The organism is Sphingobacterium sp. BIGb0165 (assembly GCF_024810095.1).
GTDB lineage: Bacteria > Bacteroidota > Bacteroidia > Sphingobacteriales > Sphingobacteriaceae > Sphingobacterium > Sphingobacterium detergens.
Genome location: NZ_JANUEB010000002.1, coordinates 230,687 through 288,357, shown reverse-complemented (window position 1 = coordinate 288,357; position 57,671 = coordinate 230,687). Strand labels below are relative to the sequence as shown.

Sequence of the window (57,671 nt, the reverse complement as noted above, 5' to 3'; positions counted from 1 at the left end):
TCTGCCAGCTTTAACAAACAATTGCCACAATCCATATCCCGCTATTGCTGTTAAAACCGCAAAGATAATTAACCACATAATCTATTAATTAGTACTATTTATTAAAATCGAAAATTTCAGTTACTTGATAGAATCCTTTCTTACCATTCAACCATTCGGCGGCTACGACAGCGCCCAACGCAAAGCCATCACGACTATGCGCAGTATGTTTAAATTCTATTTGATCCACTTCAGAACTGTACAGCACAGTATGTGTACCCGGAACTTCCTCAATCCGATGGCTCTCAATGAGAAGTTCTTGTGGCTTAGGAATAATTTCATCTTGCTCACCCACAACAGTATTGACCCAGTTTGTTTTCACATCACTGTGGTCCAAGATACCCTCTGCAATGGTAATCGCTGTACCACTAGGAGCATCCAATTTGTGGATATGGTGGATTTCTTCCACCTGAACATCATATTGTTTATAAGGTTGTAAGGCTTCCGCCAACATACGGTTGATATGGAAAAACACATTCACACCAATCGAATAATTTGAACCATATAAAATAGTTCCATCGGAGTCCAGACATTTTTCTCTGATACTTTCCAATTGATCATACCAGCCTGTTGTTCCCACTACAATTGGTACGCCTGCTTCCAAACAGAGGTTCATATTATCCAAAGCAGCAGATGGCACACTAAAATCAATAGCTACATCAGCTCCCTTGATATCATCAACTGTCAGGCCGGGACGATTATTTTCATCCACAATTAAAAAAATCTGATGGCCTCTTTTCAGTGCATACCTTTCGATAATCTGCCCCATTTTGCCATATCCCAAGAGAATGATGTTCATATATCTAGAAAATAAAGTATAGTTTATTTTTAAAATTAAAAAATTCCATTGAAAAACAGATACAAAACCGTGATTAACAACGATTTTTTATTGAAAGCGTCCGTAATCAAAGATCAATAAGAACCTTACCTCGGCGGCCATTGTACTTGCTGCAGGCTTCAGTGTGAGGTTTTTAATTGAATTTCATGGACAACTTTAATCCGACTGTAGGTTTAAAAGTAAACGATCCAGATGCGAGACTTGCATCCATTAATGTAGGTCCGATAGAAAAAGTTGTCTTTTTGGGCTTGTCATCACCGATACTCCAGCGATATTTTAGCATAGAATCAATATAAGCCTCGGCAACGTTCAATCCATAGACCCCAAGCGTTAGCAGCACCATCAGATCCCGGTTTCGCCTTGCATTGTCCTTTGCTCGTATAATTGACTGATCGGGGATTCTTTCATAGAAAGGATCTACTGGTCGGCCTTCAGCCCTATCTTGTAATACACCCAAAAGTTCCTTGTAATATTTATTATTGAAATCAAAAACAAGCACCGTGGTAGCCAATCCACCATAGATCACAGGCACTTTAATCCACCATACACCACCGTTGGTATACTGGCCCCAGCCTGGGAGTACCAAAGAACGCTTCCAGGCCTGTTTATTCTTTGCTTCAATAGCCAAGCGGGTTGAATCTTTAAAAACAACCTTCTCTTTCGCTTTGGCCTCCTCCTTTTCGCGCTTTTTACGCTCTTTTCTGGATTCTTTTTTAACAGTGTCCTGTGCTGATTTTGGTTTCAAACTTTCTGCTTTAACAGTTTGAACCTGTTTTTTGGGAATTGTATCGACAGTCTGCGCTTGTACGATCAGTACAGCAAATACGGCAAAAAGCAGACTCATTAATTTGGTCATATTACCAATCTAAAAGTTCAAGAATACGGCTCAGATCATCCTCAGATTCAAAAGGAATCTCAATCGCCCCCTTACCTTTGGTACTCTTCAAATTCAATTTGACTCTTGATGAAAATTTCGACGCCAGATCATCCTCAATTTTTTGCAGCTGAAATGACATCGCAGTTTTATCTTTACCAGCTTTTTTCTTCCCGCCTTTTTGAAGTTCGCGAACAAGTTCTTCGGCTTTTCTAACAGACAAACCTTGATCAATGATCAATTTAAAGATATATAACTGTTTATCAACTTCTGGAATATTGATCAGTGCACGAGCGTGCCCCATGGTCAATGCCCCGTCACGTATCGCCGCCTGAATGACAGGTGGAAGTTTCAGCAGGCGGAGGTAGTTTGTCACTGTAGAACGGTTTTTACTAACACGTTCACCCAGTTCCTCCTGCTTTAAATTACATTCTTCGATCATACGCTGAAAGCTCAAAGCGACCTCAATGGCGTTTAAGTTTTCGCGTTGGATATTTTCGATCAATGCCATTTCCAGCATCTGCTGATCATTGGCAGTACGGATATAGGCTGGAATTTCAGTGATACCTGCCAATCTTGAGGCACGGAGACGTCGCTCCCCTGAAATCAATTGATAGTTGCCATCCGAAATCTTACGTACCGTAATCGGTTGGATTAAACCCTGTAAAATAATAGATTCGGACAATTCCTGTAAGGCAACCGGATCAAATTCAGTACGGGGTTGAAATGGATTCACCGATATTTCTTCTACCCGGACATGGCTGATGCTGCCATTTTCTTTGTTTGTATGTACTGTAGAAGAAGTCACAAGCGGTGCCTCCTCAACTTGCTGATTACTTTTAGCAGGAACTTCTACACTATCGTTTAATAGCGCACCTAAACCTCTTCCCAGTCCTGTTTTACGCTGATGTGCTGCCATATTATGCGGTTACTGTTGTATTCATTTCATTAAGATGCCCGTTTTTCTGCAATATTTCACGCGCCAAATTCAAATAGTTGATCGCTCCTTTACAAGAAGCGTCGTGCATGATAACAGAAATACCAAAGCTAGGAGCTTCACTTAAACGGGTATTACGTTGAATGATGGTGTCAAAAACTAAATCCGTAAAATGCGTTTTCACCTCTTCTACAACTTGGTTGGAGAGTCTTAAACGAACATCATACATCGTCAATAAAATACCCTCGATCTCCAAGCTAGTATTTAAACGGTTTTGAACGATTTTAATTGTGTTCAGTAATTTACCAAGTCCTTCCAATGCAAAATATTCACACTGAACAGGTATGATAACCGAATCAGATGCAGACAGGGCATTAATAGTGATCAAACCCAAGGAAGGAGAACAGTCAATGATAATAAAATCATAATCATCTTTGACCTGATCCAAGATCTTTTTCATCTTGTACTCCCTTTCGTGCATATTGATCATCTCAATCTCTGCACCCACCAGGTCGATATGAGCGGGTAAAAGATCAAGATTTGGTGTTTCAGTTGACTGAATTGCATCTCTTGGGCTCAAATCATTGACCAAACATTCGTATATACTTTCATTGATTGTACGAGGGTCAAAACCAATCCCAGAAGTAGAGTTTGCTTGTGGATCTGCATCCACCAACAATGTTTTATATTCTAAAACCGCCAAACTAGCCGCCAAGTTAATTGACGTTGTGGTTTTTCCTACCCCACCCTTTTGGTTTGCGATTGCGATTATTTTTCCCATCTTGAATGAAAACCTTTCTTAATTAAAATGTCATTTTACACTACATTTCACTTTCCCGAAGATCAATTTGTCCAAATATTTACGCTAAATTTAAATTAGCCTAACAAATTCAGCATATTTCGTACTTTTGATTGATCAAAGGCACATATCCTCAGGATGCTAAGATACAAAAAATCAAGATATGTATCCACTTTGAAATAGTGCTTTTTATAAGTATCAACAACACAATGATTTTAATAATATCCGGAACAAACCGTCCCAATAGTAAGACGTTAAAAATAGCAAAATGCTACCAACAGCTTCTTAATCGTAAATCCATTGAGAGTGAGATCTTTTCGCTATCAGATCTCCCTCCAAATATTTTAGAGACAGATCTTTACGGAAAAAGAAGTGCGGCTTTTGAACCGATTCAGCAAAAGGTTAGTCAGGCCGATATGTTTATTTTCGTAGCGCCCGAATACAATGGAAGCATCCCTGGCGCACTCAAACTTTTTATTGATTGCTGCACGTTTCCAATTAGCTTTTACCACAAAAAAGTTGCATTAGTCGGGTTGTCGTCTGGAAGATATGGCAACCTTCGCGGGATAGATCATCTCACCGGAATATGCCACTACCTCAGAATGCATGTCCTCCCCCTCAAGATATTTCTTCCCAATGTACAGCAGGAACTGAACGAAAATGGCGAATTATTTAAAGAAGATACCCTACAATTTATCAACGAACAGATTGAGGAGATCATCCGATTTTAAACCCTCATGACGAAGATCAACCATAATTAAGTAGATCACCCCTTCCATTTTCCAAAAGTTTATCATACACTTTTGAAAAGCGTAAGGCTAGCTTATCGACATGATAATAATAAAGATAACAATTAGACAAACAACGGGAAAACCGTCACAAAAAATAAAAGCACCCGCTGAGCATTACATTGCTAAAAAGAGACTATCAGGGGTACGAAATAAAAACGGGACTGTCCAGTTGGACAGTCCCGTTTTATGTTAAAGTAAGATCAGAAACGAGAACAATAATTCATCAGCCAAAGGCCAAAAAAACTATTGTCTCAAATAACCTATCTAGATCTAATATCTAAAAATTTAATAGCCAAATATTTCTTTTAAATCCAGTTTTTTCACCTCGCCCAATTTCGCAAGATCTTCTGGTTTGAGACTATCTTCCTTCGCTACGATACAGTATACATAAGGCTTTTGGCTCATCTCTTTCTTATGAAACACATTCAAATCAGTATAAGTCAACTTAGGGGCTTGCTCATAAACAACTTTACGAATATCTGTTGTGTTACCCATGCGTTGCGCACTTAAATAGCTACCTAAAATAGAAGCATTTAGTACACGTTCACTCGCAATAGATTTCTGCAAACTGACCTTCGCAATATCCAAGCCTTTTGTACTTTCAGGAAGTACATCCAACAACTCATTCATACCCTTGATTGCCTCATTGAATTTATCAGCTTGTGTACCGACATAAGCACCCACTGTATAATGATTTTCTTTTTTATAAGGCTGCCCGTAGAATGCGTAAGTAGAATAAGCCAACGCTTTCGATTCACGAATAGTTTGGAATACAATACTTCCCATACCACCACCAAAATAATTGTTGAACAATGACACTGTTGGTGTAAGTGAGTTGGAATAAGCGTCTGATGTTCTATACCAGAATACTTCCGCTTGTTTCATATCAAAATTAGCAAACAAAACCTGATTTTTATTGGTTGGCTGCTCCGCAAACACCAAGTTTTTTCCACCTTGTACATAATCACCCGAACCTTGTTTTAATGGTTTTGCCTTCGCTACAAATTCACTCGCGCTCAATGGTCCAAAATAAAGCAATGTATGTTTCATATTGGCCAGATCATGTAATGCTTTTACAAGATCTTCCGCTTTCAATGCATCTAGTTCCGCATCTGTAAAAACATTATTAAATGGATTTTTAGCCCCGTATTTTGCATATGATTTTAATCCCTCCATAATTGCACCTTTGTTTTCCTTTGCATTCGCTCTAGACTTCTTAAGGCGTGCAATATACATTTTGAATGCCTCTTGGTCAGTCACGCAATTGCGCAATAGATCCTGAATTAAAGATTGCGTGGAGATAAAATTCGAATTCAAACCCGAAATTGAAACCAGTGTTTCTTCATTTCCCGCAGAGACTGAGAAATCAGATGCCAATTGATAAAAGTCTTTGCTGAATTGCTCACTGGATTTATCTTTAGTGCCCAAAAACTCCAGATAACCGGCCGCCAACGATAACAATTTATTACTCCATTTCCCCACATCAAAACGATAAGACAGAGAGAATAACTCATTATCACTATTCTTCACAGCAAGCACTGGCAAACCATTTGCAGTAGCTTTCTGAACATCTTTATTGTAGTCTACCCACACCGGTAGGATCTTATCCTCTGGCATTGCCTCTACTTTTTTCAAGAAATCAGATTGATCGTCACGGTTTACAGTGACAGGTGTAATTTCTGGTTTCACTACCTTGACAACATTATTGTCTACCCCTTTACGCTTATAAACCACGACGTAGTTATTATCGTTCAGATATTTATTGGCAAAATTGACAATATCCTGTTTTGTAATCTTATTCAAACCATCCGAATAACTGACCACCGACGACCAGTCCTGCCCCGATGTAAAAGCATCCATTAATGCTTCTGCACGGTCGCCATAACTTTCATTCTGTTTGATCTCATCTTTTTTCGCGTTATTGACAATTGCACCGATCAAATCATCAGAAAATTCACCTTTGCGCAGTTTATCCAATTCTTTTAACAGCAACTGTTGTACCTCCTCCAAGCTCTGTCCCTGTCCCGGATTTCCTTGTAGAATCAATAGCGAATAATCTTTCAACACATACGGGAAGGCTCCGGCACCCAATAGCTTCTGGTTCTTCACCAAATCCAGATCAATCAGACCTGCGGAACCGTTCGTCAAAATCTGACTCATCAGATTTAACATCTGCGCATCCTTGGTTGCAGCACCCGGAAAACGGAATCCCATAAACATAAATTCCGCATCCGGCCCTTTTACCTCCCGAACAATAGGGCTTAAAATAGGCTTCTCTGGATCAAAAGTATAGGGCGGTATTTCTTTGGACTGCATAAAAGCAAAACTCTTATCCACCTTCTTCACAACTTCTGTAGGATCAAAATCACCGGACATGATCACACCCATATTGTTAGGGACATAATAGGTATTAAAATATTCTCGGATAGCTTTTAACGATGGATTTTTTAGATGTTCTACTGTACCGATAGTGGTCTGCTTTCCATAGTTATTATTTGGGAAAGCCGCTTCAAACATTGCTTCAATAGCCCTACGGCTATCTTTATCCAATCCGATATTTTTCTCCTCATAGACAGCTTCCAGCTCCGTATGGAACAGGCGGAGTATTGGATTTCTAAAACGCTCGGCTTGTACAGCAAGATACTTATCCATTACATTGCTCGGAATCTGCTCTTGGTAAACCGTTTGTTCAAACGACGTAAATGCATTTGTACCTTCAGCCCCCATGGATGCCATCAGTTTATCATATTCATTGGCAATAGCATACTTAGCCGCTTCACCAGACACGCGGTCAATTTCCTTGTATATCGCCTTCCGTTGTACTTCATCAGTCGTGCCATTATACTTTTCATAAAGTGCATCAATCTGATCCAGCAAAGGTTTTTCCTTGGCCCAATCTTTGGAACCAAATTTATCCGTACCCTTGAATAGCATATGTTCCAGATAGTGCGCCAAACCTGTATGATCTTTTGGATCAGTTTTACTTCCGGCTTTTGTCGCGATGTAAGTTTGGATACGCGGTTCTTTTTTGGTTGGACTTAGAATAACGGTTAGACCGTTTTTGAGTTTGTAAAACCTCGAATGGGTAGGGTCATTGGTCACATACTTGTAGGTATACCCGCCCTCAGAAGATTCTTTCCAGTCAAATTTGGCATTCTGGGCAAACAAAGTGCCCCCTGCTGTTGTTAGAGCAAACGTAACTGCAGTAATTTTAAATAGATTTTTAATCATATTTCCTTTTTCTTTTCAACTCAAACTTAGATAAATTGCTGTGGATATGCAATATAATTAAGTAGATATAAAAACAATGTATTGCAGCCTACTGCTGTTGCACTTTCTTCTTTGTAGCTGAAATACGGCAATTTGTCATCTGTATTTCCCATATGTTTAATGAATATTGTTACAATGGTTTATCATTCTTATTTTTGCAAAAAATTTAAAAAACGCAAACGTTTTATTTCATGAGATCAAGAATACTTGTTTTTGTGATCTTCGCACTTCTTTCCTTTCGTACACGCGCGCAGGTCACTCCCAGAATAGAAAATCAGAAAGACACATCAAGCAACCGTACTCCCGCAAAAACAAGGTTAATATTTCAACTTGAGCATGAAAGTGGGGGTGAACTCAAATTTAACGAACGTTCGAAACAAACCCTGGAAGACTCCTATTACAGCGGACTTAACTTTCGCGTTGGCTTCCAAACACAATTTCAGGATTCGTTAAAAAGCATTTATAACGAAATATATAACTATCCCATTTATGGTGTTGGCATCTATAGCAGTACATTTGGCCAGGAACACCTAGGCCAGCCCTTTGCGTTTTATGGATTCGTAGCGATTCCCATAAAACCGAAAGTCAACAGCCGATGGAACTTCAACTATCGGATTGCATTGGGACTTTCCGGCAGATTCAACCCTTATAACGAAGAGGACAACCCTTTCAATCTACTTATAGGAAGCAAAAACAATGTATTTATTGATCTTGGACTTCAGGCAAACTACCGATTAAGCCAAAAATTCCAGATTGGTGCCGGTGTAGCGTTCCACCATTTCAGCAATGGCGCATTGGCTTTGCCAAACACTGGAATAAACCTGCTACCATTGAGTTTATCCGTCTCCTATACACCAACGAGCAAACCATTTGATTTTAGAAAACGAACTGTTCCAAAAATGGAAGAAACGGAGGAACTACATTTCAACTATGCTTTTGGATTTAAACAAATCGACCGCGAGCACGATGGCCAATATTTCAAATCGACCCTGGGGGCCTATTATAGCAAGCATTTCGGGTACAAATGGCGTCTTGGCGCTGGAATGGATGCATTCTATTCAGCAAGTGGTAACGACGAGAACATCGCCGGCGATAAAGCTGGCAAATTTTCGTCATTATTTTCCTATGGACCGGCCTTTTACATCGACCATGTGTTAAATTCCAGACTATACATCAATGGAAATGTCGGCGTATACTTGCACCGTAATAAATTCAATGGTGAAAGCACACCCGTATACCTAAGAGCAGGTGTACGCTATAAAGTATATAAAGATTTCTTTGCCGGGGTTTCCATTAAGGCCCATGGTGGTAAAGCAGACTTTATCGAATGGACAACGGGCTATGGCTTTAAGCTGGGCAAAAAACGGGGAAATCCTGCCAGCAATTAAATAAATGCGCTCTAAAGCTTCGATAACAGAAAACAAATACATCGGCGCGATAGAAAGCCATTTTAACAGCATAAAAAAAGCGTTCTTATGAACGCTTTTTTTATTGTGGGGATTACTGGGTTCGAACCAGTGACCCCTACCTTGTCGAGGTAGTGCTCTAAACCAGCTGAGCTAAACCCCCTAACGAAAAAAAAGCACCATTTGTTGATGCTTTTGTGGAGGCTACAGGATTCGAACCTGTGACCCTCTGCTTGTAAGGCAGATGCTCTGAACCAGCTGAGCTAAGCCTCCGTTTGGATTGGTGGAGAATACTGGATTCGAACCAGTGACCCTCTGCTTGTAAGGCAGATGCTCTGAACCAGCTGAGCTAATTCTCCGACTTTGTATGGTGGAGGCTACAGGATTCGAACCTGTGACCCTCTGCTTGTAAGGCAGATGCTCTGAACCAGCTGAGCTAAGCCTCCATACTTTTTAAAGAACGCCGTTCCCTAATTGCGTGTGCAAATATAGCTTAAAAATTCTATTCTCAAAATTATTTTCAAAGATTTTCTACATTTAAAACCGCAACAAGCTAAAAAACACCCACATAATTTTCACGGAAATTAATCGTAGAACTTCCACGAAATGCCAAATCTAAAATTGGCCGTATTCATTGGATAACGTCGTACAGTATAATAACCATTCGGGTAGAAATTCTGATTTAGGAAATTATAACTTAAAAACATATTGACCCGTTGTATATTGGCTGTGATCCATAAGTCCATAATCGGATAAGTAGAAAATTCTATCTGCTGATAAGCGTTATAAAACTGTCCTGTTCCTATCGAGTAATTTGGATTGGCATAAGGTGTATTAAATTTGGCATCAATACCTATACTATAATCAATGACTTTATAAAAAAGATTGCTATAATAGAGACTATGCCAAGTATAAACCTCAGGAATAGCCAATATGCTCTGTTGATCAGTCTTTTGATAAACCACCAAGTTATCAAGGGTAAAATGATTAAGTTTAAATTTTTGGCCAACACTCACTTTCAACAAATTGGCATTATCCAATTGTGCAGGATTGATCCACTTATCTTTCTTACGGTCATTCTGCGGATTTGGCAATTCTTCAAAATAGGTATAATTGTTCATTAGGAAGTACTCAACCTTTCCATTGAAACCCAATGTAGGGTTACGGTATTGAAACGCTACATTTTGAATTTTGGTCTTTTTTAGCCCCAGATCATTCCAGTTACCATAAGTATAGTTCAGGTTCTCAAAAATCATTTCAGGTGATTTATTCTGCGAATAGGCAGAAAGAGTTACCTTTCCGATTTTATCCCCCATGGAAATATCCGCCTTTGCTTCATAGAGGAAATCCCCTATATTATGGCCAAAAACAATCTGATTGGCTTTTAAGCTGAAATCTAACCGATCTGAAAATTTGTAGCCCAACTCTCCCTTGACAATTCCATTTTGATAGAAACGATCAAATGTTGTACTATCTGGCAATTTCTTAAGTGGTTCAGGATATGCGGTCTGATTGCTATAGTAACGCAATGAGTCTACCTGACTCTGCTCCACCCAGTTCATATCATGCTGGAAAGCAAGGTTCAGCTTAGCTTCATTTTTAAAAATTGATTTGCCGCGCAGAAAGAAATTATACTCAAACTCATTGGAAACATTAGTGATCGCTGTTTTATCATTATTCAGCGCCAATGCTTTATTATTGTAAGGCATTGCAGCAGACAGGTCGTTCATGTTCTTGAAGAAGTTATAGGCCTGCCTTCTTATACGGGTGTTATGCGCCATACTGTTTGTCGGATAGATCTGCATGGTCGGCTTTCCTTTATCTACGGTATCAATCCGGCCTACATAGAGCGACTGACGCAAGAACAGCGAGTTGTCCCACCATTTTGATCTTGGCACGATCGCATTACTAGCATCCTGAAATTTGACAGGAAACCGATCCGGAGACTGCTTGTTTTCGGGAGCAAATGGACGATCCTCAACAGTAGAACCATTTTCCATCGCATCCAAACGGTTAAAAACGGCATTGATCAATAAATTATAACGGTTATTTTTAGACTCGTACCAAGACGCAATGGATGCCTTCAGATCCGAGTAATTCTGATTAAGATAAAATCCATCCGTCTTCGTTGAATGAAAGTCAACATTCATATTCCATTGCGAATTGATATTCTGTGCTACCCGGGCCCTAAAGACCTGATCATTGAAAAAGAACCCCACTGCTGACAGTTCGGAATAACGCGCCCGAGCCCTAAAATATTGAACAGAGTCAGGATTTAACAAATAACGTTCTAAGGCAGTGAATCCAGACTGAAATCCAATTGTCTTTTTGGGCTGGAATAATAAGTCACGTGTGGCAAGACCATATGACCCTAGATTCACACTGGGATTCCAGGGTAGATTTTGGGGATTGTAATATTGATAATTACGATGTGATGTATCTATTTGCCTTGTGTAGGTTCCTTTTTTAAGCATATCCAATGTCGCATAACGGATATACTTTGCCGACAGGATAACCGAATCTTTTTTCCCATCTTCTTTGGCTCTCGCCGAATCCAATGCACTGCTCCACTCCTCTTTGCTTTGCGCAATAACATCCATGGAACAAACAAGTAAGACACACAGTGCGGCTAATACGCGTACGATCAACTTCATCTAAAATTGTATATAGTCTAAATTTACTGCAAAGCTATCAATTCTTTCAAAATTAATGTCATCTTAGGTTCCGCTTTCTCAGCGACAGCGACGATTTCCTGCAAAGAGACAGGTTTTAACACATCGTGGAAACCCTCATCCGTAACAACAGAGATTGCGAACACTGGAAGAGCCATATGATTGGCAACAATCACCTCAGGTACCGTACTCATCCCCACAACATCCCCACCAATAATTCGCATAAAGCGGTATTCAGCTTTTGTTTCCAGGTTTGGTCCCTGCGAGGAGACATACACAACCTTTCGTGCTGTAATTCCATGCTTTGCTGCAATTTCAAGTGCCTGTTCAATCATTACCTGATTATACGGTTCACTCATATCCGGAAAACGAGGACCAAATTCACTCAGGTTTTGCCCACGCAAGGGATTGTCAGGCAATAGATTGATATGGTCTTCAATAATACCTAGATCTCCATTCCTGACCTCCGGATTCAGCGATCCCGCTGCATTTGACACAAAGAGCTTTTTGACGCCCAGCACTTTCATGATCCGAATTGGAAAAGTAATCTGCTGCATATCATAACCCTCATAATAATGGAGTCTTCCTTGCATGGCAACCACATTCTTACCATTTAATTTTCCAAAAATCAATTTACCGGAATGGAATTCTACTGTAGAGATGGGGAAATTAGGAATATTGGAATACATCAGCTGATATTCGATCTCAATCTCATCAACCAATTTACCTAAGCCAGTACCTAGGATGATACCGAATTCTGGAGTAAAATCTCCAATTTTTCTACGGATAAATTCCGTAGTCTCATTTATGCTATGATACATACGTACAAAAAAACTAAGTATCTCAAACTTAACTTAATTTTTTTGTACGTACAAATCAAATATCGCAGCTTAGTTATGCGAAAGCGCCTTTTCACTCGCCTTACCAGGAGAGCTCACCAACAGCATCAAGAAAGTGATAAAACCATTGATGATAATCAGGTCCAGTCCGATCACATAAGGCGTATACACCTCAATCACATAGGTTTTCAATAAATACAATATAGTTGGTGAAAGCACACAGATATAAGGTACCGCTTTGTCCCGGACAGCAGATTTTGTGAAGATCCCAAAAACAAACAATCCCAGCAATGGACCATACGTATAGCTCGCTGCCGTAAATATCGCATTCACTACTGAGTCGTCATTGATCAACTTAAACACGAGTATAACTAATAACATGACAATCGAAAAACCAAAGTGAACATAATTACGCTGTTTGATGAGAGCGGGATCATTGGGATTTTCCTTTTTATTGAAGTTCAGGAAATCCACACAGAACGAAGTTGTCAATGCTGTAAGCGCGCTATCGGTTGTTGCAAATGTCGCTGCAGTCAGCCCCATCATAAAGATGATCGCCGGAACGATCGCCAAGTGGTTCAACGCAATCTCCGGATAGAGATAGTCGCGTGTTGCCAGTTGTGACACATCAATACCGTTTTTGGCGGCATAGATATACAGTAGGGCCCCCACCGCCAAAAAGAAAATATTGATCACCACAAATACACTTGTGAAGGTAATCATATTCTTTTGAGCTTCTTTGATCGTTCCCATAGACAGATTCTTTTGCATCAGGTCCTGATCAAGTCCCGTCATGGCAATAGTCACAAAAATTCCGCCCAAGAATTGTTTCCAAAAATTTGCTTTACTGCCAACAAAGTCATCCCAAAAGAAGATTTTGGAATAGCTGCTTTCTTTGACTGCCTCAAAGGTATCTACTATTCCAAAATCCAAGCCCTTAGCCATAAAATAGATTGAAAGGATAACGGCTGTTACTAAAAAGGTAGTCTGTAGGGTATCTGTTACGATGATCGTCTTTAAGCCCCCCTTATTGGTATAAAGCCAGATAAGCACCAGACAGATCACTACCGTGATCGCGAAAGGCACATTCCAGGCATCAAAAATAAAATGCTGCAGGACAATTGCAACCAGATATAAACGAAAGGCCGAACCAATGGTACGGGAAATCAGAAAAATAGCGGCACCGGTTTTATAAGTTGTATGCCCGAAACGTTCCTCCAGATAGGTATAGATGGAGGTCAAATTCATCCGGTAGTAAAGTGGAAGCAATACATAAGCAATAATGATAAAGCCAACTGCATTCCCCAGTACAAATTGAAAATAGCTAAATTCTGAAGCGCCAACAGCACCAGGAACAGAAATAAAAGTTACCCCGGAAAGCGCTGTACCGATCATCCCGAAGGCGACCATATACCATTTCGAATTTCGGTTGGCGACAAAGAAGGTAGAATTGTCGGAAGATCCTTTTGAGGTGAAGTGTGCTACTGCGAGTAAAACCGCAAAATAGATCACAATAAAGGATAATAATATAACTGGTGACATAGTTTGTTTTTAATAGGTGATTGTGATGCAGATAATTTTAATGTGTGGCCTGATAGGCTTCAATCGCTTGTCTTACATTGCCAAATTGTTCCAATAAAGCTGCGGCATCCTCTTCAGTTGCCCCAGTCTGATCCATAATAATGCGCACACCCCTGCCGACCAATTTATGATTTGACAATTGCATGTCAACCATTTTATTCCCCTTAACGCGGCCCAGCTGAATCATCACTGCAGTACTGAACATATTTAATACAAGCTTTTGTGCTGTACCAGACTTCATACGAGTAGACCCGGTCACAAACTCTGGCCCTACAATGACCTCAACAGGATATTGCGCAATTTCGGCAATCGGAGAACCACCATTACAAACGATACAACCTGTTATCATCCCTTTTTCGTTTGCAGTCTTCAAGCCGCCAATGACGTAAGGCGTAGTACCCGAAGCAGCGATACCGATCACGACATCATTCTCATCAATATCATAAGCTTCCATATCCTTCCAAGCCTGCTCCAGATCATCCTCAGCAAATTCCACAGCCTTACGAATCGCCGTATCCCCACCAGCAATTAACCCAATGATCCACTCAAATGGTACACCATAAGTCGGAGGCAATTCAGACGCATCCAATACTCCCAGTCGACCACTTGTACCAGCTCCGATATAAAATGTCCGACCACCAGCCTTCATTTTCTCTACCGTAACCTTAACCAATGCTTCGATCTGAGGAATAGACCTTTCAACAGCTAGTGGCACAGATTTATCCTCGTTATTGATATTAGTCAATAACTCATGTACAGACATCTTGTCCAAATCCTGATAATTCGAATCTTTCTCCGTTGTATTAACCATTCTTAATATATATTGTATTTCTTAATTCAATAAACTAGGAATATCCACAATTTGATACCCCTTCTTTTTTAATATCTTAATTACATCATCCAAATGATGATATAGTTTGTCTTTCCGTCGGTCATCCGTCCCCATATGGATCAATACCATAAAACCATTCAGGCCGGATTTCGTTTCATGAGACCAAAGGCCTTCCAAAATTGCGGCAGAAGACAGATAACGTTTCCCCATTTCGGGATAGCTGTAATCAGCAGCAGTTCGTATTCCGGGTGTATAATTGATTGAAGACAGCCCTACTTCTTCTGCCCACGCTACTGTCTGGCTATTATACCATTCATAAGAAGGAATATAATAGTGTAGCTTGCTTGTATCCGCCCCCGAAAGCGCCAATTCAATCAGATTAGCCCTCAAATCCTGCAGGAACGAATCCCGGCTGATCAGCAATTTATCCCGACTCCCCCAATCGCTGATCAGGAGATGTTTATCTGAATGTCCTGATACCAAATGCCCATCTTTCAACATCTGTCGAACATAAGGCTTGAAACGTGCGTTTCGCAGATAATCTCCTGTTAAAAAAAAATTCCCCTTCACATGATGCTGCTTCAAACTTTTCAAAACCACCGCTGTTCCCTCTGACAAATCATGCCCTGTAAAAAGTAAGGCCACTTTTTTCATTGTAGAATCGCCGCGGACAACAGCACCGAAGACATCTCTGATTACTTTTTTCCAATAGGCTCCTCCAATGCCTTTCCTTCTTTAGCCGCGAGCAAGTAGATCAATGAAGCTGTTCCATCCATGGTGGGTTCATTGGTACTGTAATCACCATAATCATCATGGTAAACAGCCAGGTCACTCTGAAAGTCCGCATAGCTATCAGGGTTGTTGAGTTTAATACCGATCAAGTTACGGTAAGTAGAGGCCATTATCGGACCATCTACCAACCCACCATCAATCGGATGTTTACCCAAATAGGCAAAAGCAGAATGTGGATCAACTGGTGTATCGCCCCAAGATGGAAGTCCGTAAACCATACTTGTTCCCCATGGATTAGCACCAAAGAGCCAATCAAAATTTGCCTGCTCCAGTTCATCAAACTGATTATCCCCCGTCAGCTCTTTATACCAAAGGCATTGCATTGCGAAAGAAGCCGTTAGATTGTTACTGCACCAGATAAAAGGAACCCCTCTTAAAAATGCATTTTGCTCCGCACGTTTATTGACCTCTTCAATACCTTGTCTATAATATGAAACAATCTCCTCGCGATCCTGTCCTTTTATTTTTTTAGCCAATTCATAATGCCCCAGGTTGATAAAAGGATACCACTGATAATGCGCAGCAGTATCTGTTATCATCCAGGGTGTTACTTTTTCTTGTCTGGCATACTGCATCGCTTCTTCGGCAAACTTGTTTTTCTTTGTTACCGAAAGTCCCATTGCCGCTGCCAGCTGCATATCATCCACCCAATTGTCTTCGGCATAGATATAAGGTGATTTGACAGAAACCGTCTGTGTCACCCCGGGTTTTATATTAGCATACGCATAAGCTGTCTCCGCTTTCTTTGACAACAGCCTTGCATATTTTTTATCATCTTTCCCAAAAAGCACGGATCCCAAACGGAAAGCGCTACTCAATTTCCCTGCTGTAGAACTTGTTCCGGTTGTGTTATTCATAAACTTGCCCCTTTGTTGCGGCTCACCATCTATAAAATACACCGGGCGTTCAAATCCACGACCATAATAAGGATCCTCCTTGGGCATCCGCATACTTGCATGATCCCGGTCATCCGCAATCTGATTATACATCTGATTTGCTTTTGGATGCATCTTCAACAACCAATCCAGTCCCCATTTGGCTTCATCCAATATATCGGCACGACCGTTCTTCCCATCTAGACCATTTGCCTGCTTTTGATCTGCAAACACCTTTGGAAAGTCCCGATAGGCCGCCAGCAGATGAAATGTTGCATTTGCCGACGTTGTCGCGTATTGCAAATAATCAGAAGCATCATGCCAACCTCCGCCTGCATCAATATGCGAACTATCCGCTATACCGACTTTAGCTGCATACAATGTAAAACCATCGTGCGTATGACAACTGTCCTTTAAAAAAGGATTGAACAAGGTCCTTTGTTGACGCATATACCGCAATGCAAAGTCCGCTGCACCCTTATAGACATCGCGGGCAATCCTAAAATGAGGAGATTTGATTTCTCCCACCTGGACAAAAAAACTTCCCGTATCCTGTAATGCTGAGAAATCGAATCGAAAACTCTGCACAAAAGGGCCATAAACACCATAATCTTTCCCTACGGGATGAACATACACTGTCTTACCTGTCTTTGCATCTTTAACCTCAAAAGAACGAAGCTGCCTGATTGATTTCCCGCCCCATACCGCGACCTTTTTGCCTGCCGGTGTATAGCCTAATTGGTTTATTCGAATCCAAGCATTTTGCTGTGCTTCCGCAAAGTTACAAACAAAACATGCAAAAACAAGCAAAAAAGCTTGACGTAAATTTAAGAAGTTTAGATATTCTTTTATCATAATAAGGCATTTATTTTTAATAAAATCAACTCAAACGGTTGTTTAAAACCTCAAAGAAACTATTTTGCCGTCCATCGTGCTTGCAACAACCTCATTACTACCATTTACAGCAACAGGATTGACCATTCCATTGGAAATTTTATATTGCCACATTATATCGCCTGTTTTTGCATCAATAGCCGAAAGCAAACCCGAATGACTCGGCACAAACACCAATTTACGATTTGTTTTTATCGCTGATGGGGTCAATTCATAAGGCAATTTTAGTTTTGCTTTCCAAATTACGTCCATTTTGTCACCTGAAGAAGAAATCCCCAGCAAATCGCCATCCATTGTCTTCACGTAAACCTGTTTCTTATTTACGGCCAGTCCCATAGACTCCCGCACACGTATGGTATCTTTCTTTTCTCGCCAGACCACAGTTCCATTCTTTGCATCCAATGCAGTCATAAACCGATCCGGTGCAACAACAAATACGCGATTATTTACCCCAACGGGATTGCAGGCAGCAGCCGAAAACATTCGATTGGCGTGGCCATTGTTCCATTCCCAGGATAGTTTTCCAGTTTTGGCATCCAAAGCATAAAATCCATTTCCCCACGAACCGAAGATGATATTACCCAAATAATACGTTGGGAAAGTCGACACAAACCCCTTGACCTGATCAAAACTCCATCTTAATTTACCAGTTTTTATATCCAAGGCTCTGAATTTACCATCCGAACCACCGATAAAAGCGACACCATCATGCAGCAGTGGCGAACCCAATAAGGCCTTATCTGTCTGCACCTTCCAGAGAAGTTTTCCATTTTCCGCATTGACAGCATATATAAAGTGATCCGAAGAACCGGCAACAACAATACCTTTCCAAACTGCCGGTGTAGAGTACACTTTCCCTCCCGTCGGAAAAGACCACAGTTTTTTGCCGGATTTAAGATCCAGCGCAAAGATATCGCCCGCAGTATTGGAGGTAACAACCTTGTTTTTATAGATCGCAAGTCCTGCACCAATGTCGCTTGCATCTTCAAAAGTCCAGTTCACATGGACAGCACTTGCATACTTTTCATTGACCGCATAATTCGGCCGTGGATAAGTTGTAGTTTCGCGATCATAGTGATGATCAAACAAAGGCACTTCTAACCAAGGTTTTTCTTGTGTACCAATTCCAGGATTACGCTCTTGATAAGTCGCTTTTCCATCACCGATGGTTACAATATTATAGCCACCGACAGGTTTATTTGCACGTAGATTGGATCGGCCCATCACACCCGGAATCCCCTCCCAGTCGTAGGCCTTGTTCGCATGTCCATGTCCGCAGAAGGCCAATTGCACATTGCGTGTTTTAACACGCTTCAATGCATCAAACCAATTGTTCAGGGAGGAGTCTTGTGGATAATGATTAATGTAAATTAATGGCGTTTGCTTGTCAGGGTTCGTAGCAAAGATGGAGTCCATCCACACCAGATTTTCTCGTGGTATCTGCCCGGGACTCATCCGCATATTCGGACCAGAGTTTGTTCCGATAAATTCATAGCCCTTATGTTTAAAGAAAAAAGTCTCACCGCCAAAGACAGTACGAAAGGTATTGGCTCCATTTTCAGACCAATTCCCATCGTGGTTACCAGGAATGACATACCAGGGCAGCTGCAGGCTATCCAAAATCCGCTTTGCCAATTTCAGTTCCCGATCAGCCCCAAATTCAGTGATATCTCCTGAGAGTATAACAAAATCGATGTCTTTCAATGTATTAAGATCCTTTACAGTACGTCGCAGATCTTCCTCACCTGTTGCACCACCGACATGTGTATCTGTGACATGGGCAAATTTGAAAGACTGCGCAAAGGATACATTGATAATGCACAATAATGCACCAATAAAGGATATAAGCTTCGGTTTCATGGATAAAGTTTTCCTAAAAATAGCGTTTTTATGCGTAAACATAAAACATGAATGCATTTTTATGCATGATATTTTTGATACAACAAACATATACCTATTTTTTTTCCAATAGATTTACAAAAAAGCCTTGTCTAAGAATTAGACAAGGCTTAATAGTATTAAGAATCGAATTACCAGCCCTTTGTTTGGGTCAGTTTATAACCGCGCTGCTCATATTCAACCATTTGCGCCTGGCCAACAGGAGCCAGATAATTCTTATCCATTATTGCATTTCTGTTTGAAGCATTTTGCACGACAATAAAACCAACCATTTCAGCAGCATTTGAACCATTGTAAGTCACAATAGTACCATCCGCCTTTCTAACTTTGGTAACATTAATATAATTTGCTTTCAAAAAATCTGGAGCTTGTTTTGCCACATCAACCCAGATACCCGTAAAGTAATCGGTATTTTTGGAAAAATCCATATAATTCAGTTTCTTCCATCTTCTAAGATCCATTAAACGTGAATACTCAAAAACAAACTCCATGCGACGTTCACGACGGATCTCCCACATCAAGGGCGACACATCTCCATCACGCAAAGGATCATTCGCGATAGCCCCTAATTGAAGCCCTGCTGTTTTCTTCACTCCTCTTGCTACTGCGGTTTCATCCAAAGGCCTGTTACGAATCGCATTAATTGACTTATCTATATCCGACTGGCCAACAGCAGCTCCCCCAAAGAATTCAGCCAAAATCTGCTTTGCTTCCAACCAGTTTAACACGACTTCCGCATATCGGATAACGGGAGCATCAGAAGTATTTGTATTGGAATTCCATTTTGAATAATCCGGATTTGCACTTGGAATTTTATACCCATTTCGCGCAACATACTTGGTTCCATAAACAAAAGTGGAAGCCTTCGAGTTTAGATCAGTATCAAATGAAGCCTCAAACCGAGGATCGCGCGTTTTTGCCAAATTTGCTAGGGAAAAATCCGAGACATTTTCTACAGTAGATGAAGCAAATGGCTTGCCATCAACACAAATAAACTCCTTGATCAGCTTCAAGTTTGGAGCTGCCGCCTGTGCCTCTATACCATTTTGATAAGAACCGATAGCGTGAAACACATTGACAGAAGCGTCATACTTACGATAAAGGATAACCTCCTTGTTGCTATTCAAATCTTGCGAAGAAAACAAGCTTTTAAAATCCGAACCAAAGGAAAATTTACCAGAATTCATCACAATCTCAGCAGCACTTTGCGCCAATTCCAAATATTTTTTCGCTTTAGCCTGATCCAAACCGTGGTATTTTTGCCAAGACCCTTCAAATAGCATCAAACGCGAAATAAAAGAAGCTGCTACGTATTTATTCAGGACATTTACCCCGTCATCATTACGCATATTTTGTAGCACAAATACAAAGTCATCATACACGTGATCCATTACTTCGCCACGATTCGTACGATCTTTATACTGAGTATCAAAATCAGCCGCAGGTATTTCTTTCTCAAAATAAGGCACATCACCAAACACAGAAACCAAGCGCGCATATTCAAATCCTTTGAAAAAACGAGCCACGGCAGTCCAATGATTATACTGTTCTGGTGTCAAATTAGGCTTAGCCATATTCTCTAGACGGTCCAAGAAAATATTAGACTTACGTACCCAGGAAAAGTTCCAGGTTGGGCCTGCATAACCGCTCAACCAATCGCCAGCTTCAGCAACAGAATATCTCGAATCTGGAATAGAGTTTTCAAAACTAGTCTGCTGACCACTAAAAGTCAAATCATCAGAAAAGGTATACCCCCTAACTGGCGTATAATCCGTTGTATAGGAACTATTATAACCATTGAAATACTGCGTATAAAATCCATTCGCAAACAGCCTGAGATCATTTTCATCCCGCCAGTAAAGACCTTGTCCGTCTGTAATTTTATCCAGGGCTGGGCGATCCAACAAGCTATTACAGCCTGTCAGTCCCATTGAAACCCCTAATAATATATATATAAATTTTGCTTTTATTTTCATGATAATTTCAATTAGAATGTTAATTGAACACCCACAGATGCCGATTTAAAAGTTGGCGTCCCAACTCCAGTACGACCACCGTTGTAATTATTTTTTAACACATCAACAAACATATTCACACCGTCCACAGCCTCCGGATCGATTGGCAGCCCCTTCAACTTATCCCAAGTAAAGAAATTTTCCAACGCAGTGTAAACTCTAAGGTTACTGATACCGATTCGTTTTAAGGTACCTGCCGGAACCGTATAACCGAGCGTCAGATTCTTCACCCGCAGATAAGACATATCTAGTAAATAACGGCTTTGAATCTGCATATTATTGATATCATTTGTTCCACCATTATTAAAAGGAGCCGGATAAAACGCACCTGTACGATCTTTAGTCCAGTAATTTGAAGACATTACCGCTGGCATAGCACCATCTGAAGAATTAAAGCCTGCCTGCGCTAAGAAACCTGTCCCCCATACTTGTCTACTACCTACACCCTGAAAGAATGCCGAAACATCAAATCCTTTAAAATCAGCGCCCAATCTAAAGCCATACTCATATCGCGGGGTTGAATTACCAATAACTTTCAAATCACCATGATCCGCCAATGTTTTCTTACCATTATCGATCTTACCATCTCCGTTCAGGTCCTTGAATTTAACATCACCTGGGCCAAATCGGAATGTAGCGGAATTTTGCACCCAACTTTGGTAAGCTCCATTCGGATCCGACAACTTATTCATTGTCTTACCATCTATAACCGCGGTAACTAAGTCATTTCCATTATAGACGAAATCGCTATTTTGATATAAACGATCTGTTTCATATCCCCAAATTTCGCCATAAGTCTTACCACTATAGTTTTCAGTAACAATCGTTGTTGTTCCATATTCCGTGATAACAGACTTCGCATCAGAAATGTTAGCTCGCAAGTTGATACCTAAGCCATTCTCAAATCGATGATTAAAATCGACAGCAAATTCCCATCCGCGAGTGCGCAATGCTCCAAAATTACCCATCGGAGCTTTAGAACCAAATGTTGGCGCAACACCCTCCATTGGCACAATCATATTCTTTGTATCCCGTTGATACCAATCAAATACAAAACCCAGTTTGTTTTTAAAGAAACGCGCATCAAAACCAACATCTAATGTTGCAATATCTTGCCAACCGATAGCAGATAAAACCGCCGCCGGCGTCCCGACAAACCAATTCCTATCACCGGCATTGCCTATCCATGTAGATTGCGAGTTTTCCATAAAACTTGTGTATAACGCATTGGAAACAGATTGATCCCCAATACTACCCCAAGATCCCCGGATTTTCAATTGATTCATAAAATCACTAGACCAATCCATAAAAGACTCTTGCGACACTACCCATCCCGCGGACACCGATGGATACCACTTCCATCTTAAGTTTGTCGGGAATTTTGAAGACCCATCTCTACGCAAATTAGCCTCAAAAAGATATTTATCTTTATAAGCATAATTCACACGACCGAAGAAACCGATTTGTGATTCCCAAAATTTCGCACCCGATCCAGTCACAGTTCCTGAACCAAATGTCAATTGCGGATTCTTAATATCTAGCAATTTAGTAACTTGAGTCCAAGAATTTTCTGTTTTCTCCGCGATACGGTTTAGACCTAACATAAATTTAAAATCATGACCACCATCAAGATTTAAATTATACGTCGTAAAAGCGTTGATCGTGTGACGTAGAATATTTGAATTATCCCTGCGGTAATGATCCGGATTAGCTCCGGATGCTGTATATGTAAAATAGTCTAAATCATATGCTGGCACAGCACCTGTAGCTGAAGCATCTACATAGTTACCCGATCCATCCACATATCTCTGATTGCCAGCAGCATCTAATTTTTTCACTGGTGCACCCCATGAATTACCAGCAGTAAAACGAGTTCCCGGCTGGTTCCAGAGCATTTCTTGATTTGACAACGTATAATCAAAATCAAGCTTCCAGTTTTTCATAAAGTTTACAGTAGCACCTGCATTAAAATTCATGTAATTCTTCACTTGACTGGCAACATTTGCCGCCCCAGTCTCATAGGCCGGGCTACGGATCGGATCGCCGTCACCATCATTTCCGTACGGATACAATGAGCTCCATCGATACATATAAAGCCACGGATCAGCCGTGGTTGAATTTGTTGCATAAGGATACTGTTTATTCGTCCGGGAATAGATGGCACCTGCACGCGCTGTAATATACTTGTTCAATTCACTTGTAACTCTTACTGACGCATTGTAACGCGAGAATTGATCTGTATTTGTTTTTAACATACCGGACTGATCGAGCATCCCCAACCCAACATTATAACCCGTTTTACCAGTCTTCCCTGACAGTGACAGATTATGCTGCTGTGTCGGAGCCCATTCACGAATCATATAATCAAATGGATCGTAAGTCCTGACACCATATTTATATCCTGTAGCAGGATCAAAATACCAGTCACGCTCATATAAGGTTGGATCATCTTTACCAATAGAACCGCCATACTTTTCCTGCCATTCGACAGCTCTCTTGTAGCTCTCTTCGTTGATTTTATAGAAAGCCCCAACAAAATTGTTTCCTTCTCGTTTTCCAGCATCCAACGAATACCTCAAAGCATCCACTGTCCCCATTTCATATTTCTTGAATGGATTCTGAAAAGAGAAATTATTGGAATAACTGATTGTATTGCTTTCCGTTTTAGCCCCCTGCTTAGTCGTTATCAGAACAACACCAAATGCCGCCTTAGCACCATAAATAGAAGAAGCAGCAGCATCTTTTAAAACAGTAATTGACTCAATATCATCAGGATTGACAACATTAATGCTTGGGATTTCAACATTATCCAATAAGATCAATGGATTGCTAGATCCATTAATAGATCCTATTTGTCCCCGGATCTTAATTGTCGGATCAGATCCAACCTCGCCATTAGGTATAGTAACGCTCAAACCTGGCGTACTCCCTTGCATTGCCCGACCAGCGTCAGCAATTGGCCGCCCCTGCATCGTCTCTTTAATATTAATAGAAGCAACTGCTCCTGTCAAATTACCTTTCTTTTGTGTACCATAACCGACAACAACAACCTCTTCCAAGGATTGATTATCATCCACCAACGTCACATTAACTGTATTTGACGTGACAGTAACATCTTGCGCAACATACCCAATGGATGAAAAACGCAGCTTACTTCCCACAGCGGCTGTAATCTTGAAATGCCCCTGTGCATCGGTTTTAGTAGACGCGGTCCCGCCAATGACAGAAACGCTTACTTCTGAGACTGGGCCTTTTCCATCCGTTACAGTACCTTGCACCGTATTTTGAACCGAAGTCTTCGATGAAGAGCGAAGAAGAGCACTTGTCAAGTTAGCACTGCTCAAAGCGCCCTCTTTCTTTACGAAAGAATAGGATTCAGAAGGAAAACTCAATCCAAGAGCAACAGAAAATAGTACAAATTTTCTCATTGATTATAGAGTTTTAAAAATAAATGATTCTAGTTAGTATTGTTTATTCGTTAGTATTGTTCGCAATAGGTTATTCAAAATCGCTATACAACAGGTACTTTTTACGCATTTGCTTGTAAACCTTCAAGTCTGCAGCCCAAGAAGCCCGAATCTGCCCCTCGGATTCTCCATCCATAATTTGTTTGCGCAATTTATCTGTCCCAGCTAGCTTATCAAAAAATTCTGGTCGAGCAAAAAACGTAGTCTTATCCGGTGTCTTATTATAAAAATCCAGCAAGTATTTTAGTGTAAATTTTTGTTTATCAGGAATCAGGCTACGTATGTCGATACCATAATTCATGGCGCCTTTTCCCTCTACATGCTTTGACATACCATGACGTTCACCTGGAGTAAACGTAAAAGATCCATAAACAGGATTTGTATATCCCAACACCTGAAAGGGCCAGTCTGTACCACGACCTACCGAAATATCTGTACCCTCAAACAAACAGAGGGAGAGATATAAGCGTACCGAAAGCTGATTGGGTAAGCTTGGCGATGGAATAACAGGCAGATCATACATCTTCTTGTGATTCCAGTTTTGCACTTTTACAACCTGCACATCAGCCTGACGCCCATTCTCCAGCCATTTCTCGCCATTAATCATCTGCGCGAGTTCACCAATGGTCAATCCATGAATCATGGCAATTTTATGCCAGGAAACATCTGACTTAAATTTATCATCATGGCGCACAGGCCCATCTACCTGATCTCCGTTTGGATTAGGGCGATCCAAAACAATAAGTTTCTTATTGTGCTTCGCACATAATTCCATGACACGGTGTAAAGAAGTAATATACGTATAGAAGCGTGCTCCCACATCCTGTAAGTCAAAAATCATCACATCGATGGAATTGACAATCGAATCTTGTTTTTTATTACCACCGTAAAGAGTAAATAAAGGTAATCTAGTTTTTTGATCAATATCGTTTCCAAATTTCTCTCCACGCTCAACATTCCCACGAAAACCATGTTCCGGAGCGAAAGCAAACTTCAGATCTACTTTATTTTCAAGCAAAACATCCACTAAATGCTTTTTATCGTCCCCTACAATGGAAGTTTGATTCCCCATAATACCGACTTTTTTGCCTTTTAGTTGCGGCAAATACAGCGACAATTGATCCGCCCCAGGAATAATAGTAGTACCGACACTCCCTTTTACATCATCCATAACATTCGTTTCATTCAGGACAACGGTTCTTCGTGCATAACCACAAGAAGCCAGAGAGAGAAGAGAGACCACGAAGGTTAATTTTAGTAAGGTATGTTTCATCATAAATAGACCATTAGACCATGCATAAAATGCAGTTTTATGCATGAATAATTGAAAATCAGGATAAAAGTAAGTAGATTTTTTCGTTTTATAAACGAAACAAATTAAAAAACGCAAAATAAAGTAAGTGTTCACTAAGTATCCTACCCAAGCCTTCAAGATTAAAAAGCCCTATATTCGACTAAAAAATAAGAAAAAAGACATTTTCGTAAACAAAAAACACCTCAAATATATCTTTTAAAAAAACATATGCATTAAACAGGTTGTCAAAAAAACACTCACAATAAAGCATAATAACGCACATCTTTACCCTAACCGCACCCCAATAAAAAAGTCGGAAGAAATCCTTCCGACTTTTTTACGCAATCTATTTTAATCGATATTACTTCATTTTCACAAAACCAACTCCATTTAAACTACCAATCATGCTCACAGGCGGCTTATTCACAATGTTCCACGACGCCAGTCCAACCGAACCTGCAGAAAGCTGCCGCTGAGCCATTACACTAGCACCACCACTATTAACCACAAAAGCATCATAAGAGCCGATAGCCTTCATTATCCGAGCCAAATCATTAAAAGTTACCCCCACTGAAAAACTACTATTTGCCCCATCTACGACAACAGCATATAAGGTAGATCTATCAGAAGATAAGCCAAGAGCTGTATTTGCCTGCACCACTGCCGAAGTAGACACAATAACGCTCCCTCTATACTGCAGCCAGCCTGTCCCAGAAATCAAACCTTTGAATTTATTAATATCATAAGGTTCAAAATTAAACTGCAAAGTATCAAAACAATTTCCAATGTACGCTACCCCGTCAGATTGAACAGCAAAGAACGGCCTGGTCTTTTCCTTTCCTGAAGTGGTAGAAATATTGATCTTACGCCCATTTTTTATATAGGAATAAGTAGCAGTAGTAGCCCCATTAATCGCAGCCAGGATCTCCCCTCCAGATGAAACCTCATTATATTTAGCCATATCCGAAACCGGCTGCGCGACATAAAGATGATCATCGAACGAACTCATCACATAAGGAACAATCTTTTTCTTGAGATCTATCTCTAAGATTTGAATACTCGTCGGTTGATTTAATTTATTGAGAAACCGAATATGGGTCCTTTCTAATCCATCAGCCAGACTAACTGTAGAATCCATCTGAAAAACCCCAACCACATCTGCCTGATTCATAATTTTCTGGGTAATTTTTTCGATTTTATCGTCTGGAGGAATAACATCTTCTGGCACAAGCCCTTCTTTTTTATCATCAAATTTAGGATAATCATCCCTTTTCTTACAGGAAACAAAAGAGATCAAAAACAAGACAAACATCAAGCTGATCTTAATTGGGCAATATAATATATTCTTTTTCATAACTATCGGACTAAGAAAAATGACAGATAAGGCTTCATAATCGCTGTCGTAAATCCATTATAGCCTAACGCATACACAGTATAGGACCTTCTATCAAGAACGGCCCCCGCATTCGAATAAAACGCAATAACCGAAGCATTTGTAACTGGAGCACCAGCAGGTCGGATCTTCCAGGTCCTCGTCGCAATACGATTCAATTCAAAATAAGGACTGCTCTCGAGATATTGGATATTTTTTGCGACCAAAGAATCTTGGGTCGGCTCAGCGGCAGTTGCCGCTGCCCCGTAATACAAGTCTATCGCAGGAACATTAGGCATCAGATTCGTGAATCGATAACGAGCCTGCGTAGAGTCTGGCCGGGACAAATCTTCTTCATTCAAAATCATCCTGGTATTACTAGCTGTATCGGTCACATGTAATGTATACCTTTTTCCTGCCTCGAAATTCACCTGCGTTTCATACAGAACTATTGAGTCCCGACCATCATCCATACGATAGGGAAGCCCCACCTGAACCTTAATATTACCAGCCTTATATTTCAAAAAATCAGGCCGAGAATCCCCTCTTGTATTATAACCACCACCCGGAAATGGCTCTCGCCCCCTGATTAGCGAAGTAACCCGTTGTCCATCAAATTTAACATACATATAGCGATCATCAGGATAAATTGAAGCCATATTTATTTTAACGATAACATCACTACTACCCAAGAACTCCACTTGACCGAAGTCTTGAATAGATTTTTTACAAGCAACCATTCCAAATGCCGCTAGTCCAAAAAATATAGTTTTATATAAAAATCTCATAATGTTCAATCTATTTTCATCAATTCTCAGCAGTAACAAACCAGGTTGGTTTAGTAACATATTCAGGCTCCAATGCGCCCCAACGATCCAATTCTTTTTCATTCCAGACATACTCTGAATTATAACGCGGCCGCACCCTGTAACAATAATCATTATAAGTAAGCTGACTGCCACTTAATGGAATATACTGTCTAAATACTTCTGGACTGTAACGATATTTCCTAAGATCACACCATTGCTCTAAGCCTCCCCATCCCCATTGCACAATATATTTCTGCCCCATAATATCAGCCAAAGTCAAGTCTGCAGCAGATTTTGCAACTTCCCCTCCTTCCAGATAAGCCTTCATATCATTCAGCGAAATCGCAACTTCTTTATTATCTATATATTTATTCACAAAGTTCATATGTGCCACAATTCCTTTTTGATAAGCATCATAAGCTCCAGATTTATCTCCTTTAACAAACAGCGCTTCAGCTTTCACCAATTGCAATTGCGCATGTGTCATTAAGGGAAAATCGACCGTATTTCTAAAGATAAATTTCCCCTGATAGGTATTGTTCACAAATTCTCCAAGAATATTTGGCACGGTACTATTCGTAACATTTGGCTCCCCGCCGATATAAATACTATCCCTCACATTATTTATCATCAGCATGCGGGACAAACGAGGATCAGTAGATGATTTTGGATTCTCAATTGGCGCACCACGAAGTCCCCCCGTAAGATAACTGACAATAGGCTTCCCCGCACGGTTATAATAGGAAGTTGTATAGATTCCAAACAAAGCGCTTACCACATTCGCATTCGCAGACTTATCTCCAGTAAACTTGACTCCGGCATCGTCTGCTATAGATTGAAAGGACAGGTCAACAAATTTTGCCACTGAATCAGCATATTTACTTTTAAAATCCTGCTTATTGACCAAATGAATATATTGTATCGCTTTCAAACCGTACACAAAACGCCGCCACTGCTCCATATTACCCCGATATAAATTATCTCCTTTTATAGAATTCAATGAAGCACTATAATCTATCGGACTCTTTTTATCGAGGTATAACAATGCCGAATCACACCATTGCCTTACTTTTGCATAGACCTCTGGTTGGTCATTGTATTTGAACGAAAGTTGGTTTGAGCGAAATGCCTCATCTAGGATAACCGGCCCATGATAGTCCGTCAGAGATTGGTACCCCCAAGCTTTTATCGCATAACCAATCGCCGCATACTCATATTTTTCATTTTCCAGCGCATCTTTTATCATACGCTCCAGATTCAATCCCAGATCAAAATACACCATACGCCACATGACACCCCCAACATCACTTCTTTCCGGAAAACCATGTTTTTCCCAAATTTTGGAAGAAACATCACTACTCCCGCCAAGAATTGTCTGATTAAATTTATTCATCTGACGCTGATCCTGCGAATATCCACTTGCCATCTGCGCTATAATAGGCGCTAATAACAACTCAGCTTTCACCAACTGAGGATTAGACGGATTTTCATTTATATCCAGGTATTTTCTGCAACCACTCATCAGCACGAGTACGGCAACAACGATTATATAGAAACGTTTACGCATCTCTTTTTCCTCCTATAATTTTAAAGTAAGACCAAAGTTAAAACCCCTAGGTTTCGCCATGTTTCCAAAGTCGATACCATAACCACCAATACCACCTAAGCCAGGGGTATTCATATTACTTTCAGGATCTAATCCTGTATAATTTGTAAACAAAAAAACATCAGTAGCTGTAAAAAACACGCTCAGACCAGCTTGTGCTCCAATTTTTCGTGTCAGATGCTTCGGCAGGTTATACCTCAACGTAACATCACGTAAACGCACCGTATAGATGTCCTTTTCTATAAACATCTGCGGCTCTGTATTGACCGTATAATACCCAGAAGAGGAATAAGGAGTCACAGCAATCCTATTAATTGTTGGATTTTCGCTATTCTGCAAACCATCCTCCAGCACCCCTGCAATCACCCTTGGCTCCTCTCTATTCAACGTTTTAGAGGACATACCATTAATATACAACCTATAATCCAAACCATTCAATACATCTCCACCTTTCCGCCAGTCCCACAAAAATGTAAGGTAAAAATCTTTATAGGTTAATTTATTGACTATTCCAAGCGTAAAATCAGGGATTCGATCTCCAATAGGATAATAACGATCCGTACCCGCTATTGGCAGGCCTGTTTGCGCATTGATCAAAACATCTCCACGATCATTTCTTTTGAATCGGGTACCCGTCAAAGTACCAATACTATATCCAGGAACCACTCCAGAACGAACACCCCCCAATACCTGCGTATCCGATTCATAAAGCTCCGGAAGGTCCTCCGCCAGCGACAGCACCTTACCTTTATACTGTGTAAAGTTGAACGTTAGATCCCATTTTAGATTATCCCTTCTGATCGGGTTAATCGTTGTCTGCAATTCCGTACCATAAGTTTTCACCTCGCCTCCATTCATCATGCGCAGTACAAATCCGGAACCATAACTCAATCTAGGCATAATAATCTGGCCGGTACTTAACCTGTTAAAATAACTAAAATCAAAGGTCAACCTACGATCCAACAACGCCAGCTCTAAACCTGTTTCAAAATCCCTCGTTTTTTCCGCCTTCAAATTAGGGTTCCCGCCATTGACGCCATAAGCAAACCCGCCCCCTGTCGTATTCTTTGGTTCAAAATTTGAGAGTGTATAGTAACTCTTATACGGCGCTTTTCCTGTAGTACCTACTGAAATCCGATACTTTCCATTGGTCATCCAAGAAACCTTATCCTTGAAAAAATCCAGATCAGTAAAATTAAAAGCCAATGAAGCAGAAGGATAGGCAAAATATGGATTATTAGGCATCATACGCGAGGCCGCATCCAAACGCCCCGTCAAATTCAGATAAACCATATCGTTTAAATATCCAAATCCGCTCTGCGCCATAAATCCTACTGTTCGAAAATTTGCTGCAGCACTCCTTACAAGTCTTGAACTTGGAAATGTATTATTAATACTATAAAAATCCGGATCATAAAAATCCTCGCCATATTGTGAATTTGTCAAAAAGTCATAGTCTTTAAATTCAGCACCTAGATTTGCACGAAAAGAAAAGTCCTTTGATAAATTCTTTTTTACATTTGCCATGAACGAGCCCGAAAGAATACGTCCGTTTACTGTGTATTCATTAATAGAACCATTCCTCATAGCAGTACTAGAACCAGAACCCGAAAAAGATTGTGGATGATACACACTCTGTCCTAGTGTATTTGAAAAATCGATACCGATAATCCCATTCAAGCTCAACCAGCTGTTTGCGCGATAGGAGATATTGGAGGTCGCAAGCACACGATTAACGACGTCATACGCTGTATTCCGATAAACATCCCAAAAAGGATTATCTCTTTCATTAAAAATATCGGAATTATGAAGCACCCGATTGCCCTTATCATCTATCCAATCGCGTACATCAAAAATCGGATTGAAACTCATTAATGTCATCAGATAGCCAGAAGCCCCCCGTCTAACCTTATCATTTTTTGAATAAATATAATTCAATGAGGTATTGAACTCTAATTTGTCGCCAAACTTAGCCGTGCTGTTTAACCGTGTTGAAAAACGTTTATACAAGGTATTGGGCACTACACCGGTATTGTTATTATATTCATTTGACCAGCGATAAGTTACTTTTTCGGTTCCTCCTTCAAAAGCCAAACTATGTTTTTGATTATAACCTGTGGTGAAGAAATTTTTCACATTATCTTCATAGATATGAACACCTTCGGGATAGCGCGGACCAAGTGCAGTCGACGCTGTTCCATCATAGGAACCATTCAACCCTTGCGCATACACATACTGTCTTTCAGGAAATTTATTAACGCTTTCAACACGTCCCGAGAAGGTATAATTCGCCGTGAACTTGCCAGCTTTTCCTTTTTTTGTGGTAATTAAAATTGCGCCACCAGCACCTTGACTACCAAACTGAGCTGTAGCTTCAGGTCCCTTCAAAACTGTATAGGTCTCGATATCATCTGGATTGATATCCATAGCTCTATTGGAATAATCCAAACTCTGGTTAGCCCCATTACTTGCAAGATCATTCTCATTGATGGTAGAATTATTGATCGGTATCCCATCTACAACAATAAGCGCATTATTATCTCCTGATATGGATGCAAACCCTCTAAGTACAATTTGCGCGGAAGCACCGGGCAAACCACTTGTACTATTAATAGATAAACCTGGGACACGACCTTGGAGGCCTTGAAAAAAGGATTCCCGTTGGGTATCTGAGACATCCTCACCAGAAACAATTGGCGTTGAATACCCTAAGGACTTTCTATCCCTCTTGATACCATAGGCAGTCACGATGACCTCGTCTATTGCAGCACTGTTATCAGAGAGAACAACATTAATTACCGATCGACCCTGAATATTCTGTTCGGTAGACGTATAGCCTACAGATCGAAAAATCAATGTCGCACCGTCACTTACTGTAATTTTGTAAGCACCGATAGAACTGGTAGCAGTTTGCGTGTTCTTTCCTTTTTCTTGAACAGTAACGCCTTTTAACGCTTCACCTTTTGTATCAGTCACTTTACCTGTAATGACTTTTTGGGCAAAAGCAGTACAGTACATACATAGTAAGCTCATTAGCAAGAGCAGACTTCTTTTCATACTTAAACAATTTAATTCGTTAACTAGGTTTTATAACTTTAAAACTCCCTTTCCCAGCAAGTAGCTAAGAGTGGGAAATTTCTCAAATCCTCAATTATTTACAAAATGAATCTCAGGCAAAATATTGGTTTATATATTTCTTTAATCAAATATAGCATAAAAACGCATATATTAAAACAAAAAATAGATTTAAAACGCGCAATAACGAAAAAAGCCGAATAAACAGGATTTATTCGGCTTAATAACGTAAAAAAAATAACCTACGGCATTTTATTTAATTGCAAATCAACCAAACGCCCTCTCAAAGAATACATAAATTTATCTCCTGGATCATCTTTCCCAGTGATGTATTTTGGATCAGTTTCCTTCCACCAGGAAGTTTTTTTAAAGCGTTGATATTCATGGTGCCCGATCACGTATTCAATAGCATATTTTTTACTAAGATAGCGGATCAGTTCTTCATTTGCTTTCAACTGCGCATCCGTCAAAGGATTCTGGCGACTGCCTATATTTTCGATACCGATTGCACAATAATTGAGACCAATGGTATGCCGAGCAAAGATAGTATCGGGCAGAAATTGATAGATTGTTCCGTCACGGTCGATTACAAATTGAGAAGATACATTCAAAGGACTCGCCTTGGTCAGCTCAGGTCTGCCGGGCAATTTCACAGGATTGAAGGTGTTGAATGTTGCTTTTACACTATTGTTAGCTGTCCAATGCACGACAACCATTTTAGGCTGTATTGTCGCTGCAGCTTGACTTAGCCCATGTCTATTTTTCAGATAATCCAGAGACAGCTGTATACGCTCTTGATTCCAGGTGATTGGCTTTTGAACAATCTTGGGTGATTGGGCAAAAAGAAAAAATGGAAATGCTGCGAAGAAAAATTTAATAAAGTATTTCATCGAAAAAAGTATTAGATAAAGAAAGCCGCAATTGCGGCTTTCAAATTTAAACTATTCTTTAGTATCCCACCAAACCGGAAATGACCATATATCGTCATTCAACGCATTTGGATGAGATGCTTTTAAATTATCGGAATTATAGTTGATCTCATGCGAAACCTGGCGCACTCTCCTAAACTGCTTTCCTGATGGTATTTTCGTCTGTGCTGCTGCTGTGACCGTGTACTCGTACGGAACAGCCCATCCTGGATATACCGAATTGCTAAAATCGTAGCGACGCATATCATTCCAGTTTTGCTGCGAGAAAGAAAGCGTAATAAATTTTTGCGTCATAATTTTAGCCAGCGTAATATTTCCAGCTGTACCTATACCATTGTTCAGGAAATTATCGATCTTAACCTGTGTCATCGGCGACTTGCTCGGACTGGCATCTGCATAGGAATTCAGCTTTATATTCATTAAGTCAATATGTGCTTTAATCCCAGCTTTATAGGCATCAAAGGCACCAGCTTTATCTCCCTTATTAAATAAGACCTCAGCTTTAATAAAGCACATCTCAGGGTAGGCAACCAGATGGGTAGGTGCATCTGGACGCGAATAAAATGTCCCCGAAGCAGCGACGGTACCGTCTTTCCACTTATAGATATCCGACACATCACTGTCATACCCTTTGGAGCTACTCTTTATGGAAACGTACACGGTATCTCCCCAACGCGCCGTATTAGCGCTGTTAATATACCAGGAATGTGGGGCTACCGTACGGCCATTACTCTGAATAGCCACATCCTTATCGTTATAAGAGGATGCAATAGGCCCCGAATTCATACGTATAGTGGACTGCATATCCACCCCCTTAGACCGGATCATCTTTTTTGGATAGCCGTACTCTGCCCAAGGCAATAATTTGTCCGCCCGCGGATCCTCTACACCTTTATTGTCAAAATTGGTCAATAAATTTTCATACCACCTAGTAACCAAGGTATTGGTATTCATACCCGCATTATTAAAAACGATAGACGTTTTTACAGGATCTGCAAATAAGATATCCCCGATATTATCAGTCGCATCATCCATATGGGCAATTACTGTGCTTTCTCCAACCGAAGTAGCAGCCTTACCTAACGCTGCCAATACATCATCTGGCTTGTATAAAGCACTCTTTTTCGATAAATTATTTAACCACCTTGCTTTAAGCCCATAACACATTTTTAACCATTTACCGACATCACCACCATTCCAGCTATCACCAGCTGACAAAGGCGCCGCAGTACCCGGCTGAGTCATATTAAAAAATTCAATGGCTTTATCAATGTCAGCAAGACAACCTTCGAAGATTACTTTTCCACCATCAAACTTTGGCGTTATAATGGTACCCAAGGCCTCCGTATATGGCATTTCACCGTACCAATCTGTCATCAGCATAAAACCCATCGCACGGATAGCGTGCAATGCACCAAGATAATGGTAGGCCTTATCGGCCGTAGCTTTATCTTCCATATCCTTAAAATTAGCCCCTGCTCCAACAAAGAAAAACTGATAGGGCGTGGTAGACATACCTGCCGCAGGATTCCAGCCAGCAATCATACTATTTGATGCCGTACCATTGACAAATGTCAATTGCTGTGTCACAAAACCAGCACGTGTTCCCGCTGTCCCTTGCGCATACATATAATAATGTTGTATCCAGGCCAGGCGACTTTGCACCGAAGCAACAGTACTCGACGGGGTATTGGGATCCACATTGATATCCAACCAATTTTTACTACAGGACGAAAATAAAGTTAGAACCAACAGAAATGAGATTATTCTCTTATATTTATTCATGACTTTTCTATCTTAAAATCTAAAATTTAAACCAAACATAACACCAGCAGTACTCGGCACGCCGTTGTAATCAATACCGACCGAACTGGATCCTGTTACGCCAGACCCCGCAGCAGAGGCTTCCGGGTCGAGACCTTTATAATTAGTCAGCAACCAGAGGTTAGTGCCAGTCAAGGTCGCTGTAAGACCTTTAACCACTTTGGAAACACCAGCATTCTTCAGTACACCATCCGAAAAGTTATAGGACATCGAGATATTCCGCAAGCGTAACCAGTTAGTCTTCACCATAAAGTTCGCACTTTCGCGGGCATAAAAATCACTCCAATAATCTTGAATAATCTTCCGTCCACTTGTTGACACACCTTTAATATCATACATTTGATCCGCTAAAAATGTAAATGTTTTATCTTCATACACCGGCGCATCATTTGTTCCACCGTTACGGATCGCACCGTTTAACACCAACTGATCGCGATCCTCGGTCCGCTTGCTCATCCCATTGATTGTCATCGCATAATCTGTACCGTTATAGATATCGCCACCTATACGGAAATCAAACAAGAAAGACAGATTAAAATTTTTGTAGGTCAAGCTATTATTGAATCCGCCCGTCAACTTAGGTTCACGATTTCCAATATTATACGTCGTCTGGTTGTCACTAGTCGGCATACCGGTATTGGCATCCAGAACAACTTTTCCATCCGTTGTGCGCGTCCATTGCGAACCTGAAATCCCCATAAAATTCCCTCCGTTAAAGGATGCAGCTTTCGCGTTCCCTACCTGTACGTCTGTGACATACAAAATGTTGACACCAGCAAGCAAGTTGTCTACCGTCCCTTTATTCCTGGACATATTTAACGTAGATTCCCAAACAAAGTCATTTTTCAAAATCGGCTTACCAGTTAAGGACAACTCCATTCCTTTATTGTAGATATCTCCACCGTTGACAGAGATAAAAATATAACCTGTAGACTGTCCCAAACGTGGAGACAGAATCTGGTTATAGGAATTATTGGTATAGTAGGCATAATCTACACCCAATCGCCCTTTAAAGAAACGCAATTCAGCACCGACTTCAAACGAACCTGTTGTTTCGGGTTTCAAAAACGGATTACCTTTCTGCCAGTTATTTCCCGCACCGACAATTCCGCCTAAATATTCAACAGGCTTCCAGAGATAGGTATTAGTCACATACGGATTTGCATCTTTACCCACGCGAGCCCAGGAAGCTCTCAGCTTCCCAAAATCCAACCAATCTGGACGACTGTCTTTCATGAGTTCGGTAAACACGAAGCTACCCCCGATGGATGGATAAAAATAAGATCTATTATCCACTGGCAGTGTTGAAGTCCAGTCATTTCTTCCAGTGACATTCAAAAACAACATATTTTTATAGGAAGCCCTTAACTCACCATACAGACCAAACAGGCGTTTTTTTGTATTGTTCACCGCAAACTGTTTATTCGCCGCAGCAATATTTTCGAAACTGTAAAAATTGTCTACCTCAAAATGATAGCCCATTCGGCGGTTTGTTGTCGTTTTGGTCTGCTCCGAGAAAAATCCTACTAAAGCCCCTAGATCAAAATCCCCTACCTTTTTATTGAAATTGGACATGATATTGGAAGACCAATAATTGTATTTGAAATCACTTTCCGACATCATCCCTTTTTGCCAAGGTTTCTTAATCGCACCACCTTCACCGATAATGGTCGAGTTTTTGGTCAGATAGCTATCCATCCCGACACGATAGGTAAGGTTCCACCAATCAAAAATAGGCATCGTAGCATTGATGCTACCCGTGATACGCTCGGTGTTATCGCCCAAAATATTTTTATTGATTGTCCAGTATGGATTTTCGATATCAGATTCCAGTGGCTGGCGGCCTTCAAACATCCGATACTTCGACCCGTCATCATTGAGGTATTTCTTCATATTATCACTACGGGACCAACTGTACAGCGATTCCATTGCACCGGTTCCACCAGAGCCCCATAGACCTGCGGAGGTTAATGTTTTGTCTGTATTAGCAAGTGAATATCCGACATTTGCTCCCACAGTCAACTTGCCAAATTTCTGATCGCCATTAAAACGGAATGTGGTTTTATCAAAGCTCGTATTTGGCACTATCCCTTTTTGGTCAAAGCGAGAACCAGACAAATAGAAGGATCCATTTTTACTTCCCCCCGATAAATTAACCGTATTATCAAATACCGTTGAATGCTGAAAAAAATCTTTCACGTTGTTATACACGATATCATTATTTCCAAATTTTTCACCCCAAGATTGAGTTGTATAATCATCCAATACGCCTGCACTATTGTAATAGCCACGTTTATATTTCCCTTGTTGCTCTGGCAACCGATTAACCCAATTATTTGAAAATCTACTTGAAAAACCGATTTCAGTCCGGCCTTCTTGTCCTTTTTTTGTGGTAATGATAATAGCTCCCGCAGCTGCTCTCGATCCATATAGTGCCGCTGCAGCGGGTCCCTTTAATACAGACACGTTATCGATATCTTCGGGATTAATATCCATAACACGATTACTATTAGAAGTAGATGTAGCCTGAGCTCCATCGAAAGCACTATTCCCGCCGATTACTGTAGAGTTATCATAAATTACACCATCGACAACAAATAAAGGTTGATTATCTCGCTCCAATGAAGTACCGCCCCTTAAAATAATTTGCGCCCCCGCACCAGCTGAACCAGAAGCTTGTGTGACATTAACCCCAGCAATCTTCCCTGCTAAAGAATTCACAACGTTGGCCGTCTTATTCTTCATCAATTCATCCGACTTGATATCCTGAACAGCATAACCTAAGGCTCTCTTCTCTTTTTTAATTCCCATTGCCGTGACAACAACCTCTTCTAAGGCTTCTTCGCTTCCCGCAAGAGCGATGTTAATAGTAGCATCTGACCCCACAAGCTGCTGCCGTTCTTTCGAACCCACGGCCCTAAAAATCAAAATATCACCGGGCTCGGCTTTGATTGTGAAACTTCCATCTGGATTGGTTTGCGTATTGATAGGTTTACCTTTGATGCTTACTGTAACATTTGCCATAGACCCACCATCTGAGGCATTTGTTACCTTACCTGTTACCGTTTTGGTTTGAGCCCATAAACTGGTAGATAGCATCACTCCTGAACAGAATAAGAGCAATTTTTTATTCATGGTATTTAGTTAGTTGTTAATAACTGATCATAACGGGAGGTTCCAGCCCGAGGTTTACACCAATTATAATACAATACTATAAAAAGCAGTTTAGTTATGCAAGTTTATGCATAAGTATTTGAAAAAGAAATAAAAATAAACGAACTATCGCACACATCGACACACATAAAACCAATTAAGAAGCACCAAAAACACACAAAACCGCAAAATGTAGCAAAAAAAATACAAAACAACCCTAATAACCTATTTAAAACTCTATATTTATATGAAATAAAACCACAATAGATAAGCTATTGTATTTAAAATCTGACTTTATGATAAAACACTTACTAAACAGCAAAGTGCCTTATCGTTATTATGCGCTTTTAATGATGCTCGGAACAAGCTCCATGGCATTTGCGCAGCAAAAAAATTATACGATCAAAGGCAAAGTCACCGATTCCCGCACCGGACAATCCGTTCCCGGAACTACCATTAAACTCAAAGGGACTAACCAATCCGTCAGCACCAATGCCAATGGAGAGTTCACATTAACCACATCCATCAATCCCGGAAAGTATGACCTCGTGTTATCCAATGTAGGCTACACTCCGACCACCACAAGTATCGAACTGGGAAACCAGACAACCCTTACCCTTGCCCCTAGTCTTCAGGAAGATTTAGTACGGATGAATGAGGTAATTGTTATCGGTAACGCTGTTGGAACAAGCCGTAAAGTCCTAGGCAATGCGGTATCTACCGTCAATGCCAAAGATATCGCCAATAGCAATGCGACCTCCATTGACCAGGCCTTAACCGGAAAAGTCGCCGGAGCGCAAATCTCTCAAAACTCCGGAAACCCTGCAGGCGGTATTAGTGTACAGTTACGCGGGCCAAGTTCCATCGTTGGCGGCGGCAGCCCACTGTACATCGTAGATGGCGTCATTGTTAATAATTCCTCTGCAGAATTACTAGATTTAGGTGGTTATAGCCAGAATAGATTGGTTGACATTAACCCTGCAGATATAGAAAACATCGAGATAATCAAAGGTGCGGCAGCAGCAGCAATCTATGGATCGAGGGCAAGCAATGGTGTCGTGCAGATTACGACAAAAAAAGGAAAAGAAGGAAAACCGACTTTTACTTTTAGTACTAGCTTGAAAACTTCTTCTTTACGAAAAAAACTGCCATACAACACCTATAACAAAACATTTGTCAATACAACGGCCACCGATCTGACACAAACCGATGTCACAAGATACGATTACCAAGACAAAATCTTCCAGACCGGCGTTGGCACAGACAACAACATTTCTATGTCTGGAGGTACAGCAGGCACGAAATATTACATCAGCGGCAACTACCTAAACAACCAGGGTATTATCAAGAATACCGATTTTACCCGTGGTGGACTCCGCGCTCGTCTGGATCAAGATCTCAATTCTTGGTTGAAACTCGGTGCCGGAATGAATTACGTGTATAGCCATTCCAATGAAATGCCCAATGGTGGCATGAATGAAGCTTATGGTGCATTAACAGGGTTTATTTTTAGCAATAATTTTATTAATCCCGAAAAAGACCAAAACGGGAAATACCCTTCCACAACACCAGTCAATGTTGTTAAACGGACAAATCCACTCGAGGCAATCAATAATTTTAAATTCGCTCAGCGCACAAGCCGCTTTATCGGAAATCTGTCCTTACAGGCCAAACCGCTCGAGGGTTTAACACTGAATTACATCCTAGGATTTGACAACGCCAATTCCCTTGGCACAGCCTATATTCCGCCGGGCAACACGACCCCCTCCTATGAAAAAGGCTACGCTCAACGCGCAGATATCAGCACCTTTATGCTTAATAACGATTTCAACGCCTCCTATCAGACAAAGATTGGAGACTGGCTGGAATCTACTTCTGGTGCAGGCCTGACCTTCCAAACCGAAAAAAACATGTCGACCAACTTGAAAGCCACGCAAATGGGATATGGTGGCGAAACGATAGATAACGGGGTTGTCGTACCTAAGGAACTCCGCTCCGATATGAATATTTTCGGCGCATTCTTCCAACAGACTTTTGGGATTAAGGAAAAACTTTATTTGACTGGTGCTATCCGCTATGACATGTCTTCCGTTTTCGGAAGCGAGAATCGTAGTCAATTCTATCCAAAGGTAAGTGGAAGCTATGTCTTGTCCAATGAACAATTCTGGCAGAATTCGGCCATCAACAATGTTCTCTCAAGTTTTAAGATCCGGGCTTCTTATGGACAATCTGGCAATTTAACAGCTCTTAGCCCTTTCGACAGATACACCAACTATTCCCCATTTAACACAGGTGGTATTAATGGAATTATTCCCACCGATCGCATGGGTAACGAGGGTATAAAACCTGAGCGTCAAGAAGAATTTGAAATAGGTACAGATCTGAGTATGTTCAAAGACCGTTTAGGGCTAGAATTCTCCTATTATCGAAAAAATGTAAAAGATCTACTTTTGGACATTAATCTTACCCCTTCTACTGGTTATAGCGTACAGTATGCAAATATTGGGACAATGACCAATCGGGGAATGGAATTTCTATTACGTGGGGTTCCTGTATTAAAAGAAAACTTCAAATGGAATATTACGGCTGTATATTCCCGCAATAAAAACGTTGTCAATAATGTCCCAGGAGGAATATTAATGTACACTGCCGGATTCGGGCAAGTGGCTGCGGTCAACGGATACCCTCTGGGAGCCTTCTACGCGACTTACTTTGCTCGCAATGAGGATGGATCCATTTATCACAATGCGGCTGGCCTTCCGACAACAGCCAAAGTCGGAAAAGACAACAATGGCGTCCCTACAGGCGCCACACTTAAAAAAGTCATTGGCGACCCTAATCCAGACTGGACTGGATCCTTGATCAACGAAATCAATGTCGGATCAAAATGGACTTTCCGGGCCCAACTGGATGCGGTAGTAGGTCAGGATGTCTTTAATTTCACCAGACGTGTTGGTGACCGTGACTTATATGGTGGTCTTGCAGGCTATGAACCAGAGCTACGTGGCGAAGTCCCCAAAGGCACCTCCGCAGCATTATTCTCCATTATGGAAAACTGGATTGAAAAAGGATCCTTCGTCAAAGTAAGAGAAGTGTCAGCATCTTACAATTGGGCGCGTCCAAACTCAAAGATTAAAAATATCCGTTTTTCTCTAGCTGGCCGGAATTTATTCTCTTTCGACAATTATAGTGGCTGGGATCCTGAAGTTAATGCTGCAGGCCAGAGCAATGCTGTCCGTGGATTCGATTTCGTTGAAGTTCCACTGCCAAGACAGGTTATTGCAGGAGTTAATCTGACATTTTAACTTAACAATATAGGATAACCATGATGTTTAGAGACCCTCGGATCGTTGAATGAATAAAACCATTCGCAGGTATTATATCATCCTTAAAAAATATTTCAATGAAAAAGATTTTCAACTATAAATTATTCCTATTTGCGGCACTGGCCATGAGCCTTAATAGCTGTAAAATGGATGTCCCAAACATAAATCAACCAAGTGGAAGTGCTGTTCCAACAACTCGGGAAGGGATTATTGCCATTAGCGCGGGTTTACAGATGTACTATTCGACTAATGGGATAGCCGCAACTTATTTTTACCCCGCAGTCACAGCGCGTGAACTCAAAGGCGTTGCCACATTTACCAACACGTTAGAACTCGAAGCAGGAGGCACCGAATTACCCACAGCAAACGGAAATATTCTGACATTATGGTCCAGTATGCAAAAACTCCTTGGTATGAGTGAAAGTGTGCTGAACAATGCTTTATCTATAAGCACCTTAACTGGTGGAACACTATCTGGCACATTGGCAAATGCTCATTTATACAGAGCAATAGCGCTTGGCGCACTGGCAACAAGTTTTGAGAAAGCGAATACACAGACTCAAAAGGATGGCAAAGTAACTTTCGTTGATAGACAAGCTGTTCTTACAGAGGCAATCAAATCCTTGAACACGGCAATTGCCCTGGTGCAACAAACCCCCATATCATCAGAATTCACATCGACGGTAACCGGCTCAACCATTAACTTGCTAAATTGCCTACACGCTTTCAATGCTCGCTTCAATCTCATGGCCGGAAATTACCAACAGGCATACAACGAGGCTAACCTTGTTGATTTAACGAAGAAAAGTACGTTCACCTATACAGCAATAAGTGTCAATCCCCTTTGGAATCAGACCAATATTTTGAAATATTACGTCGTTAGGGAAAACTTAGGCCTTCCGACCGGTCTATTTGAAACTGGCGATAAACGTCTTGACTTCTACACCAAACTTAATGGCACAACACTCCAACTTAAAGGTTTTTCGGAGACACAGAATGGAGAAGTTCCCGTTTACTTACCCGACGAAATGAAACTGATCAAAGCCGAAGCCTTATTACGCAACAACGGTTCATTGACCGAAGCACGCGATCTGATCAATGAAGTTCGTACCCAAACGGCTAGCGACCTATTCAATGTCAATGCCGGGCTGCCTGCATATGCTGGAGCCATCAACAAAAATGATCTACTGCTCGAAGTCTATAAACAACGCTGTGCAGAATTATTTATGTCAGGCTTACGACTGGAAGATAGCAGACGGTTTGGTCGTCCTGCCCCACCACAAAATACAACGGAACGCAACCGGAATTTCTATCCTTACCCAGATCAGGAAAGAATCGGTAATCCGAATACACCTGCAGATCCAGAAATCTAAAAAAATAGCGGGCTATCACAACAAGATAGCTCGCTATTTTTTTAATGCAATCTTGACATCATAATGCGCCCTGATATAAGCCTGTTGCTCTAGGGAGTCCCGCTCCAGATCATGAATCGCACGATCACGTTCTTTCTCAACCTCCATCTTTACTACACAGCGATAAAATCGAAACACGTCCTTCTCATTCTCTAAAATCAACCGAGGCACCCGCGCAGGTTTACCCGTTTCATCTTTAGCGACCATGGTAAAATAAGAGGAGTTGCAATGTTTTGTTTCACCCGTTTGGATGTTCATCGCCTCCACCCGAATCCCCACCTCCATAGACGAATTGCCTACGTAATTAACCGACGCGATCAAGGTCACCAGTTCCCCCACCTCAATCGGCTTCAAAAAATCAACCTTACCAACAGAAGCCGTCACACAATAATGTGCCGAAAACTTAGAGGCCACTGCAAAGGCTATTTGGTCCATCAAGGACAAAATATAGCCTCCATGGATCTTTCCGCCAAAATTGGCATTGGATGGTAACATCAACTGTGAAATTCGGATCACCGAATCACTAACGGTTTTATATATCTCTTCCATATCCCTAAATTTACCCTAGACAGATTGAAATTCAAAACAAAATCACTGTGTTTCAGCAAATCCCACTATTTCTGATCAAAAAAGACAAATCATCCCCGATCAACCGAAATGATATCCGAAGATGAGGGTTTAACTATGCACAAAAGAAAAGAGGGCTATCTGAACAGATTCAGATAGCCCTCTTTGAAATCATATAAAAATACCGCTATTTTACTTTTTCAGCAATATAAGGACTTTCATTGCTCAAACGGTCGATCGCTTTAACCGCAACATATTGCAGTTTTTTATTATTCAATGTCGTCGGCACATCTTTCGTTGTTACGCCTGGTTCCAAGATCTCATACGTCCATTGACCACCATAGTTCAGGTATAACACCCATTTTGCCACCTGGTCAACTTGCTGGTGTTGCCATTTTAAGAAAATACTATTTCCCTGTGGCGTCAACAATAAGCTCGGTTTCAACAACGGATTCGCATTAAGCCATGGTGTTGTTGGTACCAAGGCTTTAGTTTGATAAGGTCCATCCACAAGCGCCTGCGTCATTGCCGGATTTTTTGTTAGACCAGCTAAACTCCAGTGAATAACACCTTCACGATTATTCGGTAAAAGATCCCTTGCCGCAGCAACCTGATTGACAATCTCCTGTACATATTCCGGACCACGTCTCCCAACAGTATTGATCCCTGGCCAAAGGTGACGACCCATTGTATTTTCACTTTCCCACCATTTCAACAAAGCCGTATAACTTTGCTTTGCCGGTTGGATAGGCCAATAAAGCTGTGGTGCAAAATAATCGATCCAGCCTTTGTTCAACCATAGTTTAGCATCAGCATACAACATATCGTATTGACTTGATCCTTGTATTCCCGCAGGATAACCCGGTTTCCAGATCCCAAAAGGACTGATCCCAAATTTCACAAAGTTCTTTTCCTTTTTAATATCCTTGTAGATACGTTCGATAAAGGTATTCACGCTGTTTCTTCTAAAATCACCACGCGACAGGGTGCCACCATTACGTTTAAACTCATTATAGCTATCCGAATCCGGAAAGTCCTGGCCACCATTGTATTCAGCATAAGGATAGAAATAGTCATCAAAATGCACCCCATCAATATCATAGCGCTTAACAATATCCATCACCACACGGGCAGCATGATCCTGTGTCGACTGTTTCGATGGGTCAAACCAGTAGTACCCCTGTTTCAATTTCACAACAGATTCAGGCATCTTGCGTGCCATTGAAGCCGAAGTCACCGCACCGCCGGCGGTATGGTGCGCACGATAAGGGTTTAACCAAACATGAAGTTCGATGCCCCGCTTGTGTGCCTGTTCAACCCAAAATTCAAGTGGATCATAATAGGGTGATGGCGCCTGACCTTCGGTTCCTGTCAAAAAATAAGACCAAGGTTCAAGATCACTTTTATAAAAAGCATCTGCCGAAGGGCGTACCTGAAAGACAACCGCATTAAAATTGTTGTTCTTTAAAAAATCCAAAATACCGATCGCTTCCTGTTGTTGCTCAGCGGTACTGAGGTAATTTTTGCTCGGCCAGTTGATATTCGCAACGGAAGCAACCCAAGCAGCACGAAACTCGCGTGGCACAGCCGGAAGTTCAACAACGATATCCTTCTTCTTTTCAACAGCAGGCTGTTCTTTAGTCTCGATTGTATTTTTCATCCGCTCTCTTTTTGGAACCGAAGGCGGATCTTTTTTTACAATTTCAACATTGGTCTTCGTATTAACAGGTTCTTCCTTTTTATTTTTCTTGGATGAACAAGAAGACAAAAGAAAGACTGCCGTAGCTAAAAATAATAAGGAACGTTTCATTAAGCGATAAAGTCTAGTGTTTTTTTTCAAAATAACCCCCAAAACTAAGCTAAATTTCAATAGAAAAGAAATTTAGCATTCTTTCATCCTTCTTACAATATATTTCTATCAGATGAAAATACACATTATTTAAGTCAATTTCAGATTACAAAATAACCTTCCCAAACAGGTTCATCAATAGCGCAGTTCCCCTTTAAAGATAACATACTCCAACTTGAAATCATCCGTAAACACGATGACATTGGCCATACTTCCTGCATTTAGGTTTCCGATATCGCTTCTTTGCAGCAGATTCGCCGGATAGGTTGTCGACATCCGGATCGCTTCGTCCAATGGAATCCCTACTTGCTGTACACAGTTTCGGATGCCTTCAAATAGGGAAATTGCTGCCCCCGAAATCGTACCATCCGGCAAGGCGTAATAGCCATCATTCAACACATGCTGATAGATCCCCTTATTGCATGCTGCAACAGCGTCAGTAATCATAAATAGACGGTCGCCCATTTGTTTTTTAGCAATTTTCACAGCTTCGAAGCTGACGTGATGTCCATCGACAATAATACTCGCACAGGCTTTGTGATGATTAAAAATAGCTCCGACCAAACCCACCTCGCGATGATGCAATGGTGACATAGCGTTGAACAGATGTGTGCTTGTCGGAATTCCCGCATCATAGCCATGGGTCCCTTCGGCAAAAGTAGCATTACTATGCCCTGCACTCAGCAACAACTGATACGTTTGCAAATACTTCAGCACCTCATCCGAAATACATTCAGGAGCAATTGTCATCATCTTGACAACTTGAGTTCCCCCAAGCAGATCTTCTATCCGTTCTTTCGTCGGTGTTATAATCAGTTCTTCAGGATGAGCACCCCTTTTTTTTGCATTCAAAAATGGACCTTCCAGGTGCAGTCCCAAAAATGCATCATGATGATAGTCCTCAGCGATACGAATGGCCTCTTTAAATACTGGAATAGTATTCGTCGCCAAAGTCATCATATAAGAAGTCGTCCCCTTATCAATCAATCCATTGGAGATCCGTTCCAATGACGCCAGGCTGAGTTCAGCAGAATAAAGATCCGAACCATCGCCATATAACTGCAGGTCAACCAATCCAGCACAGATATTGGCACCTTTGACGTCAAGAGACTGATATCCTGCTGGGATATCCTTATCATCGACCGTCCCGACTATTACACCACCATCCAAAAGCAATGCCTTCTTCTCTAAAATTTCATTGCCGGTATAGATCCTACCGCCTATTAATGCTGTTTTCTTCATCAAAATAATTTTTATATTTTTCCTTTCCGACGCTTCAAATGGGATACATTTCACGCTGAATACATTGACTTACAATCCTCCCGAAAAGCTTCCGACATGAAATTCGCAATAACAATTATCGCTGTAACATCTGTATATCCCTTTCTATCTTTCCTTTCCACGTACACATTACAGCAAATTTTGCACAACATGCTTCCATGACTAAAGTTAGGATTTGTCTTCAGGCTATCCCAAAGTTTTTACTTTTTAATTTTAACTTTTTAATTTACTGTCGTAACTTAGTTCCATGTACTTTTTCAGAAAGCGCAACGCTGACCGACCCACCAATGGCAGTATCAAAGCCATGCATATCATTAATGCAACGGCTATTATTGTCTTTTTATTGGGGTTGATCTATAAAATATTTTTTTCATCCTAAACAAGCGACCATGTCAAAAAAAGAGATCTTAAATACAGACAAAGCTCCAGCAGCGATCGGCCCCTATAATCAAGCAATCAAAGCGGGAAATACCCTCTATGTCTCCGGACAGATACCACTTGTTCCAGAGACCATGGAACTGATATCTTCAGGCGTAAAAGATGAAGCACACCAGGTTTTGAAAAATGTGGAAGCCATCTTAACAAATGCAGGATATACATTTCAGGATGTTGTCAAGGCCTCAATTTTTTTAAGTGACATGGGCAACTTTGGCCTTGTAAACGATGTTTATGCGGAATATTTCAAGGACGCACAGCCAGCACGTGAGTGTGTCGCAGTGAAGACATTACCAAAGAATGTCAATGTCGAAATTTCGGTCATTGCCTGGAAAGATTAGTCCGTGGAAAATATTAACGAAACTGTAAGCCGCGGAAAATATCTTTTCGCGGCTTTTTTGGCTCCCTTTATTTGGGGATTCATGTCCATTCCCGTTCGGTGGATACGGGAATATCCTGCCGAGGACATTCTATATTTTAGGATCGTAACAGCCCTAGCGGTGCTCTGGCTCTATCTCCTATTATTTCAAAGAAAGACACTGCGTACAGATATTCAAAAATTCAAAGACCTCCCCCAGAACCGCAAAATTCAACAGACCGGTCTCACTATTCTCGCGTCGCTATTGATCTTCGGGAATTGGTTTACCTATATCTATGCCGTCAATCACATCAGCATCCAATCCGCGGCATTGGCCTATCTCACCTGCCCCTTGATCACCGCAGCAGCAGCTTACTTTATCTTAAAAGAAGAACTGCGTCCCTTGCAAAAGCTGGCCTTGCTCATTGCCTTTGGCAGTGTTTGTCTACTGGCCAAAGGTTCATTAAATGATGTTTTATGGGCCGCAACCATCGCGACCTGCTATGCCTTTTACCTTATCGTACAGCGCATATCCACAGGCTTCAACAAACTCAATCAATTGGTTCTCCAATTAAGTATATGTGCATTATTTGTTGTCCCAAAGCTGATCTATAATCACCACGACATCCCCACTGACCCTATTTTTTGGGGTACTATTTTACTGATCGCTGTTGTCTTCACCATTATCCCACTTTTCCTGAGCATGTATGCATTGATTGGCATTTCCTCAACAACAACAGGTGTCTTATTATACATCAATCCAATCATTGCCTTCACGCTGGCCGCGACGTATTTTCAGGAACCAGTCCCTTTTGTCAAGTATGTAGCTTATGGCATTATATTAATGGCGATAGTACTTTTCAATAGTAGCAATTTCCGACAGATCAGGAAAAATTAAGTTAGGCCTCCTAGAACTATACTTCATCTAACACCGAAAGGCTTCAACTATAAAATTTGGGAGCCTTTCGTTATTTAACATGTTCCCACAAAGATACATTTTTGGCAAAGCACAAAAAATTACAAAACAACACAAAACTAAAAATCAACCAGTTAACACCATTCACTCTACATTTGTATCAATTTTGTTTCTTAAAATTTTTGATTTTTAATCAACAGTAGTAAATTAGTATTAATTAAAGGAAATCACGCTTCCCCCCACTCCTATCAATTGGGGTATTGAATAATATACAATAATCATTTATTTCGCTCTCCAGCTCTATTCAATACCATTTTCCCTAACCAACATGCTAAATGGAATTAGCCCATTACCGTGGAAAATAACTTCTGTTGTGAAAATATGTATATAAAAAACTGAATATAACACATATACTACATGAATAACAAATTATACACTACACTTAGGATGTTGAGTATTGTTCCGACAATGCTTTTTTCAGCATCTTTACTACATGCGCAAAGCAGCCAAGTGAAAGGAACGGTTGTCGACGCAAAATCAAAAACTCCACTCGTGGGCGCTACCATTAAGGTATTGGGAACGTCAACAGCAAGTTCCACAGACAGTAAGGGAACATTTCAGATCAATGTAGACGATAAGAATCGTGTCCTGAATATCAGCACGATTGGCTACGAAAATAAAACCGTCACACTTGGGCCGGGCGAAACAACAGTTACAATAAGCCTAGATGAGCAGACGCAACAGCTTGAAAGTGTTGTCGTCACGGCGCTGGGTATCAGCCGCGCACAGAAATCACTGACCTACTCTACCCAACAGGTCAGTGGAGATGAGCTGAACAAGGTAAAAAGTACCAACTTGGCCAATAACCTGAATGGTAAAGTAGCAGGGGTCAATATCGCTTCCAGTTCCTCAGGCCCAGGTGGTTCCGCAAAAGTCGTTTTACGTGGTAACAAATCTGCCTCCGGCAATAACCAAGTACTTTATGTTGTCGATGGTGTACCGATCAATAACCAAACGTTAGCCAACCAACCAGATAATGTTTTCGGTGGTCAGCGCGATGGCGGAGACCCGATATCACTTATCAATCCAGAGGATGTAGAAAACATCTCCGTATTAAAAGGAGCTTCAGCTGCAGCATTATATGGTAGCCAAGCCGCCAATGGTGTGATTTTGATTACAACCAAATCTGGAAAACAAGGCCGTACAACAATTAACTTTTCATCAAGTGCCCAAATCGAACAAGCTGTATCAACACCGAAGTTTCAGAACCAATATGGCCAAGGTTCTAAAGGCAAAAACAGTAATACAAGTGTATTTAGTTGGGGTGATAAAACGAATGGCGCTAACTACGATAATGTTGGCGAATTCTTCCGTACGGGAAGTAATTTCACAAATTCACTAACGCTATCTGGTGGTAATGAGAAAAATCAAACCTACTTTTCTTATGCCAATACCCTTGCAAAAGGAATACTACCAGAAAATGATCTGATGCGTCACAACTTCAACCTCAAAGAGAGTGCAACATTCTTTGATGATAAATTAACAGTTGAAGCGAGTGCAAACTACATTACACAAAAATTGGATAATTCACCTACTTCGGGCTTTTACTACAGTCCTTTAGTCGGCCTTTATCTTTTACCTCGCAGTTTGAATATTGCAGATTATAAAAATTACGAAAAATTTAATCCAAGTCGTAGTCTCAATGAACAGAATTGGTTTACACTTTCGGATGATGAAACTACACAACAAAATCCCTGGTGGATTGCAAACCGGAATTCGACTAGATCTACCAGAAATCGCTTATTGTTGAACGGAAGTGCAAAATACAAAATCGCACCATGGATCAGCGTGCAGGCACGTGGTAGTGTAGACCGTACGAGTGAAGTTTGGGATAGAAAAGCGTATGCAGGGACCCAGAAAATTCTTGCCCGCGAAAATGGTGCATATAGCTACACAAATACCACCATTACACAACAGTATGGTGATGTCGTTGCTAACATGAACTTTAATGTTAGTGACAAACTGCAGTTCACAGGATTGGTCGGTACAAGTATCACGGATTGGAAAACAGAAGGAACAGATTTCACGACAGGAAAAGACGGCTTGAAGGTTCCAAATCAATTCTTTATCCAAAATACAACCACACCTGTCACATCCACGTTATCTGCCAACCGCAGACAATTACAATCGGTATTTGCCTCAGCAAATTTAGCCTATGATAATTGGATCTATTTGGATCTTACGGCTCGTAATGACTGGTCGAGTACACTTGCTTTTACTGGCACAAAATCCTTCTTCTATCCCTCAGCGGGTTTGGGGATTGTCCTGAATGACAAGTTGAACCTACCTGAATTTGTCAATATGGCCAAGATTCGCGGCTCTTATGCTGTAGTGGGTAATGACCTTCCGCCTTATACAAGTTTATTAACAAATACAGTGAATCCTTATGCGGTATTAACCGTTAATGATATCGCCTTTTTGGAAACTTTAAAACCGGAAAAGACGAAGTCATTGGAAATCGGTACAGAATGGCGTATGTGGAATAATCGTCTGAATGTTGACGTGACCTACTACAAAACCAACACAACAAATCAGTTCTTTAAGGTCGCAGCAAGTCACGCTTCACTGAACAAACAATATGCGATCAATGCTGGAAATATCCAAAACCAGGGTGTCGAAGCATTGGTTTCATTGGATGCCATCAAGAATGATAATTTTACTTGGAACACAAGTGTAAACTTCACCTACAACAAAAACAAGATTATTGAACTTGCGGATGCTGTACCTGAATTTAACCTGACCGGGGAAGGTAGAAACAACTTTGCTTCCAAATTGGAAGTTGGAGGATCTTTTGGTGATATCTACGGACAGGATTTTGTCCGCGATAACCAAGGCCGCATTATTATTTCCGCAGACGGAATTCCACAAAAAAACAACGTCTATACAAAACTTGGGAATTCCAATCCAATTTGGCAAATGGGCTGGAACAACAGCTTTAACTACAAGAACTTCAACTTAAGCTTCCTCATCGATGGCAAGTTCAACTATGACGTCATGTCGGTGACACAATCTTTACTTGACGGTTATGGTGTATCGAAAGTAACTGGCGATGCGCGTGCGAATGGTGGTGTGATCGTCAATGGTGTAACACCAGATGGTAAAGCAGTCACAAAAGTGGATGCAGAACAATGGTACACCTCAACTGCTGGTATGGGGCCTGTGAGTAGTCAATATATTTATGACGGAACTGTAGTGAGATTGCGCGAGCTAACCTTTGGCTATGATTTTAACATTAAAGATAGCTTCTTCAAAAAACTTCGTGTCAATGCTGTCGGAAGAAACCTATTCTATATCTCGAAAAAGGCACCTTTCGATCCTGAAATGACCATGTCTACGGGCAACGCGCTAAGTGGTGTTGATATCTTTATGATGCCAGCAACACGTAACTATGGTCTAACATTAAACGCAACGTTCTAATAGAAATACAATGAAATTTACAATAAAAAATATATCAAAGTTCTCTCTTGCTCTATTAATTTTAGGAGGCGCTATGACTAGCTGCACCAAAAATTTTGAAGACTACAACAAAAACAATATTGGCGTTACAGATGAGGACTTAAAAGGAGACGGACAAGATCTTGTCATTTTCCTTCGGAACGCTCAAATGTCCATTTATAATTTTTCAGGTGCTGGCGATCCAAACTCATACCAGGTACAACAGAATCTGAATGCGGATGTTTATTCGGGCTTCTTTATGTCGCCAACACCGTTCAATAGCGGACAGAACAACCTCAATTATGCTATGGTAAATGGCTGGAATGGCGAACCTTTCCAAGTATTATACCTCAATGTCATCAAGGCAATCGATAAACTGAAAAAGAATGGTCTTGCAGAAACATATCCAGCATTATGGGGTTCAGCCCTGGTCATCAAAGTGGAAGCAGCAAGCCGGGTTACGGATATCTATGGTCCCATTCCTTACAGCCAGGTAGGTACATCCAATACAATTCCGTACGACAAACAGTCCGATGTGTACAACAGCTTCTTTAAAGAACTTGATGAAGCGGTAACAGTATTGAAGGCCTATAAAGCAGATAGTCCAATGGCGGCAAAAATCGACCAGATTGATTTGGTTTTTCCAAATACCGATAATCAGGTAAGATTCAAAAATTGGTTGAAAATAGCCAACTCCCTGCGCTTACGCCTTGCGATGCGCTTGGTTAAAGTTGACCCGCAGCTAGCAAAAACACAGGCAGAAAAAGCATTGGATCCAGCAAATGGTGGTGTTTTGGAAAGCAATTCCGATAATTTCAAGGTTACCGTACCTACTGATGGAACCTATAGCAATCCTCTTTGGTTTATTGCTAAAAACTGGGCCGATACGCGTATCAATGCAACCCTTTCGTCCTATATGGTCGGACTAAAAGATCCCCGGATCTCAAAATATATGTCCCCCGTTTCAAACGATCCTACGCTGACATCAGTGGCAGGCCAATACATTGGTATTCGTACAGGTGCAGAGGATATTGAAAAAGACAAATATCAAAAACTTTCAGCACTGAATACAGAAGGTACCACACCAACCTTCACCGCCAGTACGGCACCTATTCTAATGACAGCTGCAGAAGTTTACTTTTTACGTGCTGAAGCAGCTTTAAGAGGCTGGGGAAATACAGGCGGGACAGCACAGTCACTTTACGAAAAAGGAGTTGAAACTTCCTTCACACAATGGGGTGTCAGCTCCGGTTTGAGTGCATACCTAAATGACAATACAAGCAAAGCGGCGGCCTATAAGGACCCATTCAATGCGGAAAACAACGCAGTTTCACCTAGTACACTAACCATAAAGTGGAACGATGGCGCCACGAATGAGGAAAAGTTAGAACGTATCATTACGCAAAAATGGTTGGCAATCTTCCCGGAAGGACAAGAGGCATGGAGCGAATTCCGTCGTACCGGATATCCACGTTTATTTCCAGTAGTTGTCAATAACAGCGGTGGACTGATCGACACCAAAATACAGATACGTCGTTTGCCGTTCCCACAGAACGAATACAATACCAACAAAGCTGAAGTACAAAACGCAATATCACTTTTGGGTGGCCCTGACAATGGCGGTACTCGCCTTTGGTGGGATGTTGCGAAAGGAAATTTCTAAAAAGAATTCCCTGAAATATTAAAAAAGCGGCTTAATCATAAGATTAAGCCGCTTTTTTAATATTGCGCTGATCCTATTTTGCACCTAGCCCATCGTCCCACCCTACGGTCCGGCACAAGCTACAGTTTTTAAAAAAAATCACGGCTATGAGAAATTTTCGGTCCTCACTGTAGCACCTATACAAAATTGCCCGTTCAGTCAAAAAACCAAATACGCTATTATGAAAAATCTGTCCGTCCTAGGTATTACCTCCCTACTCGCATGTACTATGCTATTTGTTGTTTGTAAATCCGAATCCCATCTCGAAAATCCCTATAAAGAAAAAACCGAAAAGGAATTGGAAACACTTTCAAATGAAAAATACAGTAAAATTATAGCGATGGCCAGCCCAAAAGAATGTTCCAATGCCGATGACTGGAAAATAATAGACATCGAGACCGTATGTGGCACCAGTCATATCCCCTACCACCGTTCCGTTGATAAGACCATCTTACAAAACATGATCCATGATTATAATAAGCTGATGGAAATATACCAGCCTATGATGGCGCCCAGAATCAATTGCATTCCCTATCGAAAACCGCTAGATGTCATCTGCAAAGAAGGACAGGCAACGATTAAATACGAATAAACTGATTCAAAACAAAAAACTTTACAAAGTAAAATTCATTGAGCGTAAAAAGATAGCATGTCAAACCGGTCACCCAAACAGGAAAAACCAGTTCAATGCAACGATGGAAAGCCATTTGTAGAAGTATTTAAATCGTAAAAATTAAATTTTTCGTATTTTAGCCATTCGAGAAGAATGGCTGAATTAAGTTTAATTACCCCGATAGAATACCTCAAAGGTGTAGGTCCCCAAAAGGCAGATGTGCTCAAGAAAGAGTTACAGGTATTTACCATTGGTGACCTGTTGACTCAATACCCTTTCCGTTATATCGACCGCACAGAATTCCATAAGATACGGAAGCTGCACCCTGATATGATGGCGGCACAGGTTTTGGGACGGCTGGTTTCACTACAGCTCGTGGGTGAGAAAAGAACTAAACGTCTCGTCGGCTCATTCAAGGACGAAACCGGCTCCATGGAGCTCGTCTGGTTCCAGTCTATTCCCTGGCTCCAAAAGTCTCTGAAAGTAGGTTCGGCCTATATCATTTATGGCAAACCCAGTGAATTTAATGGGCAGCTATCCATCACCCATCCTGAAATGGACCTGTACAACCCACAGGTCAAACAGGCCGGCAACATGAGCCTACAGCCAGTCTATTCCTCCACGGAGAAACTCAAAAAATTCAATTTGGATACCAAAGGCATCCAACGCTTGCAGCAAACAGCATTGGAGACCGTATTTCGGAGTATCGGTGAAACGATCCCCCAGGAAATAATGGCAAAACATCAACTGGTTTCCCACCAGCAGGCGCTAGCGTCCATTCATTTCCCGAGCAACCAAAAGGAATTGAACCAGGCCATCAAAAGGATCAAATTTGAGGAACTGTTTTTCATCCAGCTCAAACTGCTCAACAACAAACAACTGAACACGCAGAAATTCAGGGGGCAGCGTTTCAATAAAGTAGGCGAAAAATTCAACACTTTTTTCAATGAGCGCCTTCCATTCCCGTTGACAGGTGCACAGAAACGTGTTGTTAAAGAAATCCGTATCGATACCAATACCGGCGCGCAGATGAACCGTCTCGTGCAAGGCGATGTGGGCTCCGGCAAAACGGTGGTTGCCCTGATGAGTATGCTGCTCGCAGTTGACAATGGCTTCCAAGCCTGCATGATGGCACCCACCGAGATCTTGGCCACGCAACATTACCATGGACTCAAACAGCTCGTCGGTGATGATCTCGTCAGCATCAAGCTACTCACGGGATCGACCAGTACCAAAGAACGCAGGTTGATCCATCAGGCCCTCGAAGAGGGCACGCTCGACATCCTGATCGGTACCCATGCGCTGATTGAAGATAAGGTGCAATTCAAGAATCTCGGCTTCGTCGTTATTGATGAACAGCACCGTTTTGGTGTAGAACAGCGCGCCAAGCTCTGGCGCAAGAATGTCATCCCACCACATATGCTGGTCATGACAGCTACGCCCATTCCAAGGACACTGGCGATGACGATGTATGGTGATCTCGATATTTCGGTGATCGACGAACTTCCAGCGGGACGTAAACCTATTAAGACTGTACACTTCTTTGAAAGCTCCCGTCTGCGGATGTTTGGCTTTATGCGTGAAGAAATCGCTAAAGGCAGACAAGTATATCTGGTTTACCCCCTAATCAAAGAAAGTGAAAAACTGGATTTGATCTATCTAGAAGCAGGGCTAGAAAATTTGCAACGCGAATTTCCTCTCCCACAATATAAGATCAGTATTGTCCACGGCAAGATGCCCGTGAAGGATAAGGATTTTGAGATGCAGCGTTTTGTAAAACACGAAACACAGATCATGGTGGCAACAACTGTGATTGAAGTTGGTGTCAATGTGCCTAATGCCTCGGTCATGGTCATTGAAAACTCCGAACGATTTGGCCTCTCCCAACTCCATCAATTACGGGGACGTGTAGGCCGTGGAGCCGAGCAGTCCTTTTGTATCCTGATGTCGGGCAATAAGCTCAGCAAAGAAGGACGCCTCCGACTGGATACCATGGTACGCACCAATGATGGTTTTGAGATTGCCGAAGTTGACCTGGAATTACGCGGCCCTGGGGATATCTCCGGCACACAACAATCCGGTGTCCTCGACCTTAAGATGGCCAATCTGGCGACAGATCAGGCCCTATTGACCGAATGTAGAAGCACCGTCATTGCCATATTCAAAGAAGACCCTACGCTTCAGAGCGAAAAAAACTACCTGCTTAGAAGCTTTTTGGCCCAGAAATCAGACGGTATTGCCTGGGACAAAATATCTTGATCATCAGCCAGTCCTCACTGCCGCGTTCAAATTCAAAACAAGAAGTACTACATATTCGGCACAAACCAGATGATGGCAGCTTTAGCGCTCACAAGAATGCTCCATAAGCTGGCATTCAATAAACTATTTTGGCAATCCGAATCCCGATATCCTTCAGGGGAGACTATCAACAGGGTTCAGCGGTACTACCGCATATCGCATGCAAGCCTTTAGTGCTATTTCACTTCCCCATGGCCCTATCATCAAAAGACAAGTAAACAGATCGTCATAAATAACTTATGGGCCAACAGCACTCAATTCATTTGTATATAAAATCAAAATTATTTATTTTTGCATCATTATGAACATGATATAGAAAATATCCCCTTCTTTTACTAGGCAAAAGATGGCGACTGACCGCTTACTTATTTTGAGTTGCCCTGGTAAGCACATCACAAAAAACTTATTGGTTTTTCTTAAATTCACCTTTTTCAAAACAAAAATTAAAAGTGGAAGTATGATAAGAGGCAGACGATCGCTATGAACATAGCTGAACGCGCTCCATACGCTACAATATACTTAATAGTACAAAATGGC

General features: G+C 41.1%; 39 protein-coding genes and 4 tRNA genes (2 of these 43 running past the window's edge). 12 read left to right on the top strand and 31 right to left on the bottom strand.

The window, feature by feature from the left end; genetic code table 11:
- The 5 genes from lepB to M2408_RS04965 form a co-directional block, all read right to left on the bottom strand.
- Positions 1-78, bottom strand: the beginning of a protein-coding gene (gene lepB / locus M2408_RS04985; RefSeq protein WP_259179810.1) for a signal peptidase I. It extends 1,491 nt beyond the left edge of the window; 78 of the gene's 1,569 nt are visible here — the first part of the coding sequence; its start codon is at positions 76-78; its stop codon lies beyond the left edge, outside the window.
- Between the two features lie 16 nt (positions 79-94).
- Positions 95-838 carry a 4-hydroxy-tetrahydrodipicolinate reductase gene (gene dapB / locus M2408_RS04980; protein ID WP_259179809.1) on the bottom strand — a complete coding sequence of 248 codons (744 nt, stop codon included), beginning with the start codon at positions 836-838 and terminating at the stop codon, positions 95-97.
- Positions 839-1,010: 172 nt separating this feature from the next.
- Entirely contained in the window at positions 1,011-1,733 is a 723-nt protein-coding gene (locus M2408_RS04975) for a DUF5683 domain-containing protein (protein WP_259179807.1), read from the bottom strand.
- A gap of 1 nt (position 1,734) precedes the next feature.
- The gene (locus M2408_RS04970) at positions 1,735-2,670 is read right to left on the bottom strand and encodes a ParB/RepB/Spo0J family partition protein (protein WP_259179804.1); all 936 of its coding nucleotides are present in this window, start codon (positions 2,668-2,670) and stop codon (positions 1,735-1,737) included.
- 1 nt (position 2,671) lies between these two features.
- Positions 2,672-3,469 carry a ParA family protein gene (locus M2408_RS04965; protein ID WP_259179802.1) on the bottom strand — a complete coding sequence of 266 codons (798 nt, stop codon included), beginning with the start codon at positions 3,467-3,469 and terminating at the stop codon, positions 2,672-2,674.
- Positions 3,470-3,696: 227 nt separating this feature from the next.
- On the opposite strand from M2408_RS04965, the gene M2408_RS04960 reads away from it, so the two are divergent.
- Positions 3,697-4,218, top strand: a complete 522-nt coding sequence (locus M2408_RS04960) for an NADPH-dependent FMN reductase (protein ID WP_259179800.1) — start codon at positions 3,697-3,699, stop codon at positions 4,216-4,218.
- Between the two features lie 345 nt (positions 4,219-4,563).
- Here the strand turns inward: M2408_RS04960 and M2408_RS04955 are convergent, their stop codons facing one another.
- Positions 4,564-7,509, bottom strand: coding sequence for a pitrilysin family protein (locus tag M2408_RS04955; protein ID WP_259179797.1), 2,946 nt, complete (start codon positions 7,507-7,509; stop codon positions 4,564-4,566).
- Between the two features lie 26 nt (positions 7,510-7,535).
- Entirely contained in the window at positions 7,536-7,661 is a 126-nt protein-coding gene (locus tag M2408_RS04950) for a hypothetical protein (RefSeq protein ID WP_259179793.1), read from the bottom strand.
- A gap of 78 nt (positions 7,662-7,739) precedes the next feature.
- Between M2408_RS04950 and M2408_RS04945 the strand changes: the two genes are divergently transcribed.
- Positions 7,740-8,936, top strand: a complete 1,197-nt coding sequence (locus M2408_RS04945; RefSeq protein WP_259179791.1) for an acyloxyacyl hydrolase — start codon at positions 7,740-7,742, stop codon at positions 8,934-8,936.
- 106 nt (positions 8,937-9,042) lie between these two features.
- Here M2408_RS04945 and M2408_RS04940 read toward each other — a convergent pair.
- From M2408_RS04940 to M2408_RS04840, 21 genes are all read right to left on the bottom strand, one after another.
- Positions 9,043-9,117 (bottom strand) — tRNA-Val (locus tag M2408_RS04940).
- A gap of 35 nt (positions 9,118-9,152) precedes the next feature.
- Positions 9,153-9,227: transfer RNA gene (locus tag M2408_RS04935), tRNA-Val, on the bottom strand.
- A gap of 8 nt (positions 9,228-9,235) precedes the next feature.
- Positions 9,236-9,313, bottom strand: a tRNA-Val gene (locus M2408_RS04930).
- A 9-nt stretch (positions 9,314-9,322) separates the two neighbouring features.
- Positions 9,323-9,400: transfer RNA gene (locus tag M2408_RS04925), tRNA-Val, on the bottom strand.
- A gap of 138 nt (positions 9,401-9,538) precedes the next feature.
- The gene (locus M2408_RS04920; protein ID WP_259179789.1) at positions 9,539-11,608 is read right to left on the bottom strand and encodes a putative porin; all 2,070 of its coding nucleotides are present in this window, start codon (positions 11,606-11,608) and stop codon (positions 9,539-9,541) included.
- A gap of 23 nt (positions 11,609-11,631) precedes the next feature.
- Positions 11,632-12,447, bottom strand: coding sequence for a purine-nucleoside phosphorylase (locus M2408_RS04915; protein ID WP_259179787.1), 816 nt, complete (start codon positions 12,445-12,447; stop codon positions 11,632-11,634).
- Between the two features lie 69 nt (positions 12,448-12,516).
- Complete coding sequence (locus M2408_RS04910; protein WP_223581595.1) at positions 12,517-14,007, bottom strand: sodium:solute symporter; 1,491 nt, start codon at positions 14,005-14,007, stop codon at positions 12,517-12,519.
- 37 nt (positions 14,008-14,044) lie between these two features.
- Entirely contained in the window at positions 14,045-14,857 is an 813-nt protein-coding gene (gene murQ, locus M2408_RS04905) for an N-acetylmuramic acid 6-phosphate etherase (RefSeq protein ID WP_259179781.1), read from the bottom strand.
- A 21-nt stretch (positions 14,858-14,878) separates the two neighbouring features.
- Positions 14,879-15,532: a polysaccharide deacetylase family protein gene (locus M2408_RS04900; RefSeq protein WP_259179778.1), complete on the bottom strand. Its 654-nt coding sequence runs from the start codon at positions 15,530-15,532 to the stop codon at positions 14,879-14,881.
- Positions 15,533-15,573: 41 nt separating this feature from the next.
- Positions 15,574-17,400 (bottom strand): glycoside hydrolase family 9 protein, encoded by a 1,827-nt coding sequence (locus M2408_RS04895; protein WP_259179776.1) that lies wholly within the window; start codon positions 17,398-17,400, stop codon positions 15,574-15,576.
- Between the two features lie 42 nt (positions 17,401-17,442).
- Positions 17,443-19,299, bottom strand: coding sequence for a PQQ-binding-like beta-propeller repeat protein (locus M2408_RS04890; protein ID WP_259179774.1), 1,857 nt, complete (start codon positions 19,297-19,299; stop codon positions 17,443-17,445).
- Positions 19,300-19,469: 170 nt separating this feature from the next.
- Entirely contained in the window at positions 19,470-21,314 is a 1,845-nt protein-coding gene (locus tag M2408_RS04885; RefSeq protein WP_259179772.1) for a RagB/SusD family nutrient uptake outer membrane protein, read from the bottom strand.
- Between the two features lie 11 nt (positions 21,315-21,325).
- Entirely contained in the window at positions 21,326-24,781 is a 3,456-nt protein-coding gene (locus M2408_RS04880) for a TonB-dependent receptor (RefSeq protein WP_259179770.1), read from the bottom strand.
- 70 nt (positions 24,782-24,851) lie between these two features.
- Positions 24,852-26,096 carry a DUF1343 domain-containing protein gene (locus tag M2408_RS04875; protein ID WP_259179769.1) on the bottom strand — a complete coding sequence of 415 codons (1,245 nt, stop codon included), beginning with the start codon at positions 26,094-26,096 and terminating at the stop codon, positions 24,852-24,854.
- A 379-nt stretch (positions 26,097-26,475) separates the two neighbouring features.
- On the bottom strand, positions 26,476-27,468 hold the full coding sequence (locus tag M2408_RS04870) for a phosphodiester glycosidase family protein (RefSeq protein ID WP_259179767.1): 993 nt from the start codon (positions 27,466-27,468) through the stop codon (positions 26,476-26,478).
- Between the two features lie 2 nt (positions 27,469-27,470).
- Entirely contained in the window at positions 27,471-28,274 is an 804-nt protein-coding gene (locus tag M2408_RS04865; protein WP_259179765.1) for a DUF4397 domain-containing protein, read from the bottom strand.
- A gap of 19 nt (positions 28,275-28,293) precedes the next feature.
- The gene (locus tag M2408_RS04860; RefSeq protein ID WP_259179763.1) at positions 28,294-29,862 is read right to left on the bottom strand and encodes a SusD/RagB family nutrient-binding outer membrane lipoprotein; all 1,569 of its coding nucleotides are present in this window, start codon (positions 29,860-29,862) and stop codon (positions 28,294-28,296) included.
- A gap of 12 nt (positions 29,863-29,874) precedes the next feature.
- Positions 29,875-32,958: a SusC/RagA family TonB-linked outer membrane protein gene (locus M2408_RS04855; protein WP_259179761.1), complete on the bottom strand. Its 3,084-nt coding sequence runs from the start codon at positions 32,956-32,958 to the stop codon at positions 29,875-29,877.
- Positions 32,959-33,218: 260 nt separating this feature from the next.
- Positions 33,219-33,866, bottom strand: coding sequence for a peptidoglycan recognition family protein (locus M2408_RS04850; RefSeq protein WP_259179760.1), 648 nt, complete (start codon positions 33,864-33,866; stop codon positions 33,219-33,221).
- A gap of 51 nt (positions 33,867-33,917) precedes the next feature.
- A complete protein-coding gene (locus M2408_RS04845) occupies positions 33,918-35,690 on the bottom strand; it encodes a SusD/RagB family nutrient-binding outer membrane lipoprotein (RefSeq protein WP_259179758.1) in 1,773 nt (590 codons plus the stop codon).
- A gap of 12 nt (positions 35,691-35,702) precedes the next feature.
- Positions 35,703-38,864: a SusC/RagA family TonB-linked outer membrane protein gene (locus tag M2408_RS04840; RefSeq protein ID WP_259179756.1), complete on the bottom strand. Its 3,162-nt coding sequence runs from the start codon at positions 38,862-38,864 to the stop codon at positions 35,703-35,705.
- A gap of 314 nt (positions 38,865-39,178) precedes the next feature.
- On the opposite strand from M2408_RS04840, the gene M2408_RS04835 reads away from it, so the two are divergent.
- Positions 39,179-42,187, top strand: coding sequence for a SusC/RagA family TonB-linked outer membrane protein (locus M2408_RS04835; RefSeq protein WP_259179754.1), 3,009 nt, complete (start codon positions 39,179-39,181; stop codon positions 42,185-42,187).
- A 98-nt stretch (positions 42,188-42,285) separates the two neighbouring features.
- The gene (locus M2408_RS04830) at positions 42,286-43,581 is read left to right on the top strand and encodes a RagB/SusD family nutrient uptake outer membrane protein (protein ID WP_259179753.1); all 1,296 of its coding nucleotides are present in this window, start codon (positions 42,286-42,288) and stop codon (positions 43,579-43,581) included.
- A 33-nt stretch (positions 43,582-43,614) separates the two neighbouring features.
- Here the strand turns inward: M2408_RS04830 and M2408_RS04825 are convergent, their stop codons facing one another.
- The 3 genes from M2408_RS04825 to nagA all read right to left on the bottom strand — a co-directional run bounded on the left by M2408_RS04825 (position 43,615) and on the right by nagA (position 47,278).
- Entirely contained in the window at positions 43,615-44,169 is a 555-nt protein-coding gene (locus tag M2408_RS04825) for an acyl-CoA thioesterase (protein WP_259179751.1), read from the bottom strand.
- A 205-nt stretch (positions 44,170-44,374) separates the two neighbouring features.
- Complete coding sequence (locus tag M2408_RS04820) at positions 44,375-45,997, bottom strand: glycoside hydrolase family 10 protein (protein WP_259179749.1); 1,623 nt, start codon at positions 45,995-45,997, stop codon at positions 44,375-44,377.
- A 174-nt stretch (positions 45,998-46,171) separates the two neighbouring features.
- Positions 46,172-47,278, bottom strand: a complete 1,107-nt coding sequence (nagA, locus tag M2408_RS04815; protein ID WP_259179747.1) for an N-acetylglucosamine-6-phosphate deacetylase — start codon at positions 47,276-47,278, stop codon at positions 46,172-46,174.
- 286 nt (positions 47,279-47,564) lie between these two features.
- Between nagA and M2408_RS26300 the strand changes: the two genes are divergently transcribed.
- The 8 genes from M2408_RS26300 to hflX form a co-directional block, all read left to right on the top strand.
- Positions 47,565-47,696, top strand: a complete 132-nt coding sequence (locus M2408_RS26300; protein ID WP_310446321.1) for a DUF6728 family protein — start codon at positions 47,565-47,567, stop codon at positions 47,694-47,696.
- Positions 47,697-47,706: 10 nt separating this feature from the next.
- Positions 47,707-48,093, top strand: coding sequence for a RidA family protein (locus tag M2408_RS04810; protein ID WP_120260345.1), 387 nt, complete (start codon positions 47,707-47,709; stop codon positions 48,091-48,093).
- A gap of 3 nt (positions 48,094-48,096) precedes the next feature.
- On the top strand, positions 48,097-49,008 hold the full coding sequence (locus tag M2408_RS04805) for an EamA family transporter (RefSeq protein WP_259179746.1): 912 nt from the start codon (positions 48,097-48,099) through the stop codon (positions 49,006-49,008).
- Positions 49,009-49,443: 435 nt separating this feature from the next.
- The gene (locus M2408_RS04800; RefSeq protein WP_259179745.1) at positions 49,444-52,503 is read left to right on the top strand and encodes a SusC/RagA family TonB-linked outer membrane protein; all 3,060 of its coding nucleotides are present in this window, start codon (positions 49,444-49,446) and stop codon (positions 52,501-52,503) included.
- A 73-nt stretch (positions 52,504-52,576) separates the two neighbouring features.
- Positions 52,577-54,184, top strand: coding sequence for a RagB/SusD family nutrient uptake outer membrane protein (locus M2408_RS04795; protein ID WP_259179743.1), 1,608 nt, complete (start codon positions 52,577-52,579; stop codon positions 54,182-54,184).
- 220 nt (positions 54,185-54,404) lie between these two features.
- Positions 54,405-54,815, top strand: coding sequence for a hypothetical protein (locus M2408_RS04790; protein WP_259179742.1), 411 nt, complete (start codon positions 54,405-54,407; stop codon positions 54,813-54,815).
- A gap of 174 nt (positions 54,816-54,989) precedes the next feature.
- Positions 54,990-57,095, top strand: a complete 2,106-nt coding sequence (gene recG, locus M2408_RS04785) for an ATP-dependent DNA helicase RecG (protein ID WP_259179741.1) — start codon at positions 54,990-54,992, stop codon at positions 57,093-57,095.
- Positions 57,096-57,666: 571 nt separating this feature from the next.
- Positions 57,667-57,671: the beginning of a GTPase HflX gene (gene hflX, locus M2408_RS04780; RefSeq protein WP_259179740.1), read on the top strand. It continues 1,186 nt past the right edge of the window; the window shows 5 of its 1,191 coding nt (coding positions 1-5); the start codon lies at positions 57,667-57,669; its stop codon lies beyond the right edge, outside the window.

Excerpts from the sequence above, each read along its gene's own strand:
- dapB (WP_259179809.1), bottom strand. The coding sequence starts at position 838 with ATGAACATCATTCTCTTGGGATATGGCAAAATGGGGCAGATTATCGAA.
- M2408_RS04975 (WP_259179807.1), bottom strand. The coding sequence starts at position 1,733 with ATGACCAAATTAATGAGTCTGCTTTTTGCCGTATTTGCTGTACTGATC.
- M2408_RS04970 (WP_259179804.1), bottom strand. The coding sequence starts at position 2,670 with ATGGCAGCACATCAGCGTAAAACAGGACTGGGAAGAGGTTTAGGTGCG.
- M2408_RS04965 (WP_259179802.1), bottom strand. The coding sequence starts at position 3,469 with ATGGGAAAAATAATCGCAATCGCAAACCAAAAGGGTGGGGTAGGAAAA.
- M2408_RS04960 (WP_259179800.1), top strand. The coding sequence starts at position 3,697 with ATGATTTTAATAATATCCGGAACAAACCGTCCCAATAGTAAGACGTTA.
- M2408_RS04955 (WP_259179797.1), bottom strand. The coding sequence starts at position 7,509 with ATGATTAAAAATCTATTTAAAATTACTGCAGTTACGTTTGCTCTAACA.
- M2408_RS04950 (WP_259179793.1), bottom strand. The coding sequence starts at position 7,661 with ATGGGAAATACAGATGACAAATTGCCGTATTTCAGCTACAAAGAAGAA.
- M2408_RS04945 (WP_259179791.1), top strand. The coding sequence starts at position 7,740 with ATGAGATCAAGAATACTTGTTTTTGTGATCTTCGCACTTCTTTCCTTT.
- M2408_RS04920 (WP_259179789.1), bottom strand. The coding sequence starts at position 11,608 with ATGAAGTTGATCGTACGCGTATTAGCCGCACTGTGTGTCTTACTTGTT.
- M2408_RS04915 (WP_259179787.1), bottom strand. The coding sequence starts at position 12,447 with ATGTATCATAGCATAAATGAGACTACGGAATTTATCCGTAGAAAAATT.
- M2408_RS04910 (WP_223581595.1), bottom strand. The coding sequence starts at position 14,007 with ATGTCACCAGTTATATTATTATCCTTTATTGTGATCTATTTTGCGGTT.
- murQ (WP_259179781.1), bottom strand. The coding sequence starts at position 14,857 with ATGGTTAATACAACGGAGAAAGATTCGAATTATCAGGATTTGGACAAG.
- M2408_RS04900 (WP_259179778.1), bottom strand. The coding sequence starts at position 15,532 with ATGAAAAAAGTGGCCTTACTTTTTACAGGGCATGATTTGTCAGAGGGA.
- M2408_RS04895 (WP_259179776.1), bottom strand. The coding sequence starts at position 17,400 with ATGATAAAAGAATATCTAAACTTCTTAAATTTACGTCAAGCTTTTTTG.
- M2408_RS04890 (WP_259179774.1), bottom strand. The coding sequence starts at position 19,299 with ATGAAACCGAAGCTTATATCCTTTATTGGTGCATTATTGTGCATTATC.
- M2408_RS04885 (WP_259179772.1), bottom strand. The coding sequence starts at position 21,314 with ATGAAAATAAAAGCAAAATTTATATATATATTATTAGGGGTTTCAATG.
- M2408_RS04880 (WP_259179770.1), bottom strand. The coding sequence starts at position 24,781 with ATGAGAAAATTTGTACTATTTTCTGTTGCTCTTGGATTGAGTTTTCCT.
- M2408_RS04875 (WP_259179769.1), bottom strand. The coding sequence starts at position 26,096 with ATGATGAAACATACCTTACTAAAATTAACCTTCGTGGTCTCTCTTCTC.
- M2408_RS04870 (WP_259179767.1), bottom strand. The coding sequence starts at position 27,468 with ATGAAAAAGAATATATTATATTGCCCAATTAAGATCAGCTTGATGTTT.
- M2408_RS04865 (WP_259179765.1), bottom strand. The coding sequence starts at position 28,274 with ATGAGATTTTTATATAAAACTATATTTTTTGGACTAGCGGCATTTGGA.
- M2408_RS04860 (WP_259179763.1), bottom strand. The coding sequence starts at position 29,862 with ATGCGTAAACGTTTCTATATAATCGTTGTTGCCGTACTCGTGCTGATG.
- M2408_RS04855 (WP_259179761.1), bottom strand. The coding sequence starts at position 32,958 with ATGAAAAGAAGTCTGCTCTTGCTAATGAGCTTACTATGTATGTACTGT.
- M2408_RS04850 (WP_259179760.1), bottom strand. The coding sequence starts at position 33,866 with ATGAAATACTTTATTAAATTTTTCTTCGCAGCATTTCCATTTTTTCTT.
- M2408_RS04845 (WP_259179758.1), bottom strand. The coding sequence starts at position 35,690 with ATGAATAAATATAAGAGAATAATCTCATTTCTGTTGGTTCTAACTTTA.
- M2408_RS04840 (WP_259179756.1), bottom strand. The coding sequence starts at position 38,864 with ATGAATAAAAAATTGCTCTTATTCTGTTCAGGAGTGATGCTATCTACC.
- M2408_RS04835 (WP_259179754.1), top strand. The coding sequence starts at position 39,179 with ATGATAAAACACTTACTAAACAGCAAAGTGCCTTATCGTTATTATGCG.
- M2408_RS04830 (WP_259179753.1), top strand. The coding sequence starts at position 42,286 with ATGAAAAAGATTTTCAACTATAAATTATTCCTATTTGCGGCACTGGCC.
- M2408_RS04825 (WP_259179751.1), bottom strand. The coding sequence starts at position 44,169 with ATGGAAGAGATATATAAAACCGTTAGTGATTCGGTGATCCGAATTTCA.
- M2408_RS04820 (WP_259179749.1), bottom strand. The coding sequence starts at position 45,997 with ATGAAACGTTCCTTATTATTTTTAGCTACGGCAGTCTTTCTTTTGTCT.
- nagA (WP_259179747.1), bottom strand. The coding sequence starts at position 47,278 with ATGAAGAAAACAGCATTAATAGGCGGTAGGATCTATACCGGCAATGAA.
- M2408_RS26300 (WP_310446321.1), top strand. The coding sequence starts at position 47,565 with ATGTACTTTTTCAGAAAGCGCAACGCTGACCGACCCACCAATGGCAGT.
- M2408_RS04810 (WP_120260345.1), top strand. The coding sequence starts at position 47,707 with ATGTCAAAAAAAGAGATCTTAAATACAGACAAAGCTCCAGCAGCGATC.
- M2408_RS04800 (WP_259179745.1), top strand. The coding sequence starts at position 49,444 with ATGAATAACAAATTATACACTACACTTAGGATGTTGAGTATTGTTCCG.
- M2408_RS04795 (WP_259179743.1), top strand. The coding sequence starts at position 52,577 with ATGACTAGCTGCACCAAAAATTTTGAAGACTACAACAAAAACAATATT.
- M2408_RS04790 (WP_259179742.1), top strand. The coding sequence starts at position 54,405 with ATGAAAAATCTGTCCGTCCTAGGTATTACCTCCCTACTCGCATGTACT.
- recG (WP_259179741.1), top strand. The coding sequence starts at position 54,990 with ATGGCTGAATTAAGTTTAATTACCCCGATAGAATACCTCAAAGGTGTA.